Below are 57,671 nucleotides of genomic sequence, written 5' to 3' on the forward strand. Positions count from 1 at the left end.
GCCCGTTCACGCTTCCGGGCACGCTCGTCCGTCTCCCGCTGCAGCAGGTACCGCTTCCAGTCCATGTTGTAGAAATCGATCTGGGCACGGTTGGCGTCCAGCAGGAACACTTTGTTGACGGTTGCTTCCAGCAGGTCGGTGTCGTGGCTGATGACGATCAGGCCGCCCTGGTGGTTTTTCAGGAAGTCACGCAGCCAGGCGATGGAATCGGCGTCCAGGTGGTTCGTGGGTTCGTCAAGGAGCATGGTTTCGGCATCGGAATAGAGGATGCGTGCGAGCTCCACGCGGCGCCGCTGGCCACCGGAAAGTGTTTTGAGCGGCTGGTTCAGCAGGCGGTCAGGGAGTGCCAGGTTGGAACAGATGGAGGCAGCTTCGGCCTCGGCGGCATAACCGCCGGCCGCGAGGAATTCGGACTCCAGCCGGTCGTACCGGTTCATGGCCTTGCGCTGGACGTCGGCGTCGTCGCTTGCCATTTCGTCATGCGCCTTGCGGAGTTTCCCAACCACGATGTCCAGGCCGCGGGCGGAGAGGATCCGGTCCCGTGCCAGCTGCTCCATGTCAGGGGTGCGCGGGTCCTGGGGCAGGTAGCCAATTTCACCGCTGCGGGTCACCTTGCCGGCCGCGGGAAGGCCTTCGCCCGCAAGGACACGCGTCAGCGTGGTCTTGCCGGCACCGTTCCGGCCCACCAGGCCGATCTTGTCCCCTTTATCGATGCGGAAGCTCACCTGGTCCATCAGGAGCCGGGCACCGGCACGCAGTTCAAGATCCTGGACAGTAATCACAGCAGGTAAGGCCTTTCACAACAGGGAACGCCCTGGTCCGCGCACGTAATACGTAAGGGACGCTGGGGCAGAGTGGCCGGAGAACGGCACAGTCCAGTCTACCGTCCGCCGGAGCAGTGCACTTTCCGCGGGAACCTGCTGCGGGCAATTGCTGCTGATGCCGTGGGCGTAACCGCGTCCTGCGGCCCCGGAGTGTCGGAGAGAATGAGGTCATGGAATTCGATCGGCTGCTCCAGATCCGGCGCATCTACGCCCAGCCTGCCGCGTTGGAGCTGCCCCGGGGACAGGAGATCGTGGCACGCTGGCCGGATGCCGACGTCGTACTGGTCGAAAACCATTGGAACATTCCGGACGTGCATGGTGACGAAACCAACGTCCCGCGCTGGTCCCGGATCAAGACAGAAGCGCTGGTCCTTGGCGTCAAGAAGTCGCTGGCCGTCAAGCCCAATGGGCGGTCAGCAGACTTCATCGCACCCTCCACAGCCAACGGCTGCGCCATGGCCTGCGCCTACTGCTACGTGCCGCGCCACAAGGGCTACAGCAATCCGGTCACGGTCTTCGCCAACATTGGCCAGATCGCCGGAGCCATTGAGCGGCACGCCGTCCGCCAGGGGATCAAGCTGGAGCCCAACCAGTGCGACCCGGAACTCTGGGTCTACGACATCGGCGAAAACAGTGACTGCTCGGTCGATGCACTGATCAGCGACAACGTGGAGGAGCTTGTCACGCTTTTCCGCGAACTGCCCAATGCGAAGCTGTCCTTTGCCACCAAGTTCGTCAACCCGGCAATGCTGGACTGGGAGCACGGCGGGCACACCCGGATCCGCTTTTCGCTGATGCCCGCGGACCTGGCGAAGTCCATTGACGTCCGGACGTCGCCGGTGGCGGAGCGGATGGCCGCCATCAACGACTTTGTTGAGGCCGGCTACCAGGTGCATGTGAACTTCTCCCCCGTCATCATCACCGACACCTGGCTCTCGGACTGGGAGCAGCTGCTGCGCCAACTCGATTCGACCCTGACGCCGGCGGCCAAGGAGCAGCTGGCTGCGGAAGTCATTTTCCTGACGCACAATGACCAGCTGCACCAGGTCAACCTGGGCTGGCATCCGCAGGCTGAAGACGTCCTGTGGCGTCCCGACCTCCAGGAAGCCAAGGTCTCGTCGAACGGTTTCAGCAACGTCCGGTACCGGGCGCGGGCGAAGGCGGGGTACGTCCGGCAGCTCACCACACTGATGGGGAAGTTAACTCCCTACTGCCGCATCCGCTACGCGTTCTAGGGTTCGCTCCCGAGGTACGCGCTGTCCGTCAGGCGTCATGCTTCTCCGGGCCAGGGGCCTCGGCCCGGATCGTTTCCGCGTGCTCGTCGTGGCCGCCCTTGGCCTTGCCGAACGGCAATACTTTCAGCAGCGGTCCTACGACTGCCAGGATTACCAGGCCCCAGGCGAGACCGATAACTGCCGAGCACAGGGTGTCGACCAGCCAAGCCAGGAAGCCGCCCACAACCGCAACCCCGGCCACCGGGTGCTCGAGTGCATGGATCAGGTCATAGGGTGCATGCCAGCCGAGGTCGTGTGCCCCCTGCACCATGATGTGCCCGCCCACCCACAGCATCGCGATTGTTCCCACCAAGGTAATGGTGGTCAGCACGGCGGGCATGCCCCTCACCAGCAGATGCCCAAGGCGCTTGGCGCGGGGAGAGTCCTTGGCAGCCAGATGGACCCCGATGTCGTCCATCTTGACGATGAGTGCCACCGCGCCATAGACAAGCACCGTGATAGCGAACGCGACCATGACCAGGATGAACGCGCGGACCCAGATGGACTCGGCGGCAACCTCGTTCATGGAGATGACCATGATTTCGCAGGACAGGATGAAGTCCGTGGTGATGGCGCCCTTGACCACCTTGGCCTCTGCATCGTGCCCGCGGTCCACCGCCGGGGTACCCCCGTCCTCTTCGTGGCCGCCGCGGAGTTTGTGCCAGACCTTTTCTGCGCCCTCGTAGCAGAGGTAGGTGCCGCCCAGCATGAGGATGAACGGGATGATTCCCGGGACGAACGCGCTGATGAGCAGCAGGGCCGGGAGGATGATCAGGAGCTTGTTCCGGATGGAGCCCCAAAAGATCTTCTTGATCATCGGCAGTTCACGGGACGGGTCCGAGCCCGACACATACTGCGGGGTGACGGCGGCGTCGTCGATCACGACGCCCGCGGCCTTGGCCCCAGCCTTGGCGGCGCCGGCCGCGACGTCGTCCACCGAGGCGGCCGCAATCCGGGCCAGGGCCGCAACGTCATCGAGCAGGGCAACCAGGCCGCCGCTCACAGCTGGCCTCCGCGCAGCACGGTAACGGACCGATGGGTATTGAGGGCTGGGTGCGAGAAGGGCATGTTGGGAGTATATTGCAGCGGGCGCTCAGCCCTTCTTCAGTTCCTCGGCGAGCATTACGATGATGCCGCTGGGCCCCCGGACGTAGGTCAGCTTGTAGACGTCTTCGTAGGTGGCCACACCGCGCAGGGGGTGGCAGCCGTGCTTCGCCGCGATTTCAAGTGCTGCGTCGATGTCCTCCACTGAGAATGCGACGCGGTGCATGCCGATCTCGTTGGGCAACGTGGGTGGAGTCTCGATCGCCGCGGGGTGGATGTACTCGAAGAGCTCAAGGCGGCCGTGGCCGTCCGGGGTTTGGAGCATGGCGATTTTGGCGTGGTTCCCGTCAAGGCCCACGGCGGTGTCCGCCCACTCTCCACTGACCGTCTGCCGACCCAGAACGGTGAGTCCGAGATCGGTAAAGAACGCGATGGCCGCGTCAAGGTCGCGGACGGCTATGCCGACGTTTTCCAGCTTGATGGGCATGGCCAGACATTACCAAGTCGCAGGGGGTTTCAGGACAACAACCGGACAATGTACCGGTCCAGTCGCTAGAACCATGAGATGTAGGACCGGGTCGGGCTCCAGTGAATAACGCCGCCCTGGTAGTTCTGGGCCACGCTTCCGTCATTGCCCGTCGCGTATTCGTTACTGGTGGGGTATCCGAGGCGGCCTGATTCAAACCCTGTGGAGGCCCAGATTGAACGGATGCCGCCAACGGAGATGTGGGCCCCTGTTGCCGGCGACCAGATGATGGCGCCGCCCTGGTAGTTCTGGTACACCCCGCCGTCCCTGAGCCCGCCCACTTCGTCGGTGACCGGGTATCCCAGCCCGCCGTTTTCAAACCCCGTGGCCGCCCAAAGACTGCGGATCGCCCCCACCGAGATGTGGGCCCCTGTTGCCGGCGACCAGATGATGGCGCCGCCCTGGTAGTTCTGGTACACCCCGCCGTCCCTGAGCCCGCCCACTTCGTCGGTGACCGGGTATCCCAGCCCGCCGTTTTCAAACCCCGTGGCCGCCCAAAGACTGCGGATCGCCCCCACCGAGATGTGGGCCCCTGTTGCCGGCGAGTAGAGGATGCATCCGCGTTCAAAACACTGGTATCCGCCGTTGTCCTTCAGGCCGTAGATCTCCGGGGTGGTGGCTGCTCCCAGCCCACCGTTGAGTGACGCCGCCTTCACCGCAATGGGAGTCTGCGCGGGTGCGGGCGCAGCCGTGGTGAAGGTCCACGTCCTGTCCGAGGCCAGGGGATTGCCTGCTGCATCCTTTACCCCGGCCACGCCGCCCGTGATGGTTGCTGTGTACGTCGAACCGGCCGCCAGGTCGGCACTGGGGTTCAATGTGGCCACTTTGTCTGTGCTGTTGTACGACACGGCGGCCGGCACCGTCGTCGTCCCCGTCTTCAAGGTGAACGTGTTCGCTGTAATCGTCGAGGCAGTCATGGCCTCCGAGAACGTCCCGGTCACGTTCGCCGCCACCGCCACACCGGTGGCACCGGCAGTGGGAGACGTCGCCGTCACGGTGGGGGCTGCCGTATCAGTGCTGCCGCCGCCGGTCGGATCGTAGTAGTGCCAGTACCGGCTGGTCGCATTCGCATCCGCAAGCACCAGCAGGCCGCTGTTCGCCGTGCCACGGTCGGCACTGTTGAGGTTTTGTTTGGTCGAGGTCACGTTGTGCACATATTGGTCGGCGTCCACGATGCGGGCTGTCTTGGTGGTGGTGAAGCTGATCTTGTCCAGCGGCGTGGACTTCTCGTAGATCGCGCCTCCCGTACTGGTGCAGACACCGGCATCCGTCGTGCCGCTAGGTTTCGGATAGGTGGCGAAGGTACGCAGCCGCTGGGTGCTCTCGTCAATCATCACGATCACGCGGTTGGGACACTCCGCCACGGTTGCGATCGTGTGCGCCGACCACGTGGTTCCACTGAGTGCCAGGAGCTGTATCAGGGGCTGGGATGCTGACGTGTAGGACGTCTTGATAGCGGCGAAAACCCTGCCACCCGAGGAGTCCAGCCACTTCAGATTCATATGGTCATCGCTGCTGCTCTGGCCCGAAACTGCCGCAACGGGGGTGCTCCAGGACGTGGTCGAGGCGCCGTCGACGTGGTAGCTCCAGTACATGCCATCGGTGGAGTCGCCGACCTGCCGGCTCCACATGACGCCCATGTTCCCGTCGAACGCGATGACGGCCGACGTGTCATCCACGGAGACGTTGCTCATCGATGCCGGATGCTGGAAGGGGGTTCCCCACGTTTTGCCGTCCGTGGCGGTCACGTTGAGGTAGATCCTGTTTCCCTGCTGCCACGTGGCCCAGACCCTGCCAGTGGTGTCCTTATCGATGGTCAGGACCTCAACTTTGGAGTTGTTGATCTGGGTGGAACTCAGCAGGCTGTACTTTTTGGTGCTCGAGTCATAGCTGTAGCGGCGCAATGTTGTGGGGTAGTTGGGCTCAGCCGGCAGCTCGTCGTTAACGAACCGGTAGCTGGCCACATACAGCGTCTTCCCGTCCCACAACACGTCGTGGTGGGTGCTTGGGCGGGGATCAGTTGCCACACCCGTATCCACCCAGGAACCCGTCGCGGCATTGAACCTGAAGATGTGGAAATCCGACGTGGCCGAACTCCACAGGTTGCCCCACCAGGAGCCGTCGGTGAACCACAGCGAACTGGTGGCCCGCTTGGTGCCCGTGGGACTGTCCGTTCCTGTATGCGATGGACCTTCAACGCCAACATCACCGGTGGCAGCCGACGCCGGGACCGGCACTGCCAGAGCAGCCAGCACAACCAACATCGCTGTCAGGAGGCCGCAAGCCAAGCGATCAAGTCCTAGCAATTGGAAAAGCGCGGCCCTCCTTGAACTACTGCCACGCTCGCCCCTGTGGAAAAACGGACTATAAATCAATTTAGCTCCCCGGAGTCCAATGCCACCGCCAATTATCAGTTCGTTCAGTGTCATTGCTGGGGGCATCCGAAACAATCCCGGGCTCCCCCTAATCCCTGCCCCTACACGGCAAAAGGAACGTATTCTTCGGGTTTCCACAGCAGTTCCACATTGTTATTGCATAGACTTCGATTTTGTGGAGGCCTGCTAAAAAGCATTTTCAGCACGAAGCCATTTACGTCTGAATTGACAGTTCTGCTGGATGTTTGCAGCGGTGTATGGACTACCGCTGGTGATCCGTTCCGGCACTTCCTATCGCCTGCGGAGCGCACACGGGTCCACCTCCGTCAACCGCCGGTCTGTACAGCGAATACCGAACGACGGGAGACTATCGCCATGCGCAACCTCACCTTCGCCATGAACATGAGCGTGGATGGCTACATTGCCGCGCCCGGGGACAACCTCGGCTGGGGCGTACCGAGCGACGAGCTGTTCCAATGGTGGTCGGACCGGGTTGCGGTGACCGGGCTGGCGCTGTACGGGCGCAAACTGTGGGAGACCATGAGCTCCCACTGGCCGACTGCCGACCAGCAGCCTGGCGCCACACCGGCGCAGATCGAGTTCGCCCACCGCTGGCGGGAGATGCCGAAGGCAGTGTTCTCCTCGACTATCAGCACGGTCGGCTGGAACACCCGCCTGGTCACCGGCGACGCGGTCACCGAAATCACCCGGCTCAAGGCCGGCGACGGCGGCGCCATGGACATCAGCGGTGCCACACTCGCCGGGGCGGCCATGCGGGCCGGGCTGATCGACGACTACGTGCTCGTCACCCATCCGGTCCTGGTGGGCGGCGGCACGCCGTTCTTCACCGCCCTGGACAACTGGGTAAACCTGAGCCTGGTGGAGACCCGGCCGTTTCCCGACGGCGTGCTGCTGGCCAGGTACGAGACCAGGCGCTGAATATTCGACGTCGGGTCAGCATGGCCCCGGGCCAACCAAGGATCTCGCTGCACTCTGTTATGAGGCGATGGACGTTCGTGCAGGATCGTGTTCTTCACCAAAGGCGACCGTCCGGGTATGGATCCGACTGAGGGGCAGCGGCCCATTCAATCGGGCCCATTCGGTGCTTCGAAGGCCTCTGCACCTCGAAACATCGGGACTCTTACTTACCCGAGTCATGAGACAGATCCAGACGGACCAGGAGACGAGTTTGGCTGTCCGCAAGGGGATCGGCTACCGCATCGTTGTGAAGTGCTCAACGACCGGGAACGGGTCGTAGAAATGGTGCAGCAGGCCCTTCCATTGCTCGTAGTCGGCGGACCCACGGAAGCCGTCGGTGTGAGCTTCCATCGAATCCCACTCAACGAGGAGAAGGTACAGGTTTGGGGACTCGATCGACCGCGAAATCGAAAGACTGCGGAACCCCGGCTGCCTGCTGATCAGAGGTCGCGCCACCCGGAATGCCTCTTCGAAATCCGACTCGCTGCCGGTACGGACGGGGAGGATCGCGTGCTCCAGAATCATTCGCTCAGCTTCTCACAGCCGTCCGGTTGACGACCCCTTACGGGGACAGGATGTAGCGGCGTTCCGGCCGGCCCGGCGAGTTGCGAACCTTAACGTCGGACGTTGGAATCCAGCCGGCACTTTCGTAGGAGGCGATGGCTCTCGTGTTGTCAGCGATAACCCAAAGCTCCATAGAAATCTGCACGTCCAGCGAGTGGCGTCGGACATGATCAAGGAGTTGGCGCGCAAGACCGTTGCCCCAGGCTTCCGGGTCAACTGCTAGATAGAGCACTTCCAAAACATCCAGTCGAGGAACGACGATCGAGAACGCCATCGCGCGATCACCAGTACGGGCCATTAGTAGCAGCGCCCCGTCAAGGGCAAGCGCTGATTCAATACCCGGCAGTTTGTCGTCGACCGCTGGAATTACGGGGAGTTGATCCCGCAGAGCGGTAGCGCGAGCCCAGATTCCGGCCGCGTCCCGTGCGGACGCGCTTCCCTGCTCCGCACGAACGTCTGGAAGTGGTGTTAGGTTCATCCGTCGATCCTGTCACGACGACGAGCAGGGATATCTCAGTGCGCATTGGCTCAGCCTGGGGAAGTGACGATGTACCGCCCGTAAGCCGGTGGCCGAGCGCGCGGCCAGGCAAGATTCTTCCCTCGGCACCGTTGCTGGCCTCCCTATGCACGTTTACCCCGCACGATGATTGCACGGTGAAGGTGCCCTAACCGCTACACATCAAATCGTCTCAAATCGTCTCAAAACCGGTGGTTTCTGGACGGAGGGTTTCGAGACATCGGAGCAGATGGGGGCATGAGGACCAAGGTACGCCGGCATGGCAGTGGGATACGCGCCGGCCAGATGCGCCTGCGGCGCCTACACGATTCGACGTGAGGCCGGTAGGACGGGGGCCACGCCCTGGCGCCGCCGGTGTCGTCACCTGGTCCTGGGTTTCTCCCCAAAGACCCAGAGGACGGGAGACTCCCGCAACAAAGTCTGACAACCGTTCGGTGGAAGAGGTGCAGCCACCGGTGGATAGGAGCCTCGTCGGTACGATCAACAGTGGGGGCCTCACACGCCGGAAGAAACGACAAGACCCGTGACCGAGGGCTCTTTGTGCCCAGCCCGAGGCAGGCGCGGCCCGGTTTAGTAGATCCCCTACAAAATGGGCGGTGTTCCACCCCGGTAGCGTCGGCTGTACATTAGATTCCGCTTGTACAACCCCGACAGGACCACCATGAGCAATACCGAGACCACCCCCAAGAACAGCCCGCGGACGGAGCGCCGCCGCTGGAACGGCACTGACCTTGGGCTGATCGCCGTTTTTGCCGCCCTCGTGGCCGGCGCAGCCCTGGTGCCCGGACTGGCCCTGAACGGCTTCGGCGTCCCCATCACCTTCCAGACCCTGGCCGTCATGCTCACCGGACTGGTGCTGGGCCCGGCCCGCGGGTTCGCCGCGGTCGGGCTTTACACGCTCCTTGGCCTGGCCGGCCTGCCCATCTTCAGCCAGGGCCGCAGCGGCCTGGGCATCCTCGCCGGACCCTCGGCCGGCTACATCATCGCCTTCCCCATCGCCGCAGGCGTCGTGGGATGGCTGGCCACCGTGGTGATCAAACGCACCACCAAGGCCCGCGCCCTCTGGTTCTTCGTGGCTGCCACGGCCACGAGCATCGTGGTTGTGCACTCGCTGGGCATCCTGGGCATCGCGCTGAACTCCAAGGCCACCCTGGAGCAGGCCTTCCTGGGCGACCTGGTCTTCTACCCGGGCGACATCATCAAGAATGTCCTCGCCGCCGCGATCGCCGTCGCCCTTCACCGCGCCTTCCCCGACGTCCTGGTCCGCCGCGTGCGCCGGCGTACCGCCGCGTCCGAAAGCGCCTAGGACCTCCCGCCATGCCCGCAGTGACCTTTGACCAGGCGTCCGTCGCCGTCGAAACGGAGAACTCCGCACAGCCCAAAGTCCTCCTTGACGCGGTAACCCTCCGGCTGGAGGAGGCACGCGTGGGCGTCATCGGCGCCAACGGCTCGGGCAAGTCCACGCTGCTGCGCCTGGTCAACGGGCTCATCCAGCCCACCACCGGCACGGTGACGGTCGACGGCGACGATACAGTGCGTGCCGTGCGGAAAGTCAGGCGGAACGTCGGCTTCGTCTTCACCGATCCCCTCTCCCAGCTGGTGATGCCCACCGGCAGGGAGGATGTGGAGCTGTCCCTGCGCCGTTCCGTGAAAAACGGCCCCGAGCGGCGCCGCCAGGCCAGCCAGGCGCTCGAACGGCTGGGGCTCCTGCACCTGGCCGACCAGAGCATCTACGAGCTGTCCGGCGGTGAGCGCCAGCTCATGGCGCTCGCCGCCGTGCTCGCAGTGAACCCTGCGGTCCTGGTCCTGGATGAACCCTCCACCCTCCTTGACCTGCGCAACCGTGAGCTGCTCCGCCGGACGCTGGCCAACCTGGACCAGCAGATCATCATGTCCACCCATGACCTGGACCTGGCACTGGAAATGGACCGCGTCCTGGTCATCGAAGCAGGCCGCGTGGCATTTGACGGCGCCCCTGGCGAAGCCGTGGCAGCCTACCGTTCGTGGTGCCTGCAGGGGCTGAATCCGGCAGGCAGGGACGCTCCGTGAGGGGCCACGGATTCCTCCTGGCCAATTACGTGCCAGGCAACTCCCTTCTTCACCGCGCACCGCTGGCGCTGAAGTTCGGGCTTGTGTTTGCCTGCGGCCTGGCGTCCTTCGTCATCGTGGATTGGCGCATCTCCGCTGCTGTGCTGGCCATGCTCACCGGACTGTTCCTGTTGGCAGGCGCCGGCGCGAGACGGATCTGGGGAGCCGTCCGGCCGCTGGCTCCAGTGCTGTTGGCCATCGGGTTCTTCCAGTGGTGGCAGCTCGGCGGCCCCACTGCGGCGCGGATCGTCCTGAACATCCTGGTCTGCGTGGTGGCGGCGTCCCTGCTCACCGCCACCACACCCATTCAACAGCTCCTGGATGGCGTTGTCCGGCTGGCGCGTCCGTTCAGGAGGCTCGGCGCTGATCCTGAACGCTTCGCCCTGACTATTGGCATCATGCTCCGCAGCATCCCGTTCATTGCCGGCACGTTCGCCGACGTCCGCGATTCCGCCCGGGCACGGGGCCTGGAGCGCAACCCGCGCGCATTGATCCTGCCCGTGTTCATCACCTCCGTGGCCTACGCCCGCCAAACCGGCGAAGCGCTCGCCGCCCGCGGCCTCGGCGAGGCCGAGGACTGACACAGCCCCCTGAAGATCAGGCTGGCGCCAGCTGCCGGTACTCCAGCAGTGCCGCGGTCCCCATGCCGCCCGCCATGCTGATCATCGCCAGCCCCAGGGTTCCCGGCGTGCCGGCGCCCCTCGCCTGGGCCAGCAGCCGCGTCACCAGGACGGCCCCGGACGCACCGTAGGCATGCCCCAGAGCCAACGCACCGCCGTCGAGGTTTGCCCGCTCGGGATCGATGCCAAGCTGGTCCAGGCAGGCAAGTGCCTGCGACGCGAACGCCTCATTGAATTCCACCAGGTCCACCTCGCCGGCTGACACCCCGGCACGGGCCAGCACCTCCCGCGCGGCAGGGGCAGCACCGATCCCCAGTACCTGGGGGGCCACGCCGGCTGTGCCGGTGCCGCGCACCACCAGGCCGTCGCGTGCCCCCAGCCGGCGTGCACGCTCCAGGGAGGTGATGACGACGGCGGCGGCGGCGTCCGCGTCGAAGCAGGAGTTTCCGGCGGTAACGGTTCCTCCCGGCACGAAGGCGGCCGGGAACCTTGCCATGATGGCGCGGGTCAGGCCGGCCCGCGGCCCGCCATCGACGGAGACGGTCCCGGCAGCGGTGGCCAGTGGCACGAGTTCGCCTGCGAAACGCCGGTCCCGGGTCGCCGTGAGGGCCTTCCGGTGGCTGGCAAGGGCGAAGGCATCCTGGCGGTCCCTGCCGACTCCGTATTCCGCGGCCACCGTTTCCGCGGCGGTACCCATGTCCGGATCGCCGTAGCTGGCCGGCACAAAGTGGGCGCGGGCGTAAAACTCCGGGCTGCCGTCGTCCCTCCGGTTGGCGCGCAGGGGCGCGGTGCTGGTGCTCTCCACTCCCCCAGCCAGGTAAACGGGACTGCCTCCTGCCGCCACGAGCCGGGCGGCGAGGACGATGGCGTCCAGTCCTGAGCCACACTGCCGGTCCACGGTGATCCCGGGTACGGTGACGGGCAGACCCGCCTCCAGCAAGGCCAACCGGGCCACGTTTCCGCCGCCGCCCACCGCGTTGCCGATCACGACGTCGGCAACGGAGTCCGGATCCAAGGACAGTTCGGAGACGAGCGCGCGCAGCACCGGGGCCAGGAGTTCATGTGCCCGCAGGGTGCGCAGGGCTCCGTTGACCGGGCACACCGGGGTGCGGCGGGCGGCGATGATCACCGGCTGGCGGTCCGGCGGCAGGAGCTCAGCGTGCACCGCGTCAGCCACCAAGGGGCCGTACCCTGGGATCCCGGGTGTTGATCCACTCCAGCAGCAGGTTCCGGCTGACCTTGCCGCGGTCCGTGGTGGGAAGTTCCGGCAGGAGGTAGTACTGCAGCGGCCGCTTGTGCCGGGACAGGATGTCCTCCAGGCCGGCGCGCAGCTGCGTGGCCGTCAGCCCGCCATGGGATGCAACCACCCCCGCCACCACGCGCTGGCCGCGCAGATCGTCAGCCACGCCGGCGGCCACCGCTGCCGCCACACCCGGGACTGCCGCCAGGGCCAGTTCCACCTCGTGCGGGTAGACGTTCCTTCCGGCGGTAAGGATCATGTCCGCGCGCCGGCCAAGGATGTGCAGCTCGCCGTCCAGAAGGTAGCCCTGGTCCCCCACCGTGTACCAGTCGCCGAAGGACCGCAGCGCCTCGCCGTCGTCGCCCCACAGGTAGCCGTTGCTCACCATGCCGCTGCGGACGCAGATGTTGCCGTAGCCGCCATCCGGAACCTCTCCGCCGTCGTCATCCAGGATCCGGACGTCCACGCCGGGAAAGGGCCGCCCGATTCCCGTACCGCCCGCCGCCGGAACCTGTCCCGCGGCCAGGCCCAGGCCGGAGACGAAGCTCAGCTCGGAGGCCCCGTAGTACTCATAAATGGTGGCGTTCGGCGCCCAGCGCCGTGCCGCTTCCAGGGTGCGGGCATCGAGTTTGGAGCCTGCACAGATGATGGTGCGGATTCCGGAGGCGTCCACGCACCCTGTCATCCCCCGTTCGCTGAGCATCCGCAGCATGGTGGGCACCAGGACCAGCCGGGTGACCCGGTCGTGGGTGATGGCAGCGTGGACGTCGCCGACGTCGAACGTCTCCAGTGTTTGGAACTCGGATCCGGCGTAGAGGCATTCGGCCAGGGCATAGAGGTTCAGGCTGGCAGCCAGCGGCCCGGGCGCAAGGGTGACGTCGTCCTGGCGAAGCCCGAAAAACTCGATGGAAGCGTCGAAGGACTGCTGCCATGACCGCCGGGAGCGGGTAAACGCCTTGGGTACAGACGTAGTGCCGGAAGTGAGGCCGATGAGGAAGCTGGAGCCAGGCGGGCCGTCGGCCAGCACGTCGTCCGGGGAGACCTGGGCCGGAACGGCGCATGCCTCCACCCGCCGGACAATATCCTCCTGCAGCGGTGCGGGCCACGAAGGGTCCAGGACCGCGCACTGGCGGCCGCCGGCCACGGCGGCTGCGAACTTCACGGCAAAGTCCACCGAATTGGACTCGCACAGGGTACTGACGGACTTCATCTCCGGCACCAGACCCGCGGCGGCATCCAGCAGCTCCGCCCAGTCCAGTCTCCGGCCCGCGATCACCACGGCAGTGTCGTGCGGCCGTTGCCCAGCCCAGAGCTGGATCTTGTCGAGGAAAGGCACGGACCAACTTTACCGGCCGCCACGGGTTGAGCTCCCGGCCCGCGGGTATTGTGACGATATGAGTTTCAATGACAACGTGCAGCTTGATCCTTCCCAGGTCCAGGACCGTAGGGGCATGGGCACCGGCGTGAAAATCGGCGGCGGAATCGGCGGCGGCCTGGTGCTGCTCGTTGCGCTCCTGCTGGGAATCAACCCGAACATGCTCGGCGGGCTGGTTGACAACGGTGCCGGCGGACAGTCCCAGGGCACGGCACCGGCCTGCACCACCGGAGCGGACGCCGATGCCCGCCTGGACTGCCGGATCACCGGCACGGTGAACAGCCTCAATGCGTTCTGGCCCGGCTACCTGAAGCAGTACAACGTGCAGTACCCCCGCCCGGAGGCCGTGATCTTCAGCGGCGGCACCAACACCGGGTGCGGGGCCGCAACCTCCGAAGTAGGGCCCTTCTACTGCCCCACGGACACTACCGCCTACTTTGATCCCGGTTTCTTCCAGGAACTCGTGGACCGGTTCGGTTCCTCAGGCGGACCTCTGGCCCAGGAATACGTAGTGGCGCACGAGTTCGGCCACCACATCCAGAACCTGCTGGGCGATCTGCAGCGGGCGCAGCAGGACCCGCAGGGACCGGAGTCCGGTTCCGTCCGTACGGAACTGCAGGCGGATTGCTATGCAGGCCTGTGGGCCAAGTACGCATCCACCACGCCGGACCCGTCCACCGGCCAGCCCTACCTGGAACCGCTCACCCAGCAGGACGTCAACGACGCGTTGTCGGCGGCCGCATCAGTGGGCGATGACCGGATCCAGAAGGCAGCCACCGGACGTGTCTCCCCCGAAGGCTGGACACACGGCTCCAGTGAGGAACGCCAGCGGTGGTTCAGCCGGGGCTACCAGACCGGCGACATCAAGCAGTGCGACACCTTCAGCGCCGCCACCCTCTAACCTCAATGGAACGGGGTACGACGACGGCCGGTCACCTTTCGCGGGAAAGGTGACCGGCCGTCGTCGTACTTTTTTCTAGATGTTGAAGCCGAGGGCCCTCATCTGGTCCTTGCCGTCATCGGTGATCCGCTCGGGACCCCAAGGCGGCATCCAGACCCAGTTGAGGCGCCAGTCGTCAACGACGCCGTCCAGGGCCTGGCCCACCTGCTCCTCGAGCACGTCGGTGAGCGGGCAGGCTGCGGTGGTGAGCGTCATGTCGATCAGGAGCGCACCGTCGTCATCGGAGTACTTCAGGCCGTACAGGAGGCCCAGGTCCACCACGTTGACGCCAAGCTCAGGGTCGATGACGTCCTTGAGCGCCTCTTCGACGTCCTCCAGGGCCGTGCGGCCCGGCTTGATTTCGGTCATGACAAGTCCTTACTAGGCCTGTGCTGCGGCGGCAGCCGCGATGGTGGCTGCGCCGGCGCCCTTGGCGTAACGGTCGTAGCCTTCTTCCTCGAGGCGGTCGGCCAGCTCGGGGCCGCCCTCCTCGACAACCTGTCCGTCCACGAACACGTGCACGAAGTCAGGCTTGATGTAGCGCAGGATGCGGGTGTAGTGCGTGATGAGCAGCGTGCCCATGTTTCCCTCGGAGTGCGCACGGTTGACGCCCTCGGACACAATCTTGAGCGCGTCCACGTCCAGGCCGGAGTCGGTCTCGTCCAGGACGGCGAACTTGGGCTTGAAGAGCTCCAGCTGCAGGATCTCCACGCGCTTCTTTTCGCCGCCGGAGAAGCCTTCGTTGACGTTGCGCTGGGCGAAGTCGGCGTCGATGCGCAGCTTCTCCATGGCGGCCTTGACGTCCTTGGTCCAGGTGCGCAGAGCAGGCGCCTGGCCGTCGATGGCGGTCTTGGCGGTGCGCAGGAAGTTGGTCATGGTGACGCCCGGAACCTCCACCGGGTACTGCATGGCCAGGAAGACGCCGGCGCGGGCGCGCTCGTCAACACTCATGGCCAGCACGTCTTCGCCGTCCAGCGTGATGGTGCCACGGGTGACGGTGTAACGGGGGTGCCCTGCAATGGTGGACGCGAGGGTGGACTTGCCCGAGCCGTTGGGGCCCATGATGGCGTGCGTCTCGCCGGTCCTGATGGTCAGGCTGACGCCCTTCAGGATCTCCTTGGTGCCCTGTTCCGTCTCAATGCTGACGTGCAGGTCCTTGATCTCAAGAGTTGACATGCTCTTCTTTCTTTTCGCTCGTAAGTCTGGTGCTGCGGGCGCTCAGTAGTTGTCTACTGCTGCGCCGTTCAAAACGTTGGTGACGTCCACGTAGACGTCGTCCCCGTCGAGTTCGACGGCGAAGACCGGCACGGGATCGTAGGCGGGGAGCTGGAGCGGCTGGCCGCTGCGCAGGTCGAACTGGGAACCATGCCCCCAGCACTCGATGGCGCAGCCTTCCACGTCGCCTTCGGACAGGGAAATGTCCGCGTGCGAGCAGGTGTCACCGATGGCGTGGATGTCCCCCATCGAGTCCCGGACCACGGCTACGGGGTAGCCGTCCACCAGGATGCGCAGCGCCTGCTTGACCTGGATGTCATTGGCGCTGCACACCAGCTCACCCTTGGGTTTGCCGCTCATACGTTCCTGCCTGCCTGTCTCTAGTAGTCGATTGCCGCGAGTTCGCGTTCCACGGCATCGGTCAGGCGCTCTTCGAGGGCCGGGACCTTGATCTGCTGGATGATCTCGTTCAGGAAGCCGCGGACCACCAGGCGGCGGGCAACATCCTCGGGGATGCCGCGGGCCATCAGGTAGAACAGGTGCTCGTCGTCGAACCGGCCGGTGGCGCTGGCGTGGCCGGCACCCTCGATCAGGCCGGTCTCGATCTCGAGGTTGGGCACGGAGTCCGCGCGGCAGCCGTCAGTCAGGACCAGGTTCTGGTTCTTCTCGTAGGAGTCGGTGCCCTCGGCCTGCTTCTGGATCAGCACGTCGCCAACCCAGACCGTGTGCGCACCCTTGCCCTGCAGCGCGCCCTTGTAGAGGACGTTGGACTTGCAGTTGGCCACGTTGTGGTCCACGAAGGAACGGTGCTCCAGGTGCTGGCCTGCATCGGCGTAGTAAAGGCCCAGGAGCTGTGTCTCGGCGCCTTCCCCGGCGAAGCGGACGTTGGAGTTCAGGCGCACGATCTTGCCGCCAAGAGTTACGGCAATGTGCTTGTACACGGCGTCCTTGGCAACCTCGGCGTCATGCTGTGCCAGGTGCTTGGCGTCGTCCCCCCAGAGCTGCAGGGAAACCACCGTGAGGTGGGCGCCTTCGCGAACCAGGACCTCAACGTTGCCGTTGTGGTCTGAGGTGCCGTCGTGCTCGATGATCACGACGGAGCGGCTGTTGACTCCGGCTTCGATCACCACGTGGGAGTTGGTCCGGCGGCCTGCGCCGTTGCCGGTCAGGACCAGGCGCACCGGCTCGTCCAACTCGGCGTTCGCCGGGATGGAGATGAGCTGGGCGTCGCCGGCGTTCGCGGAAGCCACGACGGCGGCACGGTCGGCGGGGACGAGGGTGGCGCCACGGGGGGCCTCACCTGCGCGGAGGGTCCGCTGGACCACGGCTGCAGGTGCCTCGACCGTAACGCCAAGGGCGCCGGCCTCCGACGGGGTATCGGACAGCAGGTTGGCCAGTTCACGCACCGGGGTGAAGCGCCATTCCTCTTCCCGGCCGTTGGGCAGGGCGAAATCGGCCACGTCATGGCTGGTGAGCCGCTCGGCGCGGGAGGCCATGACCTGTGTGCCGTGGCTGTGGTGGCGGTCCACCTTGGAGGCGACGAGGTGCTCGCCCTCCTCGGTGAAACCGGCGATCGACGGTGCGCCGACGCGCGCCTTTTCGGTAGTTGCTTCGGCAGTCATTAACCGACGGATCCTTCCATCTGGAGTTCGATGAGGCGGTTCAGCTCGAGGGCGTATTCCATGGGCAGTTCGCGGGCGATCGGCTCAATGAAGCCGCGCACGATCATGGCCATGGCCTCGTCCTCGGGCATGCCGCGGGACATGAGGTAGAACAGCTGTTCCTCGCTGACGCGGGAAACGGTGGCCTCGTGTCCCAGCTGGACATCGTCCTCGCGGATGTCGATGTACGGGTAGGTGTCAGACCGGGAAATGGTGTCCACCAGGAGGGCGTCGCAGCGCACGGTGTTGGCCGAGTGCTTGGCTCCTTCCCGGATCTGGACCAGGCCGCGGTAGGCGGCGCGGCCGCCACCACGGGCAACGGACTTGGAGATGATCGAGCTCTTGGTGTTCGGCGCAATGTGCACCATCTTGGAGCCGGTGTCCTGGTGCTGGCCTTCGCCGGCGAAGGCGATGGACAGGGTCTCGCCCTTGGCCCCTTCGCCTACGAGGTACACGGCCGGGTACTTCATGGTGACCTTGGAGCCGATGTTTCCATCGATCCATTCCATGGTGGCGCCTGCTTCGCAGATGGCACGTTTGGTCACCAGGTTGTAGACGTTGTTCGACCAGTTCTGGATGGTGGTGTACCGGACGCGGGCGCCCTTCTTGACGATGATCTCCACGACGGCGGAGTGCAGCGAGTCCGAGGTGTAGATCGGCGCTGTGCAGCCTTCGATGTAGTGGACGTAGGAGTCCTCGTCGGCGATGATCAGCGTGCGTTCGAACTGGCCCATGTTTTCCGTGTTGATGCGGAAGTAGGCCTGCAGGGGGATCTCCACGTGGACGCCCTTGGGGACGTACACGAACGAGCCGCCGGACCAGACGGAGGTGTTCAGCGAGGCGAACTTGTTGTCGCCTACCGGGATGACGGTGCCGAAGTACTCCTGGAAGATCTCCGGGTGTTCCTTGAGCGCGGTGTCGGTGTCCAGGAAGATGACACCCTGCCGCTCAAGGTCCTCCCGCAGCTGGTGGTAAACAACCTCAGACTCGTACTGGGCGGCAACACCCGAAACAAGGCGCTGCTTTTCGGCCTCGGGTATGCCCAGCTTGTCGTACGTGTTCTTGATGTCCTCGGGCAGGTCTTCCCAGGTGGCAGCCTGCTTCTCGGTGGAGCGCACGAAGTACTTGATGTTGTCGAAGTCGATGCCGGAGAGGTCCGCGCCCCAGGTGGGCATGGGCTTGCGGTCGAAATACTTCAGGCCCTTCAGGCGCAGGTCGAGCATCCATTCCGGCTCGCTCTTCTTCGCCGAAATGTCCCGGACTACCTCTTCGTTGAGCCCACGGCGGGCATTGGCGCCGACATCGTTCTTGTCAGCCCAGCCGTACTCGTAGTTGCCGATGCCGTGGAGCTCGGGATTCTTTTCCAGAATCTCCGAGATCACAGTGTTTTCGGCGACTGCTTTCTCTGATAGTTGGTCCGTCATCACGGCCTTTCTTGCTGATGGTTGATTACTTCGTCCAGGCTGGCGGGGGCTGCCGCCGGCACCGTGGCCGGTTTGGCAGGCAGCCTGCCTGTAGGAATATGTGTGGTGCAGACGTGGCCGCCGCGGGCCAGCGTGGAGAGGCGGCGGACGTCAACGCCCACCAGCCTTGAAAAGACTTCGGTCTCGACGTCGCAGAACACCGGGAAGCGGGCGGCGAGCTGCTGGATGGGGCAGTGGCCCTGGCAGAGCTGCACGCTGGAAAGCGCCGCGGGCAGCGGTGCCTTTGCCTCGATGGACGCAGCGGAGGCCACGAAGTTGTCGCGGGTCAGCGCCGCTGCGAGTGCGGTGGCGCGGTCCCGGATGTCCGGGCCGGCCTGCTCGATTTCGGGTGCGTAGCGCCGCTCCATGTCCGCAAAGCGCTCCTCGGCGAAGGCGCGCACCGCGTCCGGGCCTGCCATCTTTTGCAGCTGCTGGAGCGCAAGGGCGGCGATGTCCAGGTAGTCGTTGCCCAGGCTGGACTGGCCCTGTGAACTGAGGACGTAGCGGCGGGCCGGACGGCCGGCACCCGCGCCGGGCTTGGCCACCCGCTTGACCTCGATGACGCCCGCACGCGACAGGTGGTCCAGGTGGCGCCGGACGGCGGCCGGGGTGAATCCCAGCATGTCGCCCAGTTCGGCCGCGCTGACGGGCCCGTGCTCCAGGACGGCAGCGAGGACCCGGTCCCGGGTGCGCTCGTCGGCATCAGCCACAGGCCCGGGCGCAGGCACGGCAGTAGCGTTGGTCATGGAATACACAACACAATCATGTCGTAATTTAGTCCCGCACTCCAGTAAGGGCAGGCTGACCTATGCCAAGCAGCTGCACAGGCCCGGGGGACGGTGCTAAATACTACATCCCGTAGAATACTGTGGTGCGATCCCCCCAGTCCCCCGTTCTGTCCATCCATGGGCTCATCAAGGACGTCGGCCCCCTTTCCAGCCTGGACGGAAAGATGCTCAGGGTTGTCAGCGGCGTTTCACTCGTTGCCGAGCGCGGACAGGTAACCGCCCTCCTCGGCGCCAACGGTGCCGGAAAAACCACCACCCTCGAATGCGCCCAGGGCCTGCAAAAGCGCAGTGGCGGCACCATCTCGCTGCTGGGCCAGGACCCGGCGGCGGCAGGCGCTGACCTCCGGTCCCGCGTCGGCGTGATGCTGCAGGACGGCGGCCTCCCGCCGTCGGCCCGGCCCCTGCCGCTGCTGCGGCACATCGCCGGGCTGTACGCCCGCCCGTGGCCGCTGGAAGACCTGGTGGGCAGGCTGGGCATCGACTCCTTCAGCCGGACCAGCGTGCGCAGGCTGTCCGGCGGCCAGAAACAGCGCCTGGCACTCGCCGCCGCCCTGGTGGGCAGGCCCGAAGTATTGTTCCTGGACGAGCCCAGCGCCGGACTGGACCCGCAGTCCCGGCAGCTGGTGTTCGACCTGATCGCCGAGTTGCGTGACAGTGGGATGGGGATCATCCTCACCACCCACCTGATGGACGACGCCCAGCGCCTGGCGGACTACGTGTACATCATCGACGGCGGCCGCAACGTTGCCGAAGGGACCGTGCAGGAACTGCTGCAGCGCAGCCCCGTTGCGGACCAGGACGGCGGGCACATCCGGACGCTGGTGTTCGAAGCCCCGCCCGGGCTGGACCTGGCAGCCGCTTTGCCGGATGACGTGGACGTTTCCGAACCCCGTGCCGGCAGCTACACCATCACCGGCGCCCTGACGCCCCGGCACCTCTCCGCCCTGGCCCGGTGGTGGGAGGCGAAGGGAATCATGCCCGCCTCAATGAGCCTTCAGGCGCGTAGCCTTGAAGACGTCTTTTTGGATATCTCAGGAAAGGACATCCGATGAGCACCGCAGCAATGCAGGAGGCCCAGCAGCCGGCGCCCCTGCTGCGCCGGGTCCTGCTGCAGGGCAAGTACGAGGCACTGACAATGCTGCGGAACGGCGAGCAGCTGATCCTGGCAGTGGTGCTGCCCCTGCTGGCACTTGTGGGCCTGACGGTCACCCCGTTCCTGGACGGAATGGGATCCAGCCGCATCAACGTGGCCGTTCCCGGAATCCTGGCCCTGTGTGCGATGTCCACGGCCTTCACCGGCCAGGGCATCGCCACCGGCTTCGACCGCCGCTACGGCGTACTCCGGTTCCTGTCCACCACCCCCTTGGGCCGCGGCGGCCTGATTGCCGGCAAAGTCCTGTCGGTCCTGGCCGTTCTGTGCCTCCAGGTGGTGGTGGTTGGCGTGGTTGCCCTGGACCTGGGATGGCAGCCGACGGCGGCGGGCTGGCTCCCGGGGCTGGCGCTGCTCGCGCTGGGCGCGGCGGCTTTCACCGCGCTGGGGCTGCTGGTGGCCGGGACAGTCCGGCCGGAAGCCACGCTGGCCATCACCAACCTGCTGTGGATCCTCCTCGGCGCCATGGGCGGCATCGTCATCCCCGCGGGGCGACTGCCTGCCGCCGCGCAGGCAGTCGTGCACTTCCTGCCCTCCGGCGCCCTGGGCGAATCGATGCGGGCCGCCTTCCTGGACGGGGCCGTGAACGGCGGCGCCGCCCTCATCCTGCTGCTCTGGACGGTCATCGCCGGCGCCGCAGCCATCCGTTGGTTCAAGTGGAATTGAGATAACCGTGTCCACGGCTTCACGCCTCCCCCAGCTCGCCGGCCGCCTGGCCTCGCGGCTCCCACGCACCGTGGACGTCCGCATCCGCCGCCTCGCCGTCGCCTCCCTGATCGGCCAGACGCTTCTGGTGGTCACCGGCGGCGCCGTCCGCCTCACCGCATCGGGCCTTGGCTGCCCCACCTGGCCCCGCTGCACCTCCGACTCCCTGGTAAACACTCCGGAGATGGGCATCCATGGCTTCATCGAGTTCGGCAACCGGCTCCTGACGTTCGCGCTGGCCGCCGTCGCCGCCCTGATGCTGGTGTACCTGTGGAACCTCCGGAAGGAGCGCAAGGACCTCTTCCTCCTGGCACTGGGCCTGCTGGCCAGCATCCCCGCCCAGGCCGTGATCGGCGGCGTCACCGTGCTGACCAACCTCAACCCGTGGGTGGTGGGCCTGCACTTCCTGGTCTCCATGGCGCTGGTGGTCTTCGCCACCCTGCTGGTCAACCGTGCCTTCGGGCGGACCGGCCGCTTCCTTGCCACCCGGCCCGCCGCCCTGCCCGCACCCCTGCGCCCGGTGACGGCCGCCGTCGCGCTTTTCTCCGCCGTCGCCGTGATGCTCGGTGTGGTGGTCACGGGGGCCGGCCCGCATGCCGGTGACGCCGATGCTCCCCGCAACGACCTGGACTGGGATTTGTTCTCCCACATCCATGCCGTGCCCGCGTACCTGGTGACTGCCGGGACTGTAGTGGCCCTGGTCCTGGTCATCAGGCGCCGCATTACGGGCCCCTTCCGGACGGCCGTCCTGGCCCTCCTTGGCGTCACCGTGCTCCAGGCGGTGATCGGGTTTACGCAGTATTACAACGGTATTCCGGCGCTGCTGGTAGCGGCCCACATGCTCGGCGCGGCCCTGCTGATGGCGGCATCGACCAACGCCTGGGACATCGCCCGTTCCAGTGCCGTGGACTCATCCAGGGCAGCGAAGTAGGCGCCCGCCCACCCGTACAGCGCGCAGGCGCCCCGGCCCGGGATGGGGCCGGGGCGCCTGCGTTTTACCGCCCTTGTATGTTTCGCCGCCTTGCAGGCGTCCCGGGAAATTACCGTTCAGCGAAGGCGTTGATCCGAAGCCCGGACCCGCCGGCCGGGTCAAGGTTCCGGATCCCCGTGGCGGTGATCTGCAGGACCTGCGCGGTGGCAATGTCGTAGAAGAGGCCCGTTGCCTGCACCTTTCCCTCCACCAGCGCCGGGCCCGTCACCGGGTGGTCCTGCAGTTTGGCCAGTTGCACGGCCACGTTGACCATCGCCAGTTGGTCCACCCGGGCGTAATCCGCCGCCGCCGCCTGCCGGCCCACCGGATGCCCTGCCAGCAGCTCCGTGTAGCTGGGCCGGGCGTGATCCAGCCACTGTCCGAATGCCGGACCAAGCGAACTGTTGTCTTCGCCGCCGGCCTCTGCGAGCAGCGCCTTCATGGCGCCGCAGTTGGAGTGCCCGCAGATGGCGACCGACTGCACTCCCAGGCCGTTGACGGCAAAGGACAGGGCAGAATCCGTTGAGGCGTCCTGGCCATTGCCGCACACCACGTTGCCGATGTTCCGCAGCGTGAGCAGGTCCCCCGGGCCGCTGCTGGTGATCAGGTTCGGATTGACGCGCGAATCGATGCAGCCCACGAACAGGCTGTCCGGGTTCTGTCCTTCCGTCAGGTCATGCACCAGCGGACGGACCTGGTGCGCAAACCGGCGGTGGTATTTGTTGACGCCCTGCAACAACGGCTCCTTCCTTGGCGGAAGGGGCAACTCGGTGGCTTCCTCGCGCCGGGGAGCCTGGTGGGCGGCGTCCCGGAACACCGTGTTGCCGTGCTCCTCAAGGTTCACCGTGCCGCCGGCGGCCTGGTGCTGGAGCTGCCAGGCCAACAGGGCTTCCCGGAAGGAATGGTCAACATAGTCGGCGTTGAGCTCCACCACCACGTCCGCGCCGGCGGGCACCGACTGCAGGACGCCGTTGAGCTTTGGCAGCGCGAAGAAGCTGCATGATCCCGCGATGGTCACCCGCCAGGGCGACGGCGGTGCGGCGGGACGGTGCGCCTGGATGGGGGCCCGCAGAACACGCCACAGCACACTGGCAGCGGCGAGGGCCAGGCCGATCATGACTCCTTCCAACAAGTTCAGGAACACCACGCAGATGAGGGTAACCGCGTAAATGGTGAGGTCTCCCGTGCGCAGGCTGGTCCGGATGTCCGCCACCTTGATCAGCCGCGCGCCGATAACCACCAGCAGGCCGGCCAGGACGGCCAGCGGGATCAGCTGGATCAACCCGGCAAAGAGGGCAGAGAAAGCCAGAACCCAGACACCGTGCAGCACTGCGGATGTCCGGGAAGCCGCTCCCGCTTCCACATTCGTGGCGCTGCGGACAATGACACCCGTCACAGGCAGGCCGCCCAGAGACCCGGAAACGATGTTTGCGGTGCCCTGCCCGATGAGCTCCCTGTTCAGGTTGGTCCGCGGACCGGTCTGCATCTTGTCCACGGCCACGGCCGACAGGAGGGACTCGATGCTGGCGATGAGGGCCATGGTCAGGATGGCAAAAGCGAACGCGCGCCAGTTGCTGTCCGGAAGCTGCGGCAGGGCAATGGCATCGAAAATGGAGCCATCAAGGGAGATGCGCTCAACACCGGGGGCAAAGGCCACGGCCAGTGCGGTTCCTGCCGCGACGGCGGCCAGGGGGCCCGGAACACGCCGGACCGTGGCGGGCAGGAACTTCCAGCACAGCAGGATTGCCACGACGGCCAGTCCCAGCAGGGCCGCGTGCAGTTCCAGGTTGGTGATGGCTGCCGGCAGTGCCGCAAGGTTCTCGAGGGCCGAGCCTGCCGGCCGGGATCCGAGAAGCACGTGGACCTGCTGCAGGATGATGGTGACACCGATGCCGGCGAGCATGGCTTTGACCACCACCGGTGAGACGGCCAGGGCGGCCCGGCCCACGCGGCTGATGCCCAGCAGGAGCTGCACGGCGCCCGCGGCCGCGGTGATGGCGCAGGTCACCTGCCATCCGAACTCCTGGACCAGCCCGGCCACGACGACGGTCAGCCCGGCCGCGGGTCCGCTCACCTGCAGCGGTGAGCCGCCCAGGCTTCCGGCCACGATCCCGCCCACGGCTGCAGCGATGAGGCCTGCCATGACGGGGGCTCCCGACGCGGCTGCGATGCCGAGCGAGAGCGGGAGGGCGACGAGGAACACCACCAGGGATGCGGGTACGTCGGCGCCCAGATGGGCAGCAAACGGCGGGCGGCGGAAGGTGAAGCGGCCACGGCTTCCCCGGCCTCCCGGCGGGCTGTGGCTGGGAGCGGGAATTGTGGAGGGACGGACTTCCATGGATTTTTCCTTTGATCGAGGGAAGGGTCCACCCCACCGTAAGCAGCTGGTCATGATGGATGACACTTAAAGTGACCGATATGACAAAAATGTCATATCGGTTTCGATTCCGTGCACGCGCAGCCTGCGCGGGTTAACGCAATCGGCGGCCCCCACCACTCAGGTGGGGGCCGCCGATGGGCTTGGGCCGGGGATGTGCGTCGGCGATCTGCGCCCCGGGGCCTAGCCGGCCATGATTGCATGCCCGACGAACGGGTCCACCGCCAGCGCGATGAACAACAGCGTCAGGTAGCTGATGGAGCCATGGAAGACCTTCATGGCGCGCTTGTCCGGGATGTCCTCGCTGTGGGCGCGCGAATACAGGGCATGGGATTCATAGAGGAACCACGCGCCGGCCAGGACTGCGGTTACGGTGTAGACCCAACCGGCCCCACCCGCAGGAATCATTAGCAGGGAGCAGGCCACCATGGCCCAGGCGTACAGGACCACCTGGACGGACACCACCTTGGCGCCGGCGATGGCACCGAGCATGGGGACGTTGGCGTTCCGGTAGTCCTCGCCGTAACGCATGGACAGGGGCCAGTAGTGTGGCGGGGTCCACAGGAAGATCACCATGAACAGGACGACCGCCGGCCACTCAACAGAGTTGGTGACGGCAGCCCACGCGATCAGCACCGGGAAGCAGCCTGCTGCACCGCCCCAGACAATGTTCTGCGCCGTGCGCCGCTTGAGGATCATGGTGTAGATGACCACGTAGAAGAAGATGGCACCCAGCCCCAGCCAGGCGGAAAGCGGATTGGCTCCGAACCAGAGGATCACGATCGAGGCGGCACCCAGCAGCCAGGAAAAGACCAGCGCCTCGCGCGGGGTGACTTCACCGGTGACCAGCGGCCTGTTCTCCGTGCGGTGCATCAGCTTGTCGATGTCGCGGTCGATGTAACAGTTGAAGGCCCCGGCGCTGCCCGCAGCGAAGGCACCGCCCACCAGCGTGGCGAGGATCAGTCCGATGGATGGGAAGCCCCGCTGGGCGTAAATCATGGTGGGCAGGGTGCTGACCAGCAGCAGTTCGATCACGCGCGGCTTGGTGAGGGCGAGATACGCCTTGGCCTTACGGGCAAACCCGGCGCCGGAGGCCCGGGATGCGTTCAGCGGCGTATCTGTTGTGCTCACGGTGGCAGTCACCCGTTCTGTGTGGCAGTTGAGGCTGGCAGTGCAGCTCCGGTCGTGCGGCCCGGACCCGGGCACGGCAAGAAGGGAGGAAATGCTTCAGGTGCGTGCAACAGTCGGGAAACCCCGGACGGCGATAGGGATGCACGCCCGGCGTTGGCCTCCGAATATCATACCGCGCCGCGGGCGCTGTCCCGGCCCCGCCATATGCGCAGATGATTGCTCACGGGCCCATTCGAGCAGATTAACTCAACCCTTCGTGACGGTGATTCACAAAAGGGGAAATTGCGTCCAAAACGTGAGATTTGGGCCGCCCGCAGAATGGATAAGAGCTAAGCTGTCAACAGATCAGCACGCAGCAAGAAAGCGGTGGAAAACGCATTCCCGCTGCTGTCCGTGACTGAATGCAAGGATCAACGTTTCGATGGTGAACGGCTGGTACACACCGCAGCAGGCGCCACGCAGTGCGCCCTTAAACGGAACCGGTGTACAGCCGCCATCAGCACAGAGAGGGGCCCGGTTTTCGTGCCACATTTGGAAGAGCAAGAACTGTCATGGACCAGCTTGGACCAGCGCGCCGTGGACACCATCCGCGTCCTGGCCGCCGATGCCGTAGAGAAGGTGGGCAACGGCCACCCCGGAACCGCCATGAGCCTGGCCCCCGCCGCTTACCTTCTTTTCCAGAAGCTGATGCGCCATGACCCGCGCGATCCGCAGTGGCTGGGCCGCGACCGGTTCGTCCTGTCCCCCGGCCACACCTCGCTGACCCTTTACATCCAGCTGTTCCTCTCCGGCTACGGCCTGGAACTGAAGGACCTGGAGGCGCTTCGCACGTGGGGTTCGCTGACCCCGGGACACCCGGAGTACAAGCACACCGCCGGCGTGGAGATCACTACCGGACCGCTGGGCCAGGGCCTGGCCTCCTCGGTTGGCTTCGCCTACTCCCAGCGCCGCCAGCGCGGCCTGTTCGATGCTGATGCCCCCGCCGGCGAATCGCCGTTCGACCACACCATCTGGGTCATTGCGTCCGACGGCGACCTCCAGGAAGGCGTCACGGCCGAGGCTTCCTCGCTCGCCGGCCACCAGGAACTCGGCAATCTCGTGGTCATCTACGACGAGAACCACATCTCCATCGAGGACGATACCGACATCGCCTTCACCGAAGATGTCCTGAAGCGCTATGAAGCCTACGGCTGGCACACCCAGCGGGTGGACTGGACCAAGACGGGCGAATACAAGGAAGATGTGCAGGAGCTGTACTCGGCCCTGCTCGCAGCGAAGGCTGAGACCTCCAAGCCCTCCATCATCTCCCTGCGCACCATCATCGGCTACCCGGCGCCCAAGAAGCAGAACACCGGCAAGATCCACGGCTCCGCCCTCGGCGCCGAGGAAGTCGCAGCGCTGAAGGAAGTCCTGGGCTTCGACCCGTCCAAGTCCTTCGATGTGGACCAGGAAGTCCTGGCCCACGCCCGCTCCGTAGTGGACCGTGGCGCCGCCGCCCGCAAGGAATGGGAAGAGTCCTTCAATGCCTGGCAGGCAGCCAACCCTGAAGGCGCGGCTCTGCTGCAGCGCATCGAGGCCAGGGAACTTCCCGAAGGCGTGGACGCTGCCCTTCCGGTCTTCCCGGCAGGCAAGGACGTTTCCACCCGCGCAGCATCGGGCAAGGTACTGAACGCGCTGGGCCCGGTACTGCCCGAACTCTGGGGCGGCTCCGCCGACCTCGCCGAGTCCAACAACACCACCATCGAGGGCTCGCCGTCCTTCGTGCCGGCCTCCAAGCAGACCGGTGCCTGGTCCGGCAACCCCTACGGCCGCGTGCTGCACTTCGGCATCCGCGAGCACGCTGCTGCCTCGATCGTGAACGGCATCAGCCTGGCGGGCAACACCCGCGCCTTCTCCGGCACCTTCCTGATCTTCAGCGACTACCAGCGCCCCGCCATCCGGCTCGGCGCGCTCATGGGTGTTCCGTCGCTGTACGTCTGGACCCACGACTCCATCGGCCTGGGCGAAGACGGCCCCACCCACCAGCCGGTGGAACAGCTCGCCTCGCTGCGTGCCATCGTTGGCCTGGACGTGGTCCGCCCCGGCGACGCCAACGAAGTGGCAGCTGCGTGGAAGACCATGCTCGAAAACCACAGCAACCCTGCCGGCATCGTCCTGACCCGCCAGAACATCCCCACTTGGGAACGTGGCGCGGGCGACGCCGACGGCGACACGTTCGCTTCCACCGCAGGTGTTGCAAAGGGCGGCTACGTCCTGGCCGAGGCCTCGAAGGACGGCGCCACGGTTCCGGCCGACGTGATCCTGATCGGCACCGGCTCCGAGGTCCAGTTGGCCGTCCAGGCGCGCGAAGCCCTCCAGGCCGAAGGCATCGCAGCCCGGGTTGTCTCCATGCCGTGCGTCGAGTGGTTCAAGAAGCAGGACGCCGCCTACCGCGAATCCGTCCTGCCCGCCGCCGTCAAGGCACGCGTTTCGGTGGAAGCAGGACTGGCCCTGGGCTGGCGGGAATTCGTCGGCGACGCCGGCCGTTCCGTGAGCCTTGAGCACTACGGCGCTTCCGCGGACTACAAGCGCCTCTTCCAGGAGTTCGGCATCACGGCAGAAGCAGTGGCTGCCGCAGCCAAGGACTCCATCTCCAGCCTCCAGGCCTGAAACCCTCATCTTTTAGGAGATACAAGAAATGACTACTCCCACCCAGCAGCTCTCCGACGCCGGAGTCTCCATCTGGCTCGACGACCTTTCCCGCGGACGCCTGCAGACCGGCACCCTCCGCAAGCTCATTGAAGAGAAGAATGTGGTCGGCGTGACCACCAACCCGTCCATCTTCCACGCAGCCATCACGTCCGGCACCGACTACGACCACATCATTGCCGGCAAGGCTGCAGAAGGCGCCAGCGTGGAGGACACGATCTTCGAGATCACCACCACCGACGTTGCCGATGCCTGCGACCTGTTTGCACCCGTGGCTGCTGCCACCAAGGGCGTTGACGGCCGCGTCTCCATCGAAGTCGACCCGCGCCTTGCCTGGGACACCGCAGGGACCATCGCCGAGGCCAAGCACCTCTCGCAGCGAGTCAACAAGGACAACGTCCTGATCAAGATCCCGGCAACCATCGAGGGCCTTGAAGCCATCACGGCAACACTGGCCGAGGGCATCAGCGTCAACGTGACCCTTATCTTCTCGCTGGAGCGGTACCGCGCGGTCATCAATGCATTCCAGTCCGGCCTGGAACAGGCCAAAGAGAACGGCCACGACCTTTCGAAGATCCACTCCGTTGCCTCGTTCTTCGTCTCCCGCGTGGACACGGAAATCGACAAGCGCCTCGACAAGATCGGCACCGACGAGGCAAAAGCCCTCAAGGGCAAGGCCGGCGTGGCCAACGCCCGCCTGGCCTACCAGGTCTACGAAGAGCTCTTCGCCACCGAACGGTGGGCGCTGCTGGCCGACGCCGGGGCTCTCCCCCAGCGCCCCCTGTGGGCTTCCACCGGTGTGAAGGATCCTGCTTACCCGGACACCCTTTACGTCACCGAACTCGTGGCCCGCGGCGTGGTGAACACCATGCCGGAAAAGACGCTGGATGCCACCTTCGACCACGGCGTGGTTACCGGTGACACCATCACCGGCACCTACGCCGAAGCAAACGCAACCCTCGACGCCCTTGAAAAGCTCGGGGTCTCCTACAACGACGTCGTGGCACTCCTTGAAACCGAAGGCCTGGACAAGTTCGTGGCCAGCTGGAAGGAACTGCTGGCCGACGTCGAAGGTGCCCTGGCCTCTGCACGGAAGGCTTCCTAACACCTATGAGCACTCTCAGCTTCGACGCCACCGGCGCTGCCCAGCACGCGCTTGAACAGCACCTTCCCGCCCTGGTGGAGGACCGGGTCGCCACGCGGATCTTCGCCAAGGACCACACCCTGTGGGGTCCGGACGCCGAATCGGAGTCGGCAATCCGCCTTGGGTGGGTGGAGGCGGCAACAGTCTCACAGCCTTTGGTCAAGGACATCCTGGAACTCCGCGACGCCCTGCGCGCGGAGGGAGTGAGCAGGATCGTGCTCTGCGGCATGGGCGGATCCTCGCTGGCCCCTGAGGTCATTGCTGGCACCGCCGGCGTCGAGCTGACAGTGCTGGACAGCACGGACCCGGACCAGGTCCGGGCTGCCCTGGCGGACCGGCTGGGCCAGACCGCAATCGTGGTCTCGTCCAAGTCCGGCTCCACCCTGGAGACCGACTCGCAGCGCCGGATTTTCGAGCAGGCCTTCACCGAGGCCGGCGTGGACGCCAAGAGCCGGATCATCATCGTGACGGACCCGGGTTCGCCGCTGGACAAGGCCTCCCGCGAAGCCGGCTACCGCGCCGTCTTCAACGCCGACCCCAACGTGGGCGGCCGCTACTCCGCGCTGACAGCGTTCGGCCTGGTTCCTTCCGGCCTGGCCGGCGTGGACATCCAGGCATTCCTGGACGAAGCCGAGGAAGCTGCCGAGATCCTCAACGACGACGCCCCTGAAAACATCGGGTTGGCACTGGGCGCCGCGCTGGGCGGAACCAGCCCGCTGCGGAACAAGGTCGTCATCGCCGAGGACGGCTCCGGCATCGTTGGCTTCGCGGACTGGGCTGAGCAGCTCATCGCCGAGTCCACGGGCAAGCTGGGAACCGGGATCCTGCCGGTCGTCGCGGGGCCGCAGGCCCCGGAGGTAACCTCCGGTGCCCCCGACGTCCTGGTGGTGCGGCTCGTCGCCGCGGATGCCGACGTCGAACCCGGTGACAACCAGGTGGCCATTGCCGGCGGCCTTGCCACCCAGATGATGGTGTGGGAGTTCGCCACCGCCGTTGCGGGGCGCCTGCTGGGGATCAACCCCTTCGACCAGCCCGACGTTGAGGCCGCCAAGGTGGCAGCGCGTGGGCTGCTGGACGCCCAGCCGGAGCCCACGCCTGCGGCATTCGTCGACGGCGCCATTGAGGTGCGCGGCGGGGACTGGCTCGGAAACGCCGCCACGGCGGAGGGCGCCGTCAAGGCCCTGCTGGGCACCCTGGCCGCGGACAGCTACCTGAGCGTCCAGGCGTACTTCGACCGGCTGGCGTTCGCCGGGCTGGAGGGTATCCGGGACGAACTTGCCGCCGCGACCGGCCGTCCGGTGACGTTCGGCTGGGGTCCGCGCTTCCTGCACTCCACCGGCCAGTTCCACAAGGGCGGTCCCGCCATTGGCGTGTTCCTCCAGGTCACCGCCACCCCCGCCGAGGATCTGGGGATCCCGGACCGGCCCTTCAGCTTTGGCGAACTCATCGCCGCACAGGCAGCAGGCGACGCCCAGGTCCTGGGTGGGCACGGACGTCCCGTGCTCCGCCTCCACCTCACCGACCGTGCCGCCGGCGTGGCGCAGCTGCAGGACATCGTCGCTGCCCTGTCCACCCGCGCATCCGCTACCGAAAGCTAAGGCGCAGAAGCAACCATGCCAGAAACTGAATACGGCAGGAAGGGCGCGGGCCGCGGGCGTAATCCGTTGCGCGATCCGCGTGACCGCCGTTTGAACCGGATTGCCGGTCCGTCGTCGTTGGTACTCTTTGGGGTCACGGGTGATTTGGCCCGGAAGAAGCTCATGCCTGCGGTGTATGACCTTGCCAACCGTGGGCTGTTGCCGCCGAGTTTCGCGCTGGTGGGTTTTGCCCGCCGGGAGTGGGACAAGGAAGATTTCGCCGCCGAGGTGAAGGCCTCGGTGCAGGCCCATGCGCGGACGCCGTTCGATGAGGCCGTGTGGAACCAGTTGTCCGAGGGCATCCGGTTTGTCCAGGGCGAGTTCGACGACGACGCGGCCTTTGAGCGCCTTGGTGAGACCATCAAGGAACTCGACGACGTCCGGGGCACCCGGGGGAACCACGCGTTCTACTTGTCGATCCCGCCCAAGGCATTCGAGCAGGTCTGCCGGCAGCTCTCCAAGCACGGCCTGGCGCAGGCCGAGGGGGACAAATGGCGGCGCGTGGTGATCGAAAAGCCGTTCGGTCACGACCTGCAGTCGGCCAGGCAGTTGAACGACATCGTCGAATCGGTGTTCCCGCCGGACGCGGTGTTCCGGATTGACCATTACCTGGGCAAGGAAACGGTGCAGAACATCCTGGCGCTGCGTTTCGCGAACCAGTTGTTCGAGCCGTTGTGGAACGCCAACTACGTGGACCATGTCCAGATCACCATGGCCGAGGACATCGGCACCGGCGGCCGGGCAGGATATTACGACGGCGTGGGCGCGGCCCGCGACGTGATCCAGAACCACCTGCTGCAGCTGCTCGCTTTGACGGCGATGGAGGAGCCGATCTCCTTCAACGCCGATGACCTGCGGGCAGAGAAGGAAAAAGTCCTCGCCGCGGTCAAGCTCCCGGACGACCTGTCCACGCACTCGGCCCGCGGGCAGTTCACCGGCGGCTGGCAGGGCGGCGAGCAGGTCCAGGGCTACCTGGAGGAAGAAGGCATCCCCGCCGATTCCACCACCGAAACCTACGCCGCTGTCCGGGTGGACATCCACACCCGCCGCTGGTCCGGAGTGCCGTTCTACCTGCGGGCCGGCAAGCGCCTGGGCCGGCGCGTGACCGAAATCGCGGTGGTCTTCAAGCGCGCCCCGAACCTGTTGTTCCGTGACCACGGGGAGGATGACTTCGGGCAGAACGCCGTGGTGATCCGGGTCCAGCCCGATGAGGGCGTGACCATCCGGTTCGGTTCCAAGGTCCCGGGCACGCAGATGGAAGTCCGCGACGTGACCATGGACTTCGGCTACGGGCACTCGTTCACGGAGTCCTCGCCGGAGGCGTACGAGCGGCTGATCCTGGACGTGCTTCTGGGTGAGCCGCCGCTGTTCCCGCGGCATGAGGAAGTGGAGCTGTCCTGGAAGATCCTTGACCCGTTCGAGGAATACTGGGCGTCCCTGAGTGAGCAGCCCGAACCCTACGCCCCCGGTTCCTGGGGCCCCGCCTCGGCCGATGAGCTGCTGGCCCGTGACGGACGAACCTGGAGAAGGCCATGATCGTTAACCTGCCCGACACCACCACCTCGAAGGTGTCCAAGAAACTCATGGCCCTGCGCGAGCAGGGCGGCGTGATCGCGCTGGGCCGGGTCCTGACCCTGGTGGTCGTGACCAAGTCCGGACTCGAGGAAGAAGCGATCGAGGCCGCGAACGACGCCAGCCGGGAACACCCCTGCCGGATCATCGTCCTCGCCGACGCCGGGAAGGACGCCGAAGACCGGCTCGACGCGCAGATCCGGGTCGGCGGGGACGCCGGCGCCTCGGAAGTGATCGTGCTGCGCGGCTACGGCCAACTGGCCCACGAGTCCGAGTCCCTGGTGGCCGCGCTGCTGCTTCCGGACGCCCCAATCGTGGCCTGGTGGCCGCACGGCGCCCCCGCGAACGCGTGCGAGACCTCCATCGGCGCGATCGCGCACCGCAGGATCACCGACTCCGCGAACGAACCCGACCCCCAGGCCGCACTGGAACGGATCCACCGCACCTACAAGGCCGGCGACACCGACCTCGCCTGGACCCGGCTGACCAACTGGCGGATCCAGCTCGCGGCAGCCCTGGACGAAGTGGACTCCTCACCGGTCACGGCCGTCGCGGTCGAAGGTGCCTCGGACTCACCCTCCACCATCCTGCTGGCAGCCTGGCTCACCCTGACCTTGGACGCACCCGTGACCATCGTGGCGGACCCGGCAGGGACCGGCATCCGCCGCGTCCGCCTCAGCCGCCCCGGCGGCGACGTCCAGCTCTTCCGCCCCGGACTTTCCGTCGCCGAACTCACCCAACCCGGCCAACCCGCCCAACGGATCTCCCTCCCACGCCGCAGCCTCCGCGACTGCCTCGCCGAAGAACTCCGCCGCCTCGACCCGGACGAAGTCTTCGGGGAAGTGATTACTATGGGACTGCCACGTACCAATCTAAGGAGCGTCCGACCCAGTGAGCGTTGACCCACGAGTAAGCATCCATCCAGATTCGTCCGTCCTCATGGCCGCCATCGCGGCCCGCCTGATCACCAAGCTCGTTGATGTGCAGGACAAGTACGGCGAAGCCACCGTGGTGCTCACCGGGGGAACCGTGGGGATCGGCACGCTGAAGGCGGTTGCGGACTCACCGGCAGCGCCCGCCGTCGACTGGTCCAAGGTCAACTTCTGGTGGGGCGACGAACGATTCGTCGGGTCTGCCGATCCTGAGCGGAATACCAGGCAGGCGTTCGACGCACTGCTGTCCCACATCCCCGTCGATCCGGACCGGGTGCACTCCCCTGGTTCTTCGGATGAGTTCGGCACTCCGGAGGAAGCCGCCGAGGACTACGCCCGCCAGCTGCGGGAAGCCGCAGCAGACGAACACGCGGCCGACATGTCCGACGACCGGCCGGAGGAGCCGTCCTCGCTCCCCCGGCTGGACGTGGTGCTGCTCGGGGTGGGGCCCGACGCACACATCGCATCGCTGTTTCCGGAACAGGCCGGCATCCGCGAAAAGGAGCGCACGGTGGTGGGTGTCAGGAACTCCCCCAAGCCGCCGCCGCTGCGGATCTCGCTGACCCTTCCCGCCATCAATACGGCGGCGGAGGTTTGGATGGTTGTGGCCGGTGAGGACAAGGCAGGAGCTGTGGGGCTGGCCCTGGCCGGGGCCAACCCTGTGCAGGTACCGGCGTCCGGCCCCCGTGGAACGTCCCGTACCCTGTGGTTGATTGACGAGAATGCAGCCTCACGTGTCCCGCAGCAGTTGGTCCGGAAGGACGCCGCGGGCGCGTAGCTTTTCCAGCGCTCCGGCCAGGACGTCTTCGGCGTCCTGGGCGGAGCGCCGTTCTTTAACGTATTCCAGGTGGCTCTTGTAGCCGTCGTCGAAAGGGTCGTCAGCAGCCGCGGCCCGTCCGTCCCTGGTGGCGGGTCCGCCACAACGCCTGCAGTCCCACGTCGCGGGAATCTGGTCCTCGGGCATCTTCAGGAACACGGGCTGCGTCTCATGCCCCCTGGCACACCAATAGGACACCCGGATACGGGGAAGAGGGCGCGGGGACGAGTCGTTGGACTGCAGGCTCGACCCGGACCCTGCAGTAACCCCGGCGCGGGTGCCCCGGAAGCCTGATGACGGATGGACCATTACGACTCCTGCCTCGAAGCGGACGCCGGGGACCTGCAGCTTAAACAAGACTGTGGCCGCCGGGTGAACCGACAGCCACAGTCTAATTGGCAGGCCTACCGGGCGGCAGGGCCTAAAGGACCTTGTACAGCAGGGGTCAGGAATCCCCGGTCCCGCTGAACCGCATGATCAGGCCAAGGGCGATGATCACCACGCCCCACGTCACGCCCAGGATGATGGTGAAGCGGTTGAGGTTCCGTTCTGCCACGCCTGAAGAGCTGAGGCCCGAGCTCATGCCGCCGCCGAACATGTCGGACAACCCGCCGCCGCGTCCCTTGTGCAGGAGGATCAGCAGAGTCAGCAGGAGGCTGGTGATGCCCAGGAGGATCTGCAGAATGACATGAAGAACGTCCACGACGGCCTTTCAGAAGTTGGGATTGCGCGAGTTTTCGCTGGCTGGGGACTAGTCCGCGACCAGGTGGCTCTCGAACCTGACAATATTAGCAAACTCGGCGGGGTCGAGGCTTGCGCCTCCCACCAGCAGGCCGTCCACGTCGCGTTCCTGCAGGATCGCTGCCGCGTTGTTGGCCTTTACCGAACCGCCGTAGAGAAGGCGGGTCTTGCCGGCTGTCCCGGCACCGAACAGCGATTCCAGCTCGGCGCGGATGGCGGCGCACATTTCCTGTGCGTCCTCCGGTCCTGCCACTTCACCGGTGCCGATGGCCCAGACGGGCTCGTAGGCCACCACCAGTTCGGCGGCCTGTTCGGCCGTCAGGCCGGACACTCCGGCACGGAGCTGCTGCAGCGTGTGGTCGACGTGGGTTCCGGCCTGGCGGATCTCAAGGCCTTCGCCGACGCAGAGGACCGGGGTGACCCCGTGCCTGAAGGCGGCCTTGACCTTGGCGTTGAGGACGTCATCGGTTTCGTTGTGGATGGTGCGGCGTTCGCTATGGCCCACCAGGACGTACTTGCAGCCGAGCTTGTTCAGGAACTGCCCGGAAATGTCGCCGGTGTAGGCTCCTGAATCGAACTGGGACAGGTCCTGGCCGCCGTAGGCGACCTGCAGGTCGTCGCCCTGGACCAGGGTCTGGACACCGCGGAGGTCCGTGAACGGCGGGAAGACGGCCACCTCGACGCGGCTGTAGTCGTGCTTGGCGTCGGAGAGGGTCCAGGCCAGCTTCTGCAGGAGCGTGATGCCCTGGACGTGGTCCATGTTCATTTTCCAGTTGCCCGCGATGAAGGGCTTGCGGTCGAAAGCGCCGTTCGTTGACGTAGTCACGTAATCTCCAAAAAGTTCTTGATATGTGTGCGGCCGGCAGGCTGCCGCGGGCAACCTGCCGGCCGGAGGACTGCGAAGTCCGTTTACTGCTGGGAAAGCAGCGGTGGTTCTACCGGCCTGGCCCTACCGGTCCAGGACGCTGAGGCCGGGGAGTTCCTTGCCTTCAAGGTATTCCAGGCTGGCGCCGCCGCCAGTGGAAATGTGTCCGAACTGGTCATCACTGAAACCCAGCGTGCGCACAGCGGCAGCGGAGTCCCCTCCGCCCACCACGGTGAACCCGCCGGTTTCGGTGAGGGCCTGGGCGATTGCACGGGTGCCGGCCGAGAATGCCTCGAATTCGAAGACACCCATGGGGCCGTTCCAAAAGACTGTCCGCGCGCCCTTGATCCGTTCGGAGAAGGCAGCCGCTGTATCCGGCCCAATGTCCAGGCCGATGCCCTGGGCGCCGAAGCTGCTGCCTTCAATGGCGTCGGCTGCCACGGTCTCGTGCCTGGCGTCGGCGGCGAACTTCTCTGCCACCACAACGTCCGTGGGGACAACGAATTCCGTGCCGGCATCGGCCGCGCGCTTCAGGTAGTCCTTGACGACGGTGATCTGGTCCTCCTCAAGGAGGCTGGAGCCAACCTTGTGGCCTGCTGCCGCCAGGAACGTGAAGAGCATGCCGCCGCCCACCAGGATGGTGTCAGCCTTGCCGATCAGGTTGTCGATGACCGCGAGCTTGTCCGAGACCTTGGAGCCGCCGAGCACCACCACATAGGGGCGCTGGGTGTCGGTGGTCAGCTTTCGGAGGACTTCCACTTCGGTGTGCACCAGGTCGCCCTGGTATGACGGAAGCCGGGTGGCGACGTCATAGACACTGGCATGCTTGCGGTGGACGGCGCCGAAGGCGTCATCCACGTAGGCGCCGGTGCCGCCGGTGAGCGCCACGAGCTCATCCGCGAAGGCTCCGCGTTCAGCGTCGTCCTTGCTGGTTTCGCGGGCGTCGAAGCGGACGTTCTCGAGGACCAGCGCTTCACCGTCCTGCAGTGACGCGGCGGCTGCCTTGGCGGCATCGCCGACGGTGTCGGCTGCAAGGGTGACCTTGAAGCCTGCCAGTTCGGCGAGGCGGTCCACTGCGGGGCGGAGGGAGTACTTGTCTTCCGGGGCGCCCTTGGGGCGTCCGAGGTGGGCTGTTACCAGCACGCGGGCACCGGCGTCCGTGAGCTTTTGCAGCACTGGCAGGGAGGCCTTGATACGGCCATCATCAGTGACTGTAGAGCCGTCGAGCGGCACATTCAGGTCACTTCGAACCAGAATGTACCGCCCGCGGACACCTTCAGCGATCAGTTCGTTGAGGGTGTGAGATGTCATGTGTCTAACCCTAGCCCAGCTTGGATGCGACAAGCTCCGTAAGGTCTACGAGGCGGTTGGAGTAGCCCCATTCGTTGTCATACCAGGAAACAACCTTGACCTGGTTGCCGATGACCTTGGTCAGGCCGGAGTCGAAGATGGAGGATGCGGGGTCGCCGACGATGTCGGAGGACACGATGGGCTCGTCCGTGTAGGTCAGGAAGCCCTGCAGTTCCTCGGATTCGGCGGCGCGCTTGAGGGCTGCGTTGACTTCCTCCACGGTGGTCTCGCGGGAGACGGTGACGGTGAGGTCGGTGGCCGAGCCGGTGGGCACGGGAACGCGGATGGCGTAGCCGTCCAGCTTGCCCTTCAGCTCAGGCAGGACCAGGCCGATGGCCTTGGCGGCGCCGGTGGAAGTGGGGACCATGTTGATGGCGGCAGCGCGGGCGCGGCGCAGGTCCTTGTGCGGGCCGTCCTGCAGGTTCTGGTCTGCGGTGTAGGCGTGGACGGTGGTCATCAGGCCGCGTTCGATGCCGAATTCGTCGTTGACCACCTTGGCCAGCGGGCCGAGGCAGTTGGTGGTGCAGGAGGCGTTGGAGATGATGTGGTGCGTGGCGTTGTCGTACAGGTTGTGGTTCACGCCCATCACGATGGTGATGTCCTCGTCCGAGGCGGGAGCGGAGATCAGGACCTTCTTGGCGCCGGCATCGATGTGCTTCCGGGCATCGGCGGCCTTGGTGAAGAAGCCGGTGGACTCGATGACGATGTCCACTCCCAGTTCGCCCCAGGGGAGGTTGGCGGGGTCGCGCTCAGCCAGTACCTTGACGACGTTGCCGTTGACGACGATGTTGCCGTCCTTGACCTCAATGGTTTCCTTCAGGCGGCCGCCCACGGAGTCGTACTTGAACAGGTGGGCCAGGGCTTCGGGGCTGGTGAGGTCGTTGACTGCAACGATCTCCAGGTCGGCGCCCTGTGCCAGGGCTGCGCGGAAGTAGTTGCGGCCAATACGGCCAAAGCCGTTGATACCAATACGGGTCGTCACTTTTTCAGTCTCCTTGGTGCTTTCAGAAGCACAACTAGTTGAGCGGGCTATCAAGCCAACTAACAGATCCCGCACGCCATTGGGCAGAGATGATTTACAAACGGAGGGCGACCAGCCTCATTGCTGAAGGCTAACCGCCTTCCGTGACCTATCTTACGTTTAACTGGGTCCGCCCCCGCAAGTGCGGGGGCGGACGGTCCACATTGCGGGTGGTTTAAGTCCGAATGTGAAGTTTGTTACAGCAGGGTATGGTGCCCCCCACTACGGGAGGGTGATGAGTCCCGTGGCGTTGGTGCGTGCTGCCTCGAAACGCTTGGCAACGTCCGCCCAGTTGACGATGTTCCAGAAGGCCTTGACGTAGTCGGCCTTCACGTTGACGTAGTCCAGGTAGAAGGCGTGCTCCCACATGTCCAGCATCAGCAGCGGGGTGGTTCCCAGTGCCGTGTTGCCCTGCTGGTCGTACAGCTGCTCGATGACGAGGTTTCCGCCGATGGGCTCGTAGGCGAGGAAGCCCCAGCCCGATCCCTGGAGGCCCAGGGCAGCAGCGGAGAACTGTGCACGGAAGGCATCGAAGGAGCCGAAGGCGTCATCGATCGCGGCAGCCAGCTCACCCTCGGGCTTGTCGCCGCCGTCCGGGGAGAGGTTCTTCCAGAACACGGAGTGGTTGATGTGGCCGCCGGTGTGGAACGCGAGGTCCTTGGAAAGCCGGTTGATGTTGGCGAAGTCGCCCTTTTCGCGCGCCTCGGCCAACTGGGCGAGGGCGTTGTTGGCGCCTGCCACGTAGGCGGCGTGGTGCTTGCTGTGGTGCAGTTCCATGATCCGCGCGGAAATGTGCGGTTCGAGGGCGGCGTAGTCGTAGCTGAGTTCCGGCAATACGTACTCGGTCACAAAATCCTCCAATATCGTGGACCCGTCAGGCCCGGTTGGTAACTCTCGGATTGTGCATCCGGGCAGCTGGTGCCCGGAATTATTTTTGATTCTATGGGGCGGTTACTCGTCCAGCATTTCGGGCGTCACATTGGCGTCCGTTCCGGGAATGCCCAGGTCAAGGGCGCGCTTGTCCGCCATGGCCAGCAGCCGGCGGATCCTGCCGGCAATAGCATCCTTGGTCATGACGGGGTCGGCCAGGCGGCCCAGCTCGTCCAGGCTGGCCTGCTTGTGCGCCACCCGCAGTTCGCCTGCGTACTTCAGGTGGTCCGGAACGTCGTCGCCGAGGATTTCCAGTGCCCGGTCCACCCTTGCCCCTGCCGCCACCGCTGCCTGTGCGGAACGGCGCAGGTTGGCGTCGTCGAAGTTGGCGAGGCGGTTGGCGGTTGCCCTGACCTCCTTGCGCATGCGGCGCTCCTCCCAGACCATCAGGGCGTCGTGGGCTCCCATGCGGGTCAGGAGTGCGGCGATGGTGTCACCGTCGCGGATCACCACCCGGTCCACTCCCCTGACTTCCCTGGCCTTGGCCTGGATGTCCAGGCGGCGGGCCGCGCCCACCAGGGCCAGGGCGGATTCGGGCCCCGGGCAGGTGACCTCCAGCGATGATGACCGGCCGGGCTCCGTGAGGGAGCCGTGGGCCAGGAAGGCCCCGCGCCAGACGGCCTCGGCGTCCGCCGCGGAACCGTTCACGACGGCGGACGGCAGGCCGCGCACGGGGCGTCCGCGTCCGTCCAGGAGGCCGGTCTGGCGTGCCAGCGCCTCGCCGTCACGGACCACGCGGACCACGTAGCGGCTGGCGCGCCGGAGTCCGCCGGCGGAAACGACGATGATTTCGCTTTGGTGTCCGTAGACCTCTGCGATGGCGGCACGGAGCCTGCGCGCCGTCGAGGCCAGGTCCACTTCCGCCTCGATGACGATCCGGCCGGAGATGATGTGCAGTCCCCCGGCAAACCGGAGCATGGCGGAAACCTCAGCCTTGCGCACTGATGACTTCTTGATGTCCAGACGGGACAGTTCTTCCTTGACTGATGCTGTCAGTGCCATGGCACCTTCCTAACTGTTCCCAAAAATGTCCTGGTACGCCGTCGCCAGCCGCAGCGGCTCGTGGACAGGGCGGCGTCCCGACGCCCCTACTTTACCCAAGACCACCTCTGCGCCGATCATGCCGGCGGCCTTCTCGAACTCCCGGCGGTCCGGTATGGAGGTGGGATCGGCCAGGACCACGTCCACGCTGAACTCCGGCGCGTAGCGCCGCAGGACGTGGAGATGGTCCGCCGCCGTCATGCCCGTGGTTTCCTTGGTGTCCGTGGCAAGGTTCATGGTCAGGCAGCGTTTGGCGGGGGTGCTGCAGAGGGCCTGGCGCATCTCCGGCAGGAGCAGGTGCGGCAGGACGGACGTGTACCAGGAGCCCGGACCCAGGACCACCCAGTCCGCCAGTTCGATGGCCGTCAGGGCGTCCGTGCAGGCCGGCGCCGCTTTCGGCAGGAGGCGGACCTCCTCGAGTGAGCCTGCCACGGCACAGCGGGCCTGGCCGTGGATGGTTTGCAGCGCGGTTGAGCCGTCAGGTGCGGTCACGCGCACATCACCTTCAATGGTGAGTGGCACGGTGGACATGGGCAGGACCTGGCCGCGGGCGCCCAGCAGGGCACCCGCCCATTTGAGCCCTGCGACGGTGTCCCCCAGCAGTTCCCAGAGCGTGACGATCAGCAGGTTCCCCATGGCGTGCTCGTCCAGCGATCCGCCGGGTCCCTTTGCGGCGCGGAACCGGTGCTGCATGACATCGCGCCAGGTACGGCCCCAGTCGGTGTCGTCGCAGAGCGCAGACAGCGCCATGCGGAGGTCTCCCGGCGGAAGGACACCGTACTCCTCGCGCAGACGCCCCGACGACCCGCCGTCGTCCGCCACTGTGACCACCGCGGTGAGTTCGGAGGTGAGCAGGCGGAGCGCGGACAGCGAGGCCGCAAGGCCGTGGCCGCCGCCCAGGGCCACCACGTTGGGGCCCTTGTCCTGCTGGCTAGAGCCCTTGCCGGCGGCAGGTGGCACCAGGGGCAGTGCTCCGGTGAAAAGTGCCATTATTCGCGGCCCAGATCCCGGTGCGCGGTGGTCACCGTGACCCGGGGGTACTGCGCAAGTTTCTTGGAAAGTTCCACGGCGACCGCAACGGAGCGGTGCTTGCCGCCCGTACAGCCGACGGCGATGGTGGCGTAGTGCTTGTTCTCCCTGCGGTAGCCCTCCAGGACGGGTTCGAGTGCCAGGACATACCGGTCCACGAAGTTCTTGACGCCTTCGGCCTCGAGCACGTAGTCGCTGACGTCCTTGTCCAGGCCCGTCAGCGGGCGCAGCTGCGGTACCCAGTGCGGGTTGGGGATGAACCTGACATCGGCCACATAGTTGGCGTCCACCGGCAGGCCGTACTTGAAGCCAAAGCTCATGACATTCAGCCGAAGCGCCACCGGACCGGTTTCGCTGAACAGTTCGGTGATGGCGGTGGCCAGCCCGTGGACGTTGTAGTTGGAGGTGTCGAGGACGACGTCGGAGCTGTCGCGCAGTTCCTGCAGCAGCTCACGTTCGGCAGCGATGCCGTCCAGGATCCGTCCGCCGCCCTGCAGCGGATGGGGCCGCCGCCCCTGTTCGAACCGCCGGACCAGGACGTTGTCGCTGGCGTCGAGGAACAGGACGCGGAAGGTGACACCGCTCGCGGCGAGTGCGCCCAGGGCTGCGCGGATGTCCGCGAAAAGGCCCTTGCTGCGGACGTCGATCACCACTGCCAGCCGGGGGATGGACTGCGGGGCGTGCGAAACAAGCTCCGCCAGCGTGCCCAGCATCTGGGGCGGGAGGTTCTCCACGACATACCAGCCATGGTCCTCCAGGGCGTCCGCGGCGGTGCTCCGCCCGGCGCCGGACATTCCGGTGACCACCAGCAGTTCCGCTTCGAGCGGTTTGACGGGCTCCAGCCCGTCCTGATCCGCTCCGGATCCCGCCGTCGTGTCTGCCATGAAGCCTGCCCCGTTTCCTCGTTGTCCACCGGCAGCCGTGATGGCACTGCCCGTCCTTTACCCTAGCTAAATTTCCGGGAACTCCGCTAAGTCTCGATGATTTCGCCGGTGGTCATGTTGATCGCGGGCACGGCAACGGCCTCGGGCCCGTCAGCGGCGAAGTGGTTCACGATGGCGCTGGCGAGTGCCGGACCAATCCCCTTTGCCTGCGAAAGCTCTTCCACGGTTGCGGCCTTCACGCCCTTGACCGATCCAAAGTGGGCCAGCAGGGCCTTGCGCTTGGAGGCGCCCAGGCCCGGAACAGCGTCCAGCGCGGACACGGTCATGGCCTTGCCGCGCTTTTGCCGGTGGAAGGTGATGGCGAAGCGGTGCGCCTCGTCACGGATCCGCTGGAGCAGGTACAGGCCCTGGGAGGTCCGGGGCAGGATGACGGGAAAGTCGCTGTCCGGAAGCCACACCTCCTCCAGCCGCTTGGCCAGGCCCACCACGTAGACGTCGTCGATGCCCAGGTCCTTCAGGGCGCGGGCCGCTGCGTTCACCTGTGGCTGCCCGCCGTCCACCACCACCAGGTTGGGCGGGTAGGCGAACCTGGCCTTGGGGGCAGGAGTGGTGGTGTCCAGCACGGCGCTGTCCGCGTCCGGTTCCAGGCCGTCGGATGCCAGGACGGATTCGTCCACCTGCGCGGACTTGTCCTGCAGGTAGTGCCGGAACCGCCGGGTCAGGACATCATGCATGGCCGCCGTGTCATCGGCGGCCGCGGGGCCGGTAATGGAGAACTTGCGGTAGTCCGACTTCTTGGGCAGCCCGTCCTCCACCACCACCATGGATGCCACCACGTTGGTGCCCTGGACATGGGAGACGTCGAAGCATTCGATCCGGAGCAGGGGCACGGGCAGGTCCAGTGCCTCCTGGAGTTCCTGGAGGGCCTGGGACCTGACGGTGAGGTCCCCGGCGCGCCGCGTCTTGTGCAGCTTCAGCGCGTGCTCGGCATTCTCGCGGACGGTGGACATCAGCGCCGCCTTGTCTCCGCGCTGCGGCATCCGGATGTCCACCTTGGCGCCACGGATGCCGCCCAGCCATTTGGCAAGGTCCTCCGCGTTGCTGGGCGCCACGGGCACCAGGACTTCGCGCGGCAGCCGGCCATGGGTGTCGCCGTCCTCGCCGTAGACCTGCTGGAGCAGGTGCTCCACCAGGTCCGGAGTGGTGAAATCCTCCACCTTTTCCACCACCCAGCCGCGCTGGCCGCGGATCCTGCCGCCGCGGACGTGGAACACCTGGACGGCGGCTTCCAGCTCATCCTCATGCAGGGCGAAGACGTCTGCATCCGTGTCCTCGGACAGCACCACGGCGTTCCGTTCGAAGACCTTGCGCAGGGCCGTGATGTCGTCGCGGAGCCGGGCGGCGTGCTCATAGTCCAGCTTCGCCACGGCGTCGGCCATCTGCTTTTCCAGCTTGTTGATGAACCGCTTGGCCTCGCCTCCCATGAAGGCGCAGAAATCCTCGGCAAGTGCCTTGTGGTCCTCCGGCGAGATCCGGCCCACGCAGGGCGCGGAGCACTTGTCGATGTATCCCAGCAGGCACGGCCGCCCGCTGGCCTCCGCCCGCTTGAAGACGCCGGCGCTGCAGCTCCGGACCTGGAAGACGCGGAGCAGGGTGTCCATGGTCTCGCGGATGGCCCCGGCGGTGTACGGGCCGAAGTAGCGGGTCCCCTTCCGCTTGTCCCCCCGCATGACTTGTACCCGGGGGTACTTTTCGTTCATGGTCACGGCGAGGTAGGGATAGGTCTTGTCGTCCCGGAACACCACATTGAACCGGGGCTTGAATTCCTTGATCCAGGTGTATTCCAGCTGCAGCGACTCGAGTTCGCTGCCAACGACCGTCCACTCGACGCTGCTGGCCGCGTGCACCATGGCATAGGTCTTGGGCAGCAGTCCGGCCGGGTTGGCGAAATACGAGTTCAGCCTGGACCGCAGGCTTTTCGCCTTGCCCACATAGATGACCCGGCCGTGCGGATCACGGAACCGGTATACGCCCGGGTTGGTGGGGATTTCACCGGTTTTGGGCCGGTAACTTGCTGGATTTGCCACCTATCAAGTCTACTGAGTCGCGCCGGGTCTCCCTGCCAGCCGGCCAGGACGGGGTCCGTTCCGGCTGTCCCTGGCCGGCTTGCCGGCTATTCCGGGGTCTTGCTCTGGTTGTAACTGGCCGAACGTTCCTGGCCGCTGAGTTCGGCGATGGCGTCCATGATGCGGTCCGTGACCTCGCGGCGGGCAGGCAGGGAGTGGTCCGGGCCGGTCTTGTCGAAGTACAGCGGCTCCCCCACCTTCATGGTGAAGTGCTGCGGCCTGACCCCCTTCTCGCCGGCGCGCTGCAGCTTCTCGGTGCCGATCAGGCCCACGGGAATCACCGGCGCCCCGGTAGTGAGCGCCAGCCAGCCGACCCCGGTGCGTCCCCGGTAGAGGATGCCGTCCCGGGAACGGGTTCCCTCAGGGTAGATGCCGATGCCGCGGCCTGACTCCAGGATGTCCAGCAGTGTCTTGAGCGCCTGGACACTTGCGGCCTGTTCGCCGCGCTCCACCGGAATGGAGCCCACGGATTCGAAGAACGCCTTCATGACCTTGCCCTTGACGCCGCCGGTGGTGAAGTATTCGGCTTTGGCGAAGAAGGCGACCGGCCGCGGCATCAATGCCTGGACGATCACGCTGTCGAAGAAGGACAGGTGGTTGGGAGCCACGATAAACGGGCCGTCGGAGGGGACATTGTCCAGCCCGACGACGGTGGGCCGGCAGGTGCCGGAGATCAGGTTGCGGGTGGTCCAGCGGACGGCATCAAACATTTCCATCGTTGCTCACCCCGCTCATTGCCGCGACGTGGACGGCCTGCAGACGCTCGATGACCGCGACCAGCTCCTCATCGGTGCTGACGACAGCCACGGAGCCGGCTTCCTCCAGTTCCCCGTCCGGAGCGAACCCCCATGCGACGCCGATGCAGTCCAGTCCGTTGGCGATGGCCCCGGACACGTCCTGGGCGCGGTCCCCCACCATAATGGCGTGCTGCGTGTCCAGATCCCGCAGGGCGGCGGCGATGATCTGGGTCTTGCCCAGGGGAACACCGTCCACTGCCGCTTCGTCATCGCCGGAGCCGTGGATTCCGTGGAAGAGGCCGTCGATGCCATGATGCGCCAGCACCGTATGCGCCAGACGCTGTGGCTTTTGGGTGGCTACTGCCACAGGCCGGCCCGCTGCGGCGAAGGATTCAAGGATCCCGCGGATGCCCGGGTACAGCCGGCTTTGGGCGATTCCGGTGGCCACGTAGTGTTCGCGGTACCGGCGGACCACCTCTTCCAGGCGGTCCGCCGGTACCTTTGCCACGTTGAGCAGGGAATCGCTCAGCTTGGGGCCGATCATCGCGTTGAGCAGGTCCTGGCCGGGAACCGGGAGCCCCAGTCCGCGGAGGGCCGCGGCAATCCCCTCGGTTATGCCACCTGCCGGGTCGACAAGAGTGCCGTCCAGGTCAAAGATCACGGGCACTGTTGTTGAAGTCACCGGGTTAGTTTCTCATGACAGCAGGAGTGCCTGAAACTCGCATTCCCCGTGAGGAATATTTCCGTGGAATTTCCTCCGGTCAGCCGAGTATCTCGGCCAGGAACTTCCCGGTGTGGCTGGTGCCGGACTTGGCCACCTGCTCCGGCGTTCCGGCCGCGACAATCTGGCCGCCGCCCGAACCGCCGTCGGGCCCGAGGTCAACCAGCCAGTCGGCACTCTTGATGACGTCCAGGTTGTGCTCGATGGTGATCACCGTGTTCCCCTTGTCCACCAGCCCCTGAAGGACCATCAGCAGCTTGCGGATGTCCTCGAAGTGCAGGCCAGTGGTGGGCTCGTCCAGGACGTAGATGCTGCGGCCGTTGGAGCGCTTCTGCAGCTCCGCCGCGAGCTTGACGCGTTGCGCTTCACCGCCGGAGAGGGTGGTGGCGGGCTGTCCGAGGCGGACATACCCGAGTCCCACGTCCACCAGGGTGTTCAGGTGCCGTGCGATGGGCGAGAAGGCCGCGAAGAACTCGGCGCCCTCTTCGATGGGCATGTTGAGGACGTCGGCGATGGTCTTGCCCTTGTAGTGCACCTCCAGGGTCTCCCGGTTGTAGCGCGCACCGTGGCACACCTCGCAGGGGACGTACACGTCAGGCAGGAAGTTCATCTCGATCTTCAGCGTGCCGTCGCCGGAGCAGGCCTCGCAGCGGCCGCCTTTGACGTTGAACGAGAAACGGCCGGGCAGGTAGCCGCGGACCTTGGCCTCGGTGGTTTCGGCGAAGAGCTTGCGGATGTTGTCGAAGACACCGGTGTACGTGGCCGGGTTGGACCGCGGCGTGCGGCCGATGGGGCTTTGGTCTACATGGACCACCTTGTCGAGGTGCTCCAGGCCCTGGACCGTCTTGTGCCGTCCGGCCACCTGCTTGGCGCCGTTGAGCTTGTTGGCCAGCACCTTGTAGAGGATTTCATTGACCAGGGTGGACTTGCCCGAACCACTCACGCCCGTCACCGCGGTGAAAAGACCCAGCGGGAAGGCTGCGTCGACGTTCAGGAGGTTGTTCTCCCGTGCGCCCAATACCTTGATCTCGCGCTTCTTGTCGTACTTGCGCCGCTTCCGGGGCACCTCGATGGCCTTGCGGCCGGACAGGTAGTCGCCGGTCAGGGACTCCTTGTTGTCCAGCAACTCCTTGTAGGTCCCCGAGTGGACCACCTGGCCGCCATGCTCGCCCGCGCCGGGTCCGATGTCCACGATCCAGTCGGCCACGTGGATGGTGTCCTCGTCGTGCTCCACGACGATCAGGGTGTTTCCCATGTCGCGGAGCCGGGTGAGGGTTTCGATGAGCCTGCGGTTGTCCCGCTGGTGCAGCCCAATGGAGGGTTCATCCAGGACGTAGAGGACGCCCACCAGGCCGGAGCCGATCTGGGTGGCGAGCCGGATGCGCTGCGCTTCGCCGCCGGACAGGGTGGCCGAGGGGCGCTCCAGGTTGAGGTATTCCAGCCCCACGTCCAGCAGGAAGGTCAGGCGCGCCTGGATCTCCTTGAGGACCTGGTGGGCGATCTGCGCCTCGCGCCCGGTCAGCACCAGGTTGTTGAGGAAATCCGCGCAGTCCCGCATGGGCAGGGCGGCAACCTCGGCGATGGACTTGCCGTTGATCAGCACCGACAGGGATGCCGGGTTGAGCCGCGCGCCGTTACAGGCGGGGCAGGGAACCTGCCGCATGTACTCCTCGTAGCGGTCGCGGGCCCAGTCGGAATCGGTCTCGCCGTGCTTGCGGTGGACGTACTGGATGGCGCCTTCAAACCCGGTGCTGTACTTGCGTTCGCGGCCAAAGCGGTTGCGGTACTGCACCACCACCTTGTGGTCCTTGCCGTGCAGGATGGTCTGGCGCACGTCCTTGCCCAGCTTCTCCCACGGCGTGGTCATGGAGAAACCAACCTCCTTGGCCAGGCCCTCGAGGAGCCGGTTCCAGTACTCCGTGGTGGCAGTACCCAGTGACCAGGGCGCGATGGCTCCCTCCGACAGGGAGAGTTCCGGGTTGGGAACAATGAGTTCCTCGTCAACCTCGAGGCGGGTGCCGATGCCGCTGCAGGCGGCGCAGGCGCCGAAGGGGTTGTTGAACGAGAAGGAGCGCGGCTCGATTTCGTCGATGGCCAGGGGGTGCTCGTTGGGGCAGGCGAGGTTCTCGGAGAACGCCCGGATCCTTTCGGGGGCGTCCGCGTCCACGTCGACGAACTCCGCCAGGACCCGGCCCTCGGCCAGTCCCAGCGCGGTCTCGATGGAGTCGGTGAGCCGCTGGCTGATGCCTTCCTTGACCACCAGGCGGTCAACCACCACTTCGATGGTGTGCTTGAACTGCTTGCCCAGCTTGGGGGGATCGTTGAGCTGGACGAGGTTGCCGTCCACCCGCGCCCGGGAGTAGCCCTTTGCGGTGAGTTCCTTGAAGAGGTCCACGAACTCGCCCTTGCGGCCACGCACCACCGGCGCCAGGACCTGGAAGCGGGTTCCCTCGTCGAGTTCGAGGAGCTGGTCCACAATCTGCTGCGGCGTCTGCTTTGACACGGGTTCACCACAGACGGGGCAGTGCGGCCTGCCGACGCGCGCCCACAGCAGGCGCATGTAGTCGTAGATCTCGGTGATGGTTCCTACAGTGGACCGCGGGTTCTTGCTGGTGGATTTCTGGTCGATGGATACAGCCGGGGAGAGCCCTTCGATGAAATCGACGTCGGGCTTGTCCACCTGGCCCAGGAACTGGCGTGCGTAGGCGGACAGCGATTCGACGTAGCGGCGCTGGCCTTCGGCAAAGATTGTGTCGAACGCCAGCGAGGACTTGCCGGAGCCGGAGAGGCCGGTGAAGACGATCATGGCGTCGCGCGGCAGGTCGAGGTCCACGTTGCGCAGGTTGTGCTCCCGCGCGCCCTTCACCACAAGGCGGGAGAGGTCCGGGCGCTGCGGGGCGGCGGCGGCAGGGACCGCGAAGGACGTGGAGGGGGCAGGGGTTTCTTCAGCTACGGCTTTAGGCACCCCATTATGCTAATCGAAAACTTTTTCGAACACTCGCGGTTCCGCCGTCAGGGAACATCGTAGGCGGCCGCCAGGATTTTCACGGCCTCGGCAAAGCTGGCCCCTTGGGATTTGGCGACGGCGGCGTATGCGGCGGCTGCGGCGGACAGGCCGCCCAGGCGCTCGTCCCGCGCGGCAACCACCGTACCGTTCCGGCCACGGGTGGTGACGATCCCGGCGGCCTCCAGTTCCTTGTACGCCCTGGCCACGGTGTGCGGGGCAACGTCGAGCTTCTCCGCCAGGGCCCGCACGGCAGGCAGCCTGGTGCCCGGCGCCAACGCGCCGCTGTCCGCCAGATGGATGACCTGAAGCCGGAGTTGCTCGAACAGCGCCACGCTGCTGGCCGGGTTGGGGCGCCAGGACCCCGGGAAGTCGCCTGCGGCGCTCACAGGCCGCCCTCCAGGATGCCCGCACGGCCGTCGCGTTCGGCGAACTGTGCGTTGTACAGCCGGGCGTAGTAGCTGTTGGCGGCAAGGAGGCTGTCATGCGTGCCCTGCTCGACGATCCGTCCATGGTCCATGACGAGAATTAGATCAGCGTTCCGGATGGTGGACAAACGGTGGGCAATCACGAAACTGGTCCGCCCCTGGCGCAGCCGCTGCATCGCCTGGCGGATGAGCACCTCCGTCCTGGAATCGACCGAACTTGTGGCCTCATCCAGGACCAGCACACTGCGCCCGGCGAGCTGCGCCCTGGCGATGGTGATGAGCTGCCGCTGCCCCTGGCTGAGCTGCTCGCCGCCGTTCTCCAGGACTGTGTCGTAGCCGCGCGGCAGGGACCTGATGAAACGGTCCGCGTGCGTTGCCTCCGCGGCGGCAACTATGGCCGCATCCGCAGCGCCTGGCAGCCCGTAGGCGATGTTTTCCCGGATGGTCCCGGCAAAAAGCCAGGAATCCTGGAGCACCACGCCGAACCTGCCCCGCAGCTGGTCGCGGGGAATTTCCGCGATGTCCCTTCCGCCCATGGTGATCCTGCCGGACGAAGGTTCCAGGAACCGCATCAGCAGGTTCACCACGGTGCTCTTGCCCGCGCCCGTGTGCCCCACGATGGCCACCGCCTGGCCCGGTTCCACCGTGAAGGTGAGGTTGCTGACCGCCGGAACGGAACCGGGATAGCTGAAGGTGACGTCATGGAAGACGATGCGGCCGGCGGCGGGAGCGCCGGCCGCTGCGCCGGCCGGTTCCTGGAGGTCTTCCCCGGCATCGAGGAGCACGAAAACCCTTGCCGCCGAGGCTGCGCAGGACTGAATGACGTTGAGCAGGCCGCCGATTTGACCCACCGGCTGGGTGAACAGCCGGCTGAATTGGATGAAGGCCTGGACGCCGCCGATGGTCATGGCGCCTGCGATGACCTGCAGCGCACCCACCACTGCGACAGCAATGTAATTGAGGTTGGACATCAGCACCATCAGCGGCTGGACCACCCCGGCTGAGTACTGGGCTTTGGCTGCCGCCCGGGCCAGGCGGCCGTTGCTGCGGCTGAAGACCTCCGTGGCCTGCGCCTGCCGGCCAAAGGCCTTGATGACTTCATGCCCGCTGATGAATTCCTCCACGTGCGCGTTGAGTTCGCCGGTCTCCTTCCATTGCCTGGCGAAATGCTCCTGGGACCGCCGGGCCACCAGGACGGTGATCCAGGTGGAAACGGGGACGCTGGCAATGGCAATGGCCGCGAGCAGCGGCGAGATCCACAGCATCATGGCCAGCGACCCGCACAGCATCAGGACGGACACGATGAGCTGGGTCAGAACCTGGTTCAGGGCCTGGGCAATGTTGTCGATGTCGTTGGTGGCCCGGCTCAGGACATCCCCGCGGGAGCGTTCCCGGAAATACGTGGAGGGGAGCCGGTGCAGCTTGTCCTCAAGCGCTGCTCGCAGGCCATACATAAGTCCCTGCACCGCACGTGCCGTCAGAGCGCCCTGGATCCAGTTGAAGAGGGAAGCGAAAACATACATCAAGGCCACGGCTGCCAGCAGGACTCCGAGGCGCTGGTCCAGGCTTCCCTGGAAGATGCCCTGCACCACCATGTCCGTGGCGTCGCCCAGATACTTGGGGGCGGCAACGTTGACCCCTGCGAAGGCGCACGTTGCCGCCACGGCCCCCAGCATCTGCAGCCGGAACGGGCGCAGCAGGCCAAGGAGCCTGCGGGCGGTCGGCCAGAACCTGTGCGCCGATTCCGCGGATTCCTCCACCGCCGTCACAGCGTGCCGTCCAGCGCGAGCTGGGATTCTGCGATTTCCCGGTAGGTGGCGGACGTTTCCAGCAGCTCCCTGTGCGTTCCCTGCGCAACCAGCCGGCCGTCGTCGAGCACCAGGATGAGATCCGCGTCTTCGACCGCGGAAATGCGCTCGGCCACGATGATGACCGTTGCGGCGGCGAGCGCCTGGTCAAGTGCGCGCCGCAGCCTGGTGTCGGTGTCATAGTCCAGCGCGGAGAAGCTGTCGTCAAAGAGGTAGAGGGGCGCTTTGCGCAGGAGGGCCCTGGCGATGCAGAGCCTTTGCCGCTGGCCGCCCGACAGGCTGGCGCCGCCCTGGCCGACGGGGGTGGCAAGTCCAAGCGGGAGGTCGCGCATGAAACGCATGGTCTGGGCAGCCTCCAGGACAGCCCACAGTTCCTGGTCCGTGGCGTCGGGGTCCGCCATCCGCAGGTTGTCTGCGATGGTTCCCGTAAAAAGGTGGGAGTGCTGGGGCACGATAGCCATGGCAGCGCGGAGTTGGTCCAGGGGCAGGTGGCGGATGTCGTGGCCGGCAAGGGTGATGCGGCCGTGGGTGGGGTCCAGGAAACGCGGGATCAGGTTCAGCAGCGTGGTCTTGCCGCTTCCGGTGGAGCCCACGATTGCTGTGGTGGTACCGGGAGCTGCCGTGAAACTGATGTCCGCGAGCACGGGCGCTTCTGCTCCCGGATAAGAGAAGGCAACATCGTGGAACGCCAGCGTTGCCTGCCGCCCCGGCAGCACGGCGCCGGGCGGCGGAGGGCCGGCTGCCTTGTCACTGGCTGCCTTGTCGCTGGCCGCTCGGTCACTGGCCGCAGTGTGATTGCCCGGATCGCCGACGGACGGCTCGGTGTCAAGGACCGCCTGGATGCGTTCCGCGCAGACTGCCGCCCGCGGCGCCGTCATGAGCACGTACATGGACATCATGATCGCCAGCAGTATCTGCATGATGTAGGCGATGAACGCCGTGAGCGCCCCAAGGTTCATCTGGCCTGCCTGGATCCGGTGCCCGCCGAACCACACCACCGCAACCGAGCTGGTATTGACCACCAGCATGATGACGGGCAGCATCCCCGCCACCAGGAGCGCGGACTGCAGGTTGTTGGCGGTGAGGCCAGCGTTGGTTTCCGCAAACCGCCGGACCTCATGGCCCTGGCGGACAAAGGCGCGGATGACATCCACCCCGATGATCTGCTCGCGAAGAATCCCACCGGACCGGTCCAGCAGGTCCTGGCCCTCACGGTAGAGCGGAATCAGCCGCCTGACAATCAGGTACATGATCAGCAGGAGCAGGGGCACGATGACGATCACCACCAGGGACAGCGCAACATCCTGCTGCACGGCCAGGACAATGCCGCCTACGCCCATGGCGGGCCCGGCAAAGAGCATGGTGAAGACAAGCACCGCGAAGGCATGGATCTGCTGGACATCGTTGGTGGCGCGGATGGTCAGGCTCTGTGTTCCGAACAGGGCCACGTCCTGGGAGGACAGGGACTGGATCCGGGTGAAAACCTCGGCCCGCAGGCGGTGCCCGATCCTCATGGCCACCACCGCCCCAAGGTAGCCGGCAGCAATGGCGGACGCTGCCTGCACCACGGCAATGACGGCCATGAGCACGCCAAGGCGCGAGACCACCCCCGGCTCCCCTGCGACAATCCCGTCATCGATAATGGCGGCGTTCACGGTGGGCAGCAGCAGGTTTGCCGCCGCCTGGATCAGCTGAAGGAAAACGATCGCCCATACATACGCGTATTGACCGGCAAGCTGCCGCTTCACGAGTCCGACCAGCAAAATACCCCCTGTAAATGCATGGGCCGAAGAGGGGGCCAGCGGCTTGACCCCTAAACCACAGTCGCCATTGTAAGCCAGATCACTTTTCACTGCTGTCACAGCCTGTGACGGGCGTGGAAAACCCGTTGGCCGGGTACCGGTTAGCCGGCCTTGCGGCCCACTGCGAAGATGCGGCGGAAAGGCAAAACGGTGCCGTGGACCCCGCGGGGGTAGGCGTCCCGCAAAGAGGCCGCGTACTCGGTCTCGAAACTCCTGGCGTCCTCCTCGCCCAGGGCGGCCATCACAGGCCGCAGTGCCGTGCCCCGGACCCATTCCAGCACGGGGTCCGGCCCCGGCAGGACCTGCAGGTAGGTGGTTTCCCACGCATCCGCCGCGCAGCCGGCGTCGAGCAGGATCCGCAGGTATTCCTCCGGCTCCCCCACTGCCTCCCCGCCCCGCAGCACACCGTCCAGCTTTGCAGCCCAGCGGTCCGACCCCGCGAGGTTCCGCATCAGGGAGTGCGAGGGGGCGTTGAAATTTCCGGGTACCTGCAGGGCGAACCAGGCCCCCGGCCGGAGCACTTCCAGCCACTTGCGCATCATGTCCTGGTGGCCCGGAACCCACTGCAGGGCGGCGTTGCTGACCACAACGTCCGTCTCCGGACTGGGCATCCAGCCCTCGATGCCGGCCTGCTCAAAGCGAAGGGAGGGCTTCTCCTCCGCCAGTGCCGACGCCTTTGCCAGCATGTCCGCGGAGGAATCCAGGCCCAGGACCCGGGCGCCCGGCCAGCGGTCAGCCAGGGTTGCCGTCAGGTTCCCTGGCCCGCAGCCCAGGTCAACCACGCGCTTGGGCCGGTCGGCATGGATCCGGGCCGTGAGATCGAAGAACGGCCGGTTCCGGTAGTCGCCGAACTGGACATACTTGGCGGGGTCCCACTTCATGAATCTCTCCAGCTTCTGACGCGCACACGGGCAAGGCGTAGCCTAACCCGCCAGGGACTCCGGGTCCGGCCGCAACGTGGCACTAAGGTTGAAGTCAATGAAACTCGTTGACCAGCTGATCGATCTGCCCGCCCCCGCCCCATCCGCCGCCGTCGACCCCGACGCCCTTTACACCCGGTTCGTGGAGTGGACGGAAAGCCGGGGCCTGTCGCTGTACCCGGCACAGGACGAGGCCATCATGGAGCTGGCAACCGGGGCGAACGTCATCCTGGCCACGCCCACCGGCTCAGGGAAGTCCCTGGTGGCCATTGCGGCGCACTTCCAGGCCATGGCCCAGGGCCGCCGAAGCTATTACACGGCACCGATCAAAGCCCTGGTGTCCGAGAAATTCTTCGCGCTCTGCGACATCTTCGGAGCAGAGAACGTGGGCATGATCACCGGCGACTCCGGGGTGAACCAGGATGCTCCCATCATCTGCTGCACCGCCGAGATCCTGGCCAACATCGCGCTCCGGGAAGGCGCCGCAGCCGAACTCGGTGCGGTGATCATGGACGAGTTCCACTTCTACTCCGACCCGCAGCGCGGCTGGGCCTGGCAGGTCCCCCTCCTGGAGCTTCCGCAGGCCCAGTTCCTGCTGATGTCCGCCACCCTGGGCGATGTCACCCGGTTCGAGGAGGGGCTCACGGCGCTGACCGGACGTGCGACCACCACCGTCAGTTCCGCCGAACGGCCCATTCCGCTGCACTACTACTACCACCAGACACCCGTCCACGAGACGCTGGAGGAGTTGTTGTCCACCCGGCAGGTGCCCGTCTATGTGGTGCACTTCAGCCAGCTCGAAGCGATCGACCGTGCCCAGAACCTGATGAGCATCAACGTGTGCACCCGGGAGGAAAAGGACAAAATCGCGGAGCTGATCGCCAACTTCCGGTTTGCCGCGGGCTTTGGGAAGACGCTGAACCGCCTGGTCCGCCATGGGATCGGTGTGCACCACGCCGGAATGCTGCCCAAGTACCGGCGGCTGGTGGAGCAGCTGGCGCAGGCGGGGCTGCTGAAGGTCATTTGCGGCACGGACACCCTGGGCGTGGGCATCAACGTCCCCATCCGGACGGTGCTGCTCACGGCTTTGAGCAAGTACGACGGCGTCCGCACCCGGCTGCTCAACCCGCGTGAGTTCCACCAGATTGCGGGCAGGGCAGGCCGTGCGGGCTACGACACCGCCGGGACAGTGGTGGTGCAGGCACCCGAGCACGTGACTGAGAACGTCAAGGCGATGGCCAAGGCCACCGCCAAGTTCGGCGATGACCAGAAGAAGCTGCGCCAGGTGGTGAAGAAAAAGCCGCCCGAGGGCTTCGTCTCCTGGGGTGAGCCCACGTTCAAGCGGTTGGTGGAATCGGTACCGGACCCGCTGACGTCCAGCTTCACGGTAACGCACGCCATGTTGATGAACCTGATGGAGCGGCCCGGCGACCCGTTCGCGGCGGCCCGGCGGCTGCTCACCGAAAACCACGAGCCGCGCGCTTCCCAGCTGCGGCTGATGAAGAAGGCCCTGGGCATTTACCGGGAACTGCTGGCCGCCGAAGTGATCGAACGCATCCCGCCGGAGGAGCAAGGCCCCGATGGCCGTTCCGTCCGGCTGACCGTCCATCTGCAGCCGAACTTCGCGCTGAACCAGCCGCTCTCCCCCTTTGCGCTTGCCGCACTGGAGCTCCTTGACCCGGAGTCGCCGTCGTACGCCCTGGACGTGGTGTCCGTGATCGAGGCGACCCTGGAGAAACCGCGGCAGATACTGTCGGCGCAGCAGAAGAAGGCGCGCGGCGAAGCGGTGGCCGCCATGAAGGCTGAGGGCATCGACTACGACCAGCGGATGGCCATGCTGGACGAGGTCACCTACCCCCAACCGCTCGCGGAGATCCTGGGCGAGGCGTTCGAGGTCTACCGGAAGGCCGCGCCGTGGGTGGGCGACTTTGAGCTTGCACCCAAGTCGGTAGTGCGCGACATGTACCAGCGGGCGATGAACTTTGGCGAATTCGTCCAGTTCTACGGCCTGGCCCGGTCCGAAGGAATCGTGCTGCGGTACCTTGCCGATGCCTTCAAGGCGTTGCGCCAGACTGTTCCGCAGGACATGCTTCGCGAGGACCTGGAAGACCTGACCGCCTGGCTGGGTGAGCTGGTGCGGCAGGTGGACTCCAGCCTCCTGGACGAATGGGAGGAGCTGGCCTCCGGGGCGGCGCCGACGCCGCATGACGCGCCGCCTCCCCCGCCGCCGTCGCTCACCTCCAACATCCGCGCCTTCCGGGTGATGGTGCGCAACGAGATGTTCCGGCGGGTGGAACTGTTCGCTGACGAGGACGCCACGGCGTTGGGCGAGCTCGACGGCGGTTCCGGGTGGGGTGCCGAACGCTGGGAAGACGCGCTGGACGACTACTTCGACGAACACGATGACATCGGGACCGGGCCCGACGCCCGCGGTCCGGGCCTGCTCATGATCACCGAGGAACCCGGAACGTGGAAGGTGCGCCAGATCTTCGATGACCCGGCGGGCAACCACGACTGGGGGATCTCCGCCGAGGTGGATCTTGCGGGCTCGGATGCCACCGGGACAGCGGTGGTCAAGGTGACGGAGGTTAACCGGCTCTGACACCGACCTGGCCGGGGCAGCCGTCCCGGCGCCGGCGGTAAGCTCGGAGAATGAGTGCAATCCGCCCCGCAACCCGCCACGACGTGCCCGCCATCCTCCGAATGATCCATGAACTGGCCCATTACGAGAAGGAACCCGACGCCGTCCGGAACACGCCCGAGCGCCTGGAACAGGTGCTCTTCGGCGACAACCCCCGCGTATTCGCGGCCATGGCCGAAAACGCGGCGGGCGAGGTGCAGGGCTTCGCGCTGTGGTTCCTGAACTACTCCACCTGGGAGGGCGTTCACGGGATCTACCTGGAGGACCTTTACGTCAGCCCGGAAGCCCGGGGCGAAGGCCACGGCAAGGCGCTGCTGCAGCACCTTGCGGCGATCGCGGTCGAGAATGGCTACGCACGGGTGGAATGGAGCGTGTTGGACTGGAACGAGCCCTCCATCAACTTTTACCGCCGCCTGGGTGCGCGCCCCATGGACGGCTGGTCCACCTTCAGGCTGACCGGCGAATCACTGGACCGGTTCGGCCGGGCCACGTCCCGCGACTCCCTTCCCGCTTCTGCCCGTGGCTGACGCGCGCCGGGTCCAGGCGACCGCCGTCGGGCATGACATCAGGGCCCGGCATGAATTCCGTGGCATGCGCACGGTGGAGCACTACTTCACAGTCCCGCTGGACCATTTTGCTTCGGAGGACCATGCCCTGGCCGGCGGCCAGCCTCGCGGCGAAACCATCACGGTTTTCGCCCGGGAGTACGTGTCTGCCGCGCACAGCGAAGAAGCCGCCGCGCGGCTGCCCTGGCTCCTCTTCCTGCAGGGCGGCCCGGGCGGCCGCGGCAACAGGTGGGGTTCCCTGGGTGGCTGGAGCAAAGCCGCGGCGCAGGACTTCCGCATCCTGATGCTTGACCAGCGCGGCACGGGCCTCTCCTCGCCCATTGACCGGAACACCCTGCCCGGCCGCGGAAGCGCGGCGGAGCAGGCGGCCTACCTGGAGCACTTCAGGGCGGACTCGATCGTGGCGGACGCGGAGTTGATCCGCCACGCCCTGGAATCACCG

51 protein-coding genes (2 of these 51 running past the window's edge) are annotated in these 57,671 nt (G+C 66.0%); 18 read left to right on the forward strand and 33 right to left on the reverse strand.

Annotated elements, in window-relative coordinates:
- Nucleotides 1-782: the start of an ABC-F family ATP-binding cassette domain-containing protein gene (locus AC6JAM_RS19235; RefSeq protein ID WP_056390270.1), read on the reverse strand. Its footprint begins 817 nt before the window's first position; the window shows 782 of its 1,599 coding nt (coding positions 1-782); it begins with the start codon at nt 780-782; the stop codon falls past the left edge of the window.
- A gap of 212 nt (nt 783-994) precedes the next feature.
- On the opposite strand from AC6JAM_RS19235, the gene AC6JAM_RS19240 reads away from it, so the two are divergent.
- Nucleotides 995-2,059, forward strand: coding sequence for a spore photoproduct lyase family protein (locus AC6JAM_RS19240; RefSeq protein ID WP_018771171.1), 1,065 nt, complete (start codon nt 995-997; stop codon nt 2,057-2,059).
- Between the two features lie 28 nt (nt 2,060-2,087).
- Here the strand turns inward: AC6JAM_RS19240 and AC6JAM_RS19245 are convergent, their stop codons facing one another.
- The 3 genes from AC6JAM_RS19245 to AC6JAM_RS19255 form a co-directional block, all read right to left on the reverse strand.
- Complete coding sequence (locus AC6JAM_RS19245; protein WP_134164755.1) at nt 2,088-3,101, reverse strand: DUF808 domain-containing protein; 1,014 nt, start codon at nt 3,099-3,101, stop codon at nt 2,088-2,090.
- A gap of 90 nt (nt 3,102-3,191) precedes the next feature.
- On the reverse strand, nt 3,192-3,629 hold the full coding sequence (locus AC6JAM_RS19250) for a VOC family protein (RefSeq protein WP_134164756.1): 438 nt from the start codon (nt 3,627-3,629) through the stop codon (nt 3,192-3,194).
- Between the two features lie 65 nt (nt 3,630-3,694).
- Complete coding sequence (locus AC6JAM_RS19255) at nt 3,695-5,923, reverse strand: Ig-like domain-containing protein (protein ID WP_497935572.1); 2,229 nt, start codon at nt 5,921-5,923, stop codon at nt 3,695-3,697.
- Between the two features lie 495 nt (nt 5,924-6,418).
- On the opposite strand from AC6JAM_RS19255, the gene AC6JAM_RS19260 reads away from it, so the two are divergent.
- The gene (locus tag AC6JAM_RS19260; RefSeq protein ID WP_134164758.1) at nt 6,419-6,982 is read left to right on the forward strand and encodes a dihydrofolate reductase family protein; all 564 of its coding nucleotides are present in this window, start codon (nt 6,419-6,421) and stop codon (nt 6,980-6,982) included.
- Nucleotides 6,983-7,255: 273 nt separating this feature from the next.
- On the opposite strand, the gene AC6JAM_RS19265 is transcribed toward AC6JAM_RS19260, so the two are convergent.
- Together AC6JAM_RS19265 and AC6JAM_RS19270 are read right to left on the reverse strand one after the other, a co-directional pair.
- Entirely contained in the window at nt 7,256-7,546 is a 291-nt protein-coding gene (locus AC6JAM_RS19265; protein WP_134164759.1) for an antibiotic biosynthesis monooxygenase family protein, read from the reverse strand.
- A gap of 37 nt (nt 7,547-7,583) precedes the next feature.
- The gene (locus AC6JAM_RS19270) at nt 7,584-8,063 is read right to left on the reverse strand and encodes a GNAT family N-acetyltransferase (protein ID WP_018771177.1); all 480 of its coding nucleotides are present in this window, start codon (nt 8,061-8,063) and stop codon (nt 7,584-7,586) included.
- A 700-nt stretch (nt 8,064-8,763) separates the two neighbouring features.
- Between AC6JAM_RS19270 and AC6JAM_RS19275 the strand changes: the two genes are divergently transcribed.
- The 3 genes from AC6JAM_RS19275 to AC6JAM_RS19285 are packed head-to-tail and all read left to right on the forward strand — an operon-like array spanning nt 8,764 to nt 10,771.
- Complete coding sequence (locus AC6JAM_RS19275) at nt 8,764-9,408, forward strand: biotin transporter BioY (RefSeq protein ID WP_018772102.1); 645 nt, start codon at nt 8,764-8,766, stop codon at nt 9,406-9,408.
- 11 nt (nt 9,409-9,419) lie between these two features.
- On the forward strand, nt 9,420-10,151 hold the full coding sequence (locus tag AC6JAM_RS19280) for an energy-coupling factor ABC transporter ATP-binding protein (protein ID WP_134165350.1): 732 nt from the start codon (nt 9,420-9,422) through the stop codon (nt 10,149-10,151).
- Nucleotides 10,148-10,771: an energy-coupling factor transporter transmembrane component T family protein gene (locus tag AC6JAM_RS19285; RefSeq protein ID WP_056390257.1), complete on the forward strand. Its 624-nt coding sequence runs from the start codon at nt 10,148-10,150 to the stop codon at nt 10,769-10,771. Before AC6JAM_RS19280 ends, AC6JAM_RS19285 begins: the two co-directional genes overlap by 4 nt.
- Nucleotides 10,772-10,787: 16 nt before the next feature.
- On the opposite strand, the gene AC6JAM_RS19290 is transcribed toward AC6JAM_RS19285, so the two are convergent.
- Both AC6JAM_RS19290 and AC6JAM_RS19295 read right to left on the reverse strand, forming a co-directional pair.
- Nucleotides 10,788-11,987, reverse strand: coding sequence for a thiolase family protein (locus tag AC6JAM_RS19290; RefSeq protein WP_497935575.1), 1,200 nt, complete (start codon nt 11,985-11,987; stop codon nt 10,788-10,790).
- The gene (locus AC6JAM_RS19295) at nt 11,980-13,386 is read right to left on the reverse strand and encodes a class I adenylate-forming enzyme family protein (protein ID WP_223995077.1); all 1,407 of its coding nucleotides are present in this window, start codon (nt 13,384-13,386) and stop codon (nt 11,980-11,982) included. The genes AC6JAM_RS19290 and AC6JAM_RS19295 overlap by 8 nt, the downstream gene beginning before the upstream one ends.
- Nucleotides 13,387-13,444: 58 nt before the next feature.
- Here AC6JAM_RS19295 and ypfJ point away from each other — a divergent pair, with 58 nt between their 5' ends.
- Complete coding sequence (ypfJ, locus tag AC6JAM_RS19300) at nt 13,445-14,326, forward strand: KPN_02809 family neutral zinc metallopeptidase (protein WP_056390249.1); 882 nt, start codon at nt 13,445-13,447, stop codon at nt 14,324-14,326.
- Between the two features lie 75 nt (nt 14,327-14,401).
- On the opposite strand, the gene AC6JAM_RS19305 is transcribed toward ypfJ, so the two are convergent.
- The 6 genes from AC6JAM_RS19305 to AC6JAM_RS19330 are packed head-to-tail and all read right to left on the reverse strand — an operon-like array spanning nt 14,402 to nt 19,450.
- Nucleotides 14,402-14,734 carry a metal-sulfur cluster assembly factor gene (locus AC6JAM_RS19305; protein ID WP_018761278.1) on the reverse strand — a complete coding sequence of 111 codons (333 nt, stop codon included), beginning with the start codon at nt 14,732-14,734 and terminating at the stop codon, nt 14,402-14,404.
- 12 nt (nt 14,735-14,746) lie between these two features.
- Nucleotides 14,747-15,541, reverse strand: a complete 795-nt coding sequence (gene sufC, locus AC6JAM_RS19310; protein WP_018772108.1) for a Fe-S cluster assembly ATPase SufC — start codon at nt 15,539-15,541, stop codon at nt 14,747-14,749.
- A 42-nt stretch (nt 15,542-15,583) separates the two neighbouring features.
- Nucleotides 15,584-15,940, reverse strand: coding sequence for a non-heme iron oxygenase ferredoxin subunit (locus AC6JAM_RS19315; protein WP_018772109.1), 357 nt, complete (start codon nt 15,938-15,940; stop codon nt 15,584-15,586).
- A 20-nt stretch (nt 15,941-15,960) separates the two neighbouring features.
- On the reverse strand, nt 15,961-17,202 hold the full coding sequence (gene sufD, locus AC6JAM_RS19320) for a Fe-S cluster assembly protein SufD (protein ID WP_018772110.1): 1,242 nt from the start codon (nt 17,200-17,202) through the stop codon (nt 15,961-15,963).
- The gene (gene sufB, locus AC6JAM_RS19325) at nt 17,202-18,665 is read right to left on the reverse strand and encodes a Fe-S cluster assembly protein SufB (protein WP_018772111.1); all 1,464 of its coding nucleotides are present in this window, start codon (nt 18,663-18,665) and stop codon (nt 17,202-17,204) included. The genes sufD and sufB overlap by 1 nt, the downstream gene beginning before the upstream one ends.
- Nucleotides 18,665-19,450, reverse strand: a complete 786-nt coding sequence (locus AC6JAM_RS19330; RefSeq protein ID WP_134165355.1) for a helix-turn-helix transcriptional regulator — start codon at nt 19,448-19,450, stop codon at nt 18,665-18,667. Before AC6JAM_RS19330 ends, sufB begins: the two co-directional genes overlap by 1 nt.
- A 125-nt stretch (nt 19,451-19,575) precedes the next feature.
- Between AC6JAM_RS19330 and AC6JAM_RS19335 the strand changes: the two genes are divergently transcribed.
- From AC6JAM_RS19335 to AC6JAM_RS19345, 3 genes are read left to right on the forward strand one after another with little or no spacing between them, the layout of a single operon-like run.
- The gene (locus AC6JAM_RS19335; RefSeq protein WP_056390246.1) at nt 19,576-20,544 is read left to right on the forward strand and encodes an ABC transporter ATP-binding protein; all 969 of its coding nucleotides are present in this window, start codon (nt 19,576-19,578) and stop codon (nt 20,542-20,544) included.
- Entirely contained in the window at nt 20,541-21,308 is a 768-nt protein-coding gene (locus tag AC6JAM_RS19340) for an ABC transporter permease (RefSeq protein WP_223995075.1), read from the forward strand. Before AC6JAM_RS19335 ends, AC6JAM_RS19340 begins: the two co-directional genes overlap by 4 nt.
- Nucleotides 21,309-21,315: 7 nt before the next feature.
- Nucleotides 21,316-22,278 carry a COX15/CtaA family protein gene (locus tag AC6JAM_RS19345; RefSeq protein WP_018772115.1) on the forward strand — a complete coding sequence of 321 codons (963 nt, stop codon included), beginning with the start codon at nt 21,316-21,318 and terminating at the stop codon, nt 22,276-22,278.
- 109 nt (nt 22,279-22,387) lie between these two features.
- Here the strand turns inward: AC6JAM_RS19345 and AC6JAM_RS19350 are convergent, their stop codons facing one another.
- The gene (locus AC6JAM_RS19350) at nt 22,388-24,655 is read right to left on the reverse strand and encodes a SulP family inorganic anion transporter (RefSeq protein WP_497935578.1); all 2,268 of its coding nucleotides are present in this window, start codon (nt 24,653-24,655) and stop codon (nt 22,388-22,390) included.
- A gap of 222 nt (nt 24,656-24,877) precedes the next feature.
- Nucleotides 24,878-25,837 (reverse strand): heme o synthase, encoded by a 960-nt coding sequence (locus AC6JAM_RS19355; protein WP_018772117.1) that lies wholly within the window; start codon nt 25,835-25,837, stop codon nt 24,878-24,880.
- A 519-nt stretch (nt 25,838-26,356) separates the two neighbouring features.
- Here AC6JAM_RS19355 and tkt point away from each other — a divergent pair.
- The 6 genes from tkt to pgl are packed head-to-tail and all read left to right on the forward strand — an operon-like array spanning nt 26,357 to nt 34,576.
- Nucleotides 26,357-28,474, forward strand: a complete 2,118-nt coding sequence (gene tkt, locus AC6JAM_RS19360) for a transketolase (protein ID WP_026266206.1) — start codon at nt 26,357-26,359, stop codon at nt 28,472-28,474.
- 28 nt (nt 28,475-28,502) lie between these two features.
- Nucleotides 28,503-29,618 carry a transaldolase gene (tal, locus tag AC6JAM_RS19365; RefSeq protein WP_018772119.1) on the forward strand — a complete coding sequence of 372 codons (1,116 nt, stop codon included), beginning with the start codon at nt 28,503-28,505 and terminating at the stop codon, nt 29,616-29,618.
- Nucleotides 29,619-29,623: 5 nt separating this feature from the next.
- Nucleotides 29,624-31,255: a phosphoglucose isomerase-related protein gene (locus AC6JAM_RS19370; RefSeq protein ID WP_018772120.1), complete on the forward strand. Its 1,632-nt coding sequence runs from the start codon at nt 29,624-29,626 to the stop codon at nt 31,253-31,255.
- 15 nt (nt 31,256-31,270) lie between these two features.
- The gene (zwf, locus tag AC6JAM_RS19375; protein ID WP_026266207.1) at nt 31,271-32,830 is read left to right on the forward strand and encodes a glucose-6-phosphate dehydrogenase; all 1,560 of its coding nucleotides are present in this window, start codon (nt 31,271-31,273) and stop codon (nt 32,828-32,830) included.
- On the forward strand, nt 32,827-33,768 hold the full coding sequence (locus AC6JAM_RS19380; protein WP_134165361.1) for a glucose-6-phosphate dehydrogenase assembly protein OpcA: 942 nt from the start codon (nt 32,827-32,829) through the stop codon (nt 33,766-33,768). Before zwf ends, AC6JAM_RS19380 begins: the two co-directional genes overlap by 4 nt.
- Before the next feature lie 37 nt (nt 33,769-33,805).
- Nucleotides 33,806-34,576, forward strand: coding sequence for a 6-phosphogluconolactonase (gene pgl, locus AC6JAM_RS19385; RefSeq protein ID WP_263422505.1), 771 nt, complete (start codon nt 33,806-33,808; stop codon nt 34,574-34,576).
- Here the strand turns inward: pgl and AC6JAM_RS19390 are convergent.
- The 17 genes from AC6JAM_RS19390 to AC6JAM_RS19470 all read right to left on the reverse strand — a co-directional run bounded on the left by AC6JAM_RS19390 (nt 34,529) and on the right by AC6JAM_RS19470 (nt 53,983).
- The gene (locus AC6JAM_RS19390) at nt 34,529-34,924 is read right to left on the reverse strand and encodes an RNA polymerase-binding protein RbpA (RefSeq protein WP_026266190.1); all 396 of its coding nucleotides are present in this window, start codon (nt 34,922-34,924) and stop codon (nt 34,529-34,531) included. The two genes, pgl and AC6JAM_RS19390, sit on opposite strands and share 48 nt — an antisense overlap.
- Before the next feature lie 136 nt (nt 34,925-35,060).
- Nucleotides 35,061-35,318: a preprotein translocase subunit SecG gene (gene secG / locus AC6JAM_RS19395; RefSeq protein WP_018771976.1), complete on the reverse strand. Its 258-nt coding sequence runs from the start codon at nt 35,316-35,318 to the stop codon at nt 35,061-35,063.
- A gap of 48 nt (nt 35,319-35,366) precedes the next feature.
- Entirely contained in the window at nt 35,367-36,182 is an 816-nt protein-coding gene (gene tpiA / locus AC6JAM_RS19400) for a triose-phosphate isomerase (protein ID WP_223995071.1), read from the reverse strand.
- Between the two features lie 123 nt (nt 36,183-36,305).
- Nucleotides 36,306-37,532, reverse strand: coding sequence for a phosphoglycerate kinase (locus tag AC6JAM_RS19405; protein ID WP_497935583.1), 1,227 nt, complete (start codon nt 37,530-37,532; stop codon nt 36,306-36,308).
- A gap of 10 nt (nt 37,533-37,542) precedes the next feature.
- Nucleotides 37,543-38,553, reverse strand: a complete 1,011-nt coding sequence (gap, locus tag AC6JAM_RS19410; protein WP_018771979.1) for a type I glyceraldehyde-3-phosphate dehydrogenase — start codon at nt 38,551-38,553, stop codon at nt 37,543-37,545.
- A 261-nt stretch (nt 38,554-38,814) separates the two neighbouring features.
- Complete coding sequence (locus tag AC6JAM_RS19415) at nt 38,815-39,441, reverse strand: superoxide dismutase (protein ID WP_018771980.1); 627 nt, start codon at nt 39,439-39,441, stop codon at nt 38,815-38,817.
- A 102-nt stretch (nt 39,442-39,543) separates the two neighbouring features.
- A complete protein-coding gene (gene whiA, locus AC6JAM_RS19420) occupies nt 39,544-40,524 on the reverse strand; it encodes a DNA-binding protein WhiA (RefSeq protein ID WP_015937022.1) in 981 nt (326 codons plus the stop codon).
- A 9-nt stretch (nt 40,525-40,533) separates the two neighbouring features.
- Entirely contained in the window at nt 40,534-41,553 is a 1,020-nt protein-coding gene (locus AC6JAM_RS19425) for a gluconeogenesis factor YvcK family protein (protein ID WP_497935586.1), read from the reverse strand.
- Complete coding sequence (gene rapZ, locus AC6JAM_RS19430) at nt 41,553-42,476, reverse strand: RNase adapter RapZ (protein WP_018771982.1); 924 nt, start codon at nt 42,474-42,476, stop codon at nt 41,553-41,555. Before rapZ ends, AC6JAM_RS19425 begins: the two co-directional genes overlap by 1 nt.
- Nucleotides 42,477-42,562: 86 nt before the next feature.
- Nucleotides 42,563-44,563 carry an excinuclease ABC subunit UvrC gene (uvrC, locus tag AC6JAM_RS19435; RefSeq protein ID WP_223995069.1) on the reverse strand — a complete coding sequence of 667 codons (2,001 nt, stop codon included), beginning with the start codon at nt 44,561-44,563 and terminating at the stop codon, nt 42,563-42,565.
- 86 nt (nt 44,564-44,649) lie between these two features.
- Entirely contained in the window at nt 44,650-45,318 is a 669-nt protein-coding gene (locus AC6JAM_RS19440) for a lysophospholipid acyltransferase family protein (RefSeq protein WP_026266192.1), read from the reverse strand.
- Nucleotides 45,305-46,021, reverse strand: a complete 717-nt coding sequence (locus AC6JAM_RS19445) for an HAD hydrolase-like protein (RefSeq protein ID WP_026266193.1) — start codon at nt 46,019-46,021, stop codon at nt 45,305-45,307. The genes AC6JAM_RS19440 and AC6JAM_RS19445 overlap by 14 nt, the downstream gene beginning before the upstream one ends.
- Before the next feature lie 79 nt (nt 46,022-46,100).
- Nucleotides 46,101-49,025: an excinuclease ABC subunit UvrA gene (uvrA, locus tag AC6JAM_RS19450; RefSeq protein WP_018771986.1), complete on the reverse strand. Its 2,925-nt coding sequence runs from the start codon at nt 49,023-49,025 to the stop codon at nt 46,101-46,103.
- 47 nt (nt 49,026-49,072) lie between these two features.
- Nucleotides 49,073-49,453, reverse strand: coding sequence for a GntR family transcriptional regulator (locus AC6JAM_RS19455; protein ID WP_018771987.1), 381 nt, complete (start codon nt 49,451-49,453; stop codon nt 49,073-49,075).
- Nucleotides 49,450-51,261 (reverse strand): ABC transporter ATP-binding protein, encoded by a 1,812-nt coding sequence (locus AC6JAM_RS19460; protein WP_056390226.1) that lies wholly within the window; start codon nt 51,259-51,261, stop codon nt 49,450-49,452. Before AC6JAM_RS19460 ends, AC6JAM_RS19455 begins: the two co-directional genes overlap by 4 nt.
- Complete coding sequence (locus AC6JAM_RS19465) at nt 51,258-53,063, reverse strand: ABC transporter ATP-binding protein (RefSeq protein WP_497935588.1); 1,806 nt, start codon at nt 53,061-53,063, stop codon at nt 51,258-51,260. Before AC6JAM_RS19465 ends, AC6JAM_RS19460 begins: the two co-directional genes overlap by 4 nt.
- A 140-nt stretch (nt 53,064-53,203) precedes the next feature.
- On the reverse strand, nt 53,204-53,983 hold the full coding sequence (locus tag AC6JAM_RS19470; RefSeq protein WP_478223401.1) for a trans-aconitate 2-methyltransferase: 780 nt from the start codon (nt 53,981-53,983) through the stop codon (nt 53,204-53,206).
- A gap of 97 nt (nt 53,984-54,080) precedes the next feature.
- Between AC6JAM_RS19470 and AC6JAM_RS19475 the strand changes: the two genes are divergently transcribed.
- From AC6JAM_RS19475 to AC6JAM_RS19485, 3 genes are all read left to right on the forward strand, one after another.
- On the forward strand, nt 54,081-56,624 hold the full coding sequence (locus AC6JAM_RS19475; protein WP_497935590.1) for a DEAD/DEAH box helicase: 2,544 nt from the start codon (nt 54,081-54,083) through the stop codon (nt 56,622-56,624).
- 50 nt (nt 56,625-56,674) lie between these two features.
- Complete coding sequence (locus tag AC6JAM_RS19480) at nt 56,675-57,190, forward strand: GNAT family N-acetyltransferase (protein WP_018771992.1); 516 nt, start codon at nt 56,675-56,677, stop codon at nt 57,188-57,190.
- 64 nt (nt 57,191-57,254) lie between these two features.
- Nucleotides 57,255-57,671, forward strand: partial view of an alpha/beta fold hydrolase gene (locus AC6JAM_RS19485; RefSeq protein ID WP_497935983.1) — the start only. 879 nt of this gene lie beyond the right edge of the window; 417 of the gene's 1,296 nt are visible here — the first part of the coding sequence; it begins with the start codon at nt 57,255-57,257; its stop codon lies beyond the right edge, outside the window.

The sequence above is a fragment of the Arthrobacter sp. GmRoot5-12 genome, assembly GCF_059739365.1.

Coding starts and splice junctions, on each gene's coding strand:
- sufC (WP_018772108.1), bottom strand. CDS start 15,541: ATGTCAACTCTTGAGATCAAGGACCTGCACGTCAGCATTGAGACGGAA.
- zwf (WP_026266207.1), top strand. CDS start 31,271: ATGCCAGAAACTGAATACGGCAGGAAGGGCGCGGGCCGCGGGCGTAAT.
- AC6JAM_RS19340 (WP_223995075.1), top strand. CDS start 20,541: ATGAGCACCGCAGCAATGCAGGAGGCCCAGCAGCCGGCGCCCCTGCTG.
- AC6JAM_RS19265 (WP_134164759.1), bottom strand. CDS start 7,546: ATGATTCTGGAGCACGCGATCCTCCCCGTCCGTACCGGCAGCGAGTCG.
- AC6JAM_RS19260 (WP_134164758.1), top strand. CDS start 6,419: ATGCGCAACCTCACCTTCGCCATGAACATGAGCGTGGATGGCTACATT.
- AC6JAM_RS19280 (WP_134165350.1), top strand. CDS start 9,420: ATGCCCGCAGTGACCTTTGACCAGGCGTCCGTCGCCGTCGAAACGGAG.
- AC6JAM_RS19480 (WP_018771992.1), top strand. CDS start 56,675: ATGAGTGCAATCCGCCCCGCAACCCGCCACGACGTGCCCGCCATCCTC.
- tal (WP_018772119.1), top strand. CDS start 28,503: ATGACTACTCCCACCCAGCAGCTCTCCGACGCCGGAGTCTCCATCTGG.
- AC6JAM_RS19475 (WP_497935590.1), top strand. CDS start 54,081: ATGAAACTCGTTGACCAGCTGATCGATCTGCCCGCCCCCGCCCCATCC.
- AC6JAM_RS19380 (WP_134165361.1), top strand. CDS start 32,827: ATGATCGTTAACCTGCCCGACACCACCACCTCGAAGGTGTCCAAGAAA.
- AC6JAM_RS19390 (WP_026266190.1), bottom strand. CDS start 34,924: ATGGTCCATCCGTCATCAGGCTTCCGGGGCACCCGCGCCGGGGTTACT.
- AC6JAM_RS19405 (WP_497935583.1), bottom strand. CDS start 37,532: ATGACATCTCACACCCTCAACGAACTGATCGCTGAAGGTGTCCGCGGG.
- AC6JAM_RS19370 (WP_018772120.1), top strand. CDS start 29,624: ATGAGCACTCTCAGCTTCGACGCCACCGGCGCTGCCCAGCACGCGCTT.
- AC6JAM_RS19440 (WP_026266192.1), bottom strand. CDS start 45,318: ATGGAAATGTTTGATGCCGTCCGCTGGACCACCCGCAACCTGATCTCC.
- AC6JAM_RS19275 (WP_018772102.1), top strand. CDS start 8,764: ATGAGCAATACCGAGACCACCCCCAAGAACAGCCCGCGGACGGAGCGC.
- whiA (WP_015937022.1), bottom strand. CDS start 40,524: ATGGCACTGACAGCATCAGTCAAGGAAGAACTGTCCCGTCTGGACATC.
- sufB (WP_018772111.1), bottom strand. CDS start 18,665: ATGACGGACCAACTATCAGAGAAAGCAGTCGCCGAAAACACTGTGATC.
- AC6JAM_RS19270 (WP_018771177.1), bottom strand. CDS start 8,063: ATGAACCTAACACCACTTCCAGACGTTCGTGCGGAGCAGGGAAGCGCG.
- AC6JAM_RS19250 (WP_134164756.1), bottom strand. CDS start 3,629: ATGCCCATCAAGCTGGAAAACGTCGGCATAGCCGTCCGCGACCTTGAC.
- ypfJ (WP_056390249.1), top strand. CDS start 13,445: ATGAGTTTCAATGACAACGTGCAGCTTGATCCTTCCCAGGTCCAGGAC.
- AC6JAM_RS19305 (WP_018761278.1), bottom strand. CDS start 14,734: ATGACCGAAATCAAGCCGGGCCGCACGGCCCTGGAGGACGTCGAAGAG.
- AC6JAM_RS19240 (WP_018771171.1), top strand. CDS start 995: ATGGAATTCGATCGGCTGCTCCAGATCCGGCGCATCTACGCCCAGCCT.
- rapZ (WP_018771982.1), bottom strand. CDS start 42,476: ATGGCAGACACGACGGCGGGATCCGGAGCGGATCAGGACGGGCTGGAG.
- AC6JAM_RS19425 (WP_497935586.1), bottom strand. CDS start 41,553: ATGGCACTTTTCACCGGAGCACTGCCCCTGGTGCCACCTGCCGCCGGC.
- pgl (WP_263422505.1), top strand. CDS start 33,806: ATGGCCGCCATCGCGGCCCGCCTGATCACCAAGCTCGTTGATGTGCAG.
- AC6JAM_RS19350 (WP_497935578.1), bottom strand. CDS start 24,655: ATGGAAGTCCGTCCCTCCACAATTCCCGCTCCCAGCCACAGCCCGCCG.
- sufD (WP_018772110.1), bottom strand. CDS start 17,202: ATGACTGCCGAAGCAACTACCGAAAAGGCGCGCGTCGGCGCACCGTCG.
- AC6JAM_RS19315 (WP_018772109.1), bottom strand. CDS start 15,940: ATGAGCGGCAAACCCAAGGGTGAGCTGGTGTGCAGCGCCAATGACATC.
- AC6JAM_RS19330 (WP_134165355.1), bottom strand. CDS start 19,450: ATGACCAACGCTACTGCCGTGCCTGCGCCCGGGCCTGTGGCTGATGCC.
- AC6JAM_RS19470 (WP_478223401.1), bottom strand. CDS start 53,983: ATGAAGTGGGACCCCGCCAAGTATGTCCAGTTCGGCGACTACCGGAAC.